The organism is Pseudomonas sp. NPDC089401 (assembly GCF_044749485.1).
Taxonomy (GTDB): Bacteria; Pseudomonadota; Gammaproteobacteria; order Pseudomonadales; family Pseudomonadaceae; genus Aquipseudomonas.
The window spans coordinates 300,843-358,513 of the sequence record NZ_JBIVIA010000004.1 but is presented as its reverse complement, the minus strand read 5'-3'; the positions used below and the strand labels follow the sequence as shown (position 1 = coordinate 358,513).

At 64.9% G+C, this 57,671-nt stretch carries 43 protein-coding genes and 1 pseudogene (2 of these 44 cut by a window edge); 14 read left to right on the top strand and 30 right to left on the bottom strand.

What is annotated here, in order from left to right:
• The 11 genes in view from ACIP21_RS12040 to ACIP21_RS11990 are tightly spaced (at most 9 nt apart) and all read right to left on the bottom strand, a layout consistent with a single transcriptional unit that may run on beyond the window.
• Window positions 1-82 carry the 5' end (the start) of an outer membrane lipoprotein carrier protein LolA gene (locus ACIP21_RS12040; RefSeq protein ID WP_400687610.1) on the bottom strand. It extends 512 nt beyond the left edge of the window, so 82 of the gene's 594 nt are visible here — the first part of the coding sequence; the start codon lies at window positions 80-82; the stop codon falls past the left edge of the window.
• On the bottom strand, window positions 79-504 hold the full coding sequence (locus ACIP21_RS12035; RefSeq protein ID WP_400687608.1) for an acyl-CoA thioesterase: 426 nt from the start codon (window positions 502-504) through the stop codon (window positions 79-81). Before ACIP21_RS12035 ends, ACIP21_RS12040 begins: the two co-directional genes overlap by 4 nt.
• Complete coding sequence (gene hutH / locus ACIP21_RS12030) at window positions 497-2,041, bottom strand: histidine ammonia-lyase (protein ID WP_400687606.1); 1,545 nt, start codon at window positions 2,039-2,041, stop codon at window positions 497-499. Before hutH ends, ACIP21_RS12035 begins: the two co-directional genes overlap by 8 nt.
• Window positions 2,022-2,960 (bottom strand): glycosyl transferase, encoded by a 939-nt coding sequence (locus ACIP21_RS12025; RefSeq protein ID WP_400687604.1) that lies wholly within the window; start codon window positions 2,958-2,960, stop codon window positions 2,022-2,024. Before ACIP21_RS12025 ends, hutH begins: the two co-directional genes overlap by 20 nt.
• Complete coding sequence (locus ACIP21_RS12020) at window positions 2,957-3,691, bottom strand: glycosyltransferase family 2 protein (RefSeq protein WP_400687602.1); 735 nt, start codon at window positions 3,689-3,691, stop codon at window positions 2,957-2,959. Before ACIP21_RS12020 ends, ACIP21_RS12025 begins: the two co-directional genes overlap by 4 nt.
• A complete protein-coding gene (locus ACIP21_RS12015) occupies window positions 3,684-5,363 on the bottom strand; it encodes an AMP-binding protein (protein WP_400687600.1) in 1,680 nt (559 codons plus the stop codon). Before ACIP21_RS12015 ends, ACIP21_RS12020 begins: the two co-directional genes overlap by 8 nt.
• On the bottom strand, window positions 5,360-5,905 hold the full coding sequence (locus ACIP21_RS12010) for a hypothetical protein (RefSeq protein ID WP_400687598.1): 546 nt from the start codon (window positions 5,903-5,905) through the stop codon (window positions 5,360-5,362). Before ACIP21_RS12010 ends, ACIP21_RS12015 begins: the two co-directional genes overlap by 4 nt.
• A complete protein-coding gene (locus ACIP21_RS12005) occupies window positions 5,902-6,156 on the bottom strand; it encodes an acyl carrier protein (RefSeq protein WP_029612525.1) in 255 nt (84 codons plus the stop codon). Before ACIP21_RS12005 ends, ACIP21_RS12010 begins: the two co-directional genes overlap by 4 nt.
• A gap of 9 nt (window positions 6,157-6,165) precedes the next feature.
• A complete protein-coding gene (locus ACIP21_RS12000) occupies window positions 6,166-6,438 on the bottom strand; it encodes a phosphopantetheine-binding protein (RefSeq protein ID WP_028632001.1) in 273 nt (90 codons plus the stop codon).
• Window positions 6,407-7,225, bottom strand: a complete 819-nt coding sequence (locus tag ACIP21_RS11995; RefSeq protein WP_400687595.1) for a lysophospholipid acyltransferase family protein — start codon at window positions 7,223-7,225, stop codon at window positions 6,407-6,409. The genes ACIP21_RS12000 and ACIP21_RS11995 overlap by 32 nt, the downstream gene beginning before the upstream one ends.
• Window positions 7,201-7,917: a beta-ketoacyl synthase chain length factor gene (locus ACIP21_RS11990; protein WP_400687593.1), complete on the bottom strand. Its 717-nt coding sequence runs from the start codon at window positions 7,915-7,917 to the stop codon at window positions 7,201-7,203. Before ACIP21_RS11990 ends, ACIP21_RS11995 begins: the two co-directional genes overlap by 25 nt.
• Before the next feature lie 313 nt (window positions 7,918-8,230).
• Between ACIP21_RS11990 and ACIP21_RS11985 the strand changes: the two genes are divergently transcribed.
• Window positions 8,231-9,004, top strand: coding sequence for a ParA family protein (locus ACIP21_RS11985; RefSeq protein WP_400687591.1), 774 nt, complete (start codon window positions 8,231-8,233; stop codon window positions 9,002-9,004).
• A 19-nt stretch (window positions 9,005-9,023) separates the two neighbouring features.
• On the opposite strand, the gene trxC is transcribed toward ACIP21_RS11985, so the two are convergent.
• From trxC to betI, 7 genes are all read right to left on the bottom strand, one after another.
• On the bottom strand, window positions 9,024-9,458 hold the full coding sequence (gene trxC / locus ACIP21_RS11980) for a thioredoxin TrxC (protein WP_400687589.1): 435 nt from the start codon (window positions 9,456-9,458) through the stop codon (window positions 9,024-9,026).
• Window positions 9,459-9,616: 158 nt separating this feature from the next.
• The gene (gene selO / locus ACIP21_RS11975; RefSeq protein WP_400687587.1) at window positions 9,617-11,077 is read right to left on the bottom strand and encodes a protein adenylyltransferase SelO; all 1,461 of its coding nucleotides are present in this window, start codon (window positions 11,075-11,077) and stop codon (window positions 9,617-9,619) included.
• 181 nt (window positions 11,078-11,258) lie between these two features.
• Window positions 11,259-14,564: a mechanosensitive channel MscK gene (gene mscK / locus ACIP21_RS11970; RefSeq protein ID WP_400687585.1), complete on the bottom strand. Its 3,306-nt coding sequence runs from the start codon at window positions 14,562-14,564 to the stop codon at window positions 11,259-11,261.
• Between the two features lie 34 nt (window positions 14,565-14,598).
• Window positions 14,599-16,341, bottom strand: coding sequence for a potassium/proton antiporter (locus ACIP21_RS11965; protein ID WP_400687583.1), 1,743 nt, complete (start codon window positions 16,339-16,341; stop codon window positions 14,599-14,601).
• A 239-nt stretch (window positions 16,342-16,580) separates the two neighbouring features.
• A complete protein-coding gene (betA, locus tag ACIP21_RS11960; protein ID WP_400687581.1) occupies window positions 16,581-18,278 on the bottom strand; it encodes a choline dehydrogenase in 1,698 nt (565 codons plus the stop codon).
• Between the two features lie 78 nt (window positions 18,279-18,356).
• On the bottom strand, window positions 18,357-19,829 hold the full coding sequence (betB, locus tag ACIP21_RS11955) for a betaine-aldehyde dehydrogenase (protein WP_400687579.1): 1,473 nt from the start codon (window positions 19,827-19,829) through the stop codon (window positions 18,357-18,359).
• A 38-nt stretch (window positions 19,830-19,867) separates the two neighbouring features.
• Window positions 19,868-20,524 carry a transcriptional regulator BetI gene (betI, locus tag ACIP21_RS11950; RefSeq protein ID WP_400687578.1) on the bottom strand — a complete coding sequence of 219 codons (657 nt, stop codon included), beginning with the start codon at window positions 20,522-20,524 and terminating at the stop codon, window positions 19,868-19,870.
• 533 nt (window positions 20,525-21,057) lie between these two features.
• Between betI and ACIP21_RS11945 the strand changes: the two genes are divergently transcribed.
• The 3 genes from ACIP21_RS11945 to ACIP21_RS11935 all read left to right on the top strand — a co-directional run bounded on the left by ACIP21_RS11945 (window position 21,058) and on the right by ACIP21_RS11935 (window position 32,542).
• On the top strand, window positions 21,058-23,004 hold the full coding sequence (locus ACIP21_RS11945) for a BCCT family transporter (RefSeq protein WP_400687988.1): 1,947 nt from the start codon (window positions 21,058-21,060) through the stop codon (window positions 23,002-23,004).
• Window positions 23,005-23,107: 103 nt separating this feature from the next.
• Complete coding sequence (locus tag ACIP21_RS11940; RefSeq protein ID WP_400687576.1) at window positions 23,108-27,784, top strand: hypothetical protein; 4,677 nt, start codon at window positions 23,108-23,110, stop codon at window positions 27,782-27,784.
• A 96-nt stretch (window positions 27,785-27,880) separates the two neighbouring features.
• Window positions 27,881-32,542, top strand: a complete 4,662-nt coding sequence (locus ACIP21_RS11935; protein WP_400687575.1) for a hypothetical protein — start codon at window positions 27,881-27,883, stop codon at window positions 32,540-32,542.
• A 25-nt stretch (window positions 32,543-32,567) separates the two neighbouring features.
• Here the strand turns inward: ACIP21_RS11935 and ACIP21_RS11930 are convergent, their stop codons facing one another.
• The 4 genes from ACIP21_RS11930 to gpmI form a co-directional block, all read right to left on the bottom strand.
• Complete coding sequence (locus ACIP21_RS11930) at window positions 32,568-33,335, bottom strand: divergent polysaccharide deacetylase family protein (RefSeq protein ID WP_400687573.1); 768 nt, start codon at window positions 33,333-33,335, stop codon at window positions 32,568-32,570.
• An 8-nt stretch (window positions 33,336-33,343) separates the two neighbouring features.
• A complete protein-coding gene (locus ACIP21_RS11925) occupies window positions 33,344-34,678 on the bottom strand; it encodes a S41 family peptidase (RefSeq protein WP_400687571.1) in 1,335 nt (444 codons plus the stop codon).
• Between the two features lie 79 nt (window positions 34,679-34,757).
• Complete coding sequence (locus tag ACIP21_RS11920) at window positions 34,758-36,059, bottom strand: murein hydrolase activator EnvC family protein (protein ID WP_400687569.1); 1,302 nt, start codon at window positions 36,057-36,059, stop codon at window positions 34,758-34,760.
• A gap of 108 nt (window positions 36,060-36,167) precedes the next feature.
• Window positions 36,168-37,703 (bottom strand): 2,3-bisphosphoglycerate-independent phosphoglycerate mutase, encoded by a 1,536-nt coding sequence (gene gpmI / locus ACIP21_RS11915; protein ID WP_400687567.1) that lies wholly within the window; start codon window positions 37,701-37,703, stop codon window positions 36,168-36,170.
• A 206-nt stretch (window positions 37,704-37,909) separates the two neighbouring features.
• Between gpmI and ACIP21_RS11910 the strand changes: the two genes are divergently transcribed.
• From ACIP21_RS11910 to secB, 3 genes are read left to right on the top strand one after another with little or no spacing between them, the layout of a single operon-like run.
• Window positions 37,910-38,323 carry a rhodanese-like domain-containing protein gene (locus tag ACIP21_RS11910; RefSeq protein ID WP_400687565.1) on the top strand — a complete coding sequence of 138 codons (414 nt, stop codon included), beginning with the start codon at window positions 37,910-37,912 and terminating at the stop codon, window positions 38,321-38,323.
• A 1-nt stretch (window position 38,324) separates the two neighbouring features.
• Complete coding sequence (gene grxC / locus ACIP21_RS11905) at window positions 38,325-38,579, top strand: glutaredoxin 3 (protein ID WP_003249204.1); 255 nt, start codon at window positions 38,325-38,327, stop codon at window positions 38,577-38,579.
• Window positions 38,580-38,618: 39 nt separating this feature from the next.
• Window positions 38,619-39,104 carry a protein-export chaperone SecB gene (secB, locus tag ACIP21_RS11900; protein WP_167064543.1) on the top strand — a complete coding sequence of 162 codons (486 nt, stop codon included), beginning with the start codon at window positions 38,619-38,621 and terminating at the stop codon, window positions 39,102-39,104.
• Window positions 39,105-39,267: 163 nt separating this feature from the next.
• On the opposite strand, the gene trmL is transcribed toward secB, so the two are convergent.
• Window positions 39,268-39,729: a tRNA (uridine(34)/cytosine(34)/5-carboxymethylaminomethyluridine(34)-2'-O)-methyltransferase TrmL gene (gene trmL, locus ACIP21_RS11895; protein ID WP_400687562.1), complete on the bottom strand. Its 462-nt coding sequence runs from the start codon at window positions 39,727-39,729 to the stop codon at window positions 39,268-39,270.
• On the opposite strand from trmL, the gene ACIP21_RS11890 reads away from it, so the two are divergent.
• Window positions 39,728-40,165 (top strand): hypothetical protein, encoded by a 438-nt coding sequence (locus tag ACIP21_RS11890; RefSeq protein ID WP_400687560.1) that lies wholly within the window; start codon window positions 39,728-39,730, stop codon window positions 40,163-40,165. The genes trmL and ACIP21_RS11890 overlap by 2 nt on opposite strands.
• 377 nt (window positions 40,166-40,542) lie before the next feature.
• Here ACIP21_RS11890 and ntrC read toward each other — a convergent pair whose 3' ends face one another.
• The 4 genes from ntrC to glnA all read right to left on the bottom strand — a co-directional run bounded on the left by ntrC (window position 40,543) and on the right by glnA (window position 45,409).
• On the bottom strand, window positions 40,543-41,979 hold the full coding sequence (gene ntrC / locus ACIP21_RS11885) for a nitrogen regulation protein NR(I) (protein WP_400687558.1): 1,437 nt from the start codon (window positions 41,977-41,979) through the stop codon (window positions 40,543-40,545).
• A complete protein-coding gene (glnL, locus tag ACIP21_RS11880) occupies window positions 41,976-43,061 on the bottom strand; it encodes a nitrogen regulation protein NR(II) (protein WP_400687556.1) in 1,086 nt (361 codons plus the stop codon). The genes ntrC and glnL overlap by 4 nt, the downstream gene beginning before the upstream one ends.
• A gap of 257 nt (window positions 43,062-43,318) precedes the next feature.
• Window positions 43,319-43,852 (bottom strand): chorismate mutase, encoded by a 534-nt coding sequence (locus ACIP21_RS11875; protein ID WP_400687554.1) that lies wholly within the window; start codon window positions 43,850-43,852, stop codon window positions 43,319-43,321.
• A gap of 150 nt (window positions 43,853-44,002) precedes the next feature.
• Entirely contained in the window at window positions 44,003-45,409 is a 1,407-nt protein-coding gene (glnA, locus tag ACIP21_RS11870) for a type I glutamate--ammonia ligase (protein WP_369988488.1), read from the bottom strand.
• 472 nt (window positions 45,410-45,881) lie between these two features.
• On the opposite strand from glnA, the gene thiI reads away from it, so the two are divergent.
• The 3 genes from thiI (at window position 45,882) to ACIP21_RS11855 (ending at window position 50,896) form a co-directional block, all read left to right on the top strand.
• A complete protein-coding gene (gene thiI / locus ACIP21_RS11865) occupies window positions 45,882-47,336 on the top strand; it encodes a tRNA uracil 4-sulfurtransferase ThiI (protein ID WP_400687552.1) in 1,455 nt (484 codons plus the stop codon).
• A gap of 128 nt (window positions 47,337-47,464) precedes the next feature.
• Complete coding sequence (typA, locus tag ACIP21_RS11860; RefSeq protein WP_400687550.1) at window positions 47,465-49,285, top strand: translational GTPase TypA; 1,821 nt, start codon at window positions 47,465-47,467, stop codon at window positions 49,283-49,285.
• A gap of 186 nt (window positions 49,286-49,471) precedes the next feature.
• On the top strand, window positions 49,472-50,896 hold the full coding sequence (locus tag ACIP21_RS11855; RefSeq protein ID WP_400687548.1) for a PhoPQ-activated protein PqaA family protein: 1,425 nt from the start codon (window positions 49,472-49,474) through the stop codon (window positions 50,894-50,896).
• A gap of 104 nt (window positions 50,897-51,000) precedes the next feature.
• Here ACIP21_RS11855 and ACIP21_RS11850 read toward each other — a convergent pair whose 3' ends face one another.
• On the bottom strand, window positions 51,001-51,405 hold the full coding sequence (locus tag ACIP21_RS11850; RefSeq protein WP_003249225.1) for a YkgJ family cysteine cluster protein: 405 nt from the start codon (window positions 51,403-51,405) through the stop codon (window positions 51,001-51,003).
• A 186-nt stretch (window positions 51,406-51,591) separates the two neighbouring features.
• Here ACIP21_RS11850 and ACIP21_RS11845 point away from each other — a divergent pair, with 186 nt between their 5' ends.
• The 3 genes from ACIP21_RS11845 (at window position 51,592) to ACIP21_RS11835 (ending at window position 55,883) form a co-directional block, all read left to right on the top strand.
• Window positions 51,592-54,042, top strand: a complete 2,451-nt coding sequence (locus tag ACIP21_RS11845; protein ID WP_400687546.1) for a glycogen/starch/alpha-glucan phosphorylase — start codon at window positions 51,592-51,594, stop codon at window positions 54,040-54,042.
• A gap of 230 nt (window positions 54,043-54,272) precedes the next feature.
• Window positions 54,273-55,283, top strand: a complete 1,011-nt coding sequence (locus tag ACIP21_RS11840; protein ID WP_201203566.1) for a class 1 fructose-bisphosphatase — start codon at window positions 54,273-54,275, stop codon at window positions 55,281-55,283.
• A 3-nt stretch (window positions 55,284-55,286) separates the two neighbouring features.
• Window positions 55,287-55,883, top strand: coding sequence for a DUF924 family protein (locus ACIP21_RS11835; protein ID WP_400687544.1), 597 nt, complete (start codon window positions 55,287-55,289; stop codon window positions 55,881-55,883).
• Between the two features lie 91 nt (window positions 55,884-55,974).
• Here the strand turns inward: ACIP21_RS11835 and ACIP21_RS11830 are convergent, their stop codons facing one another.
• Window positions 55,975-56,700, bottom strand: a complete 726-nt coding sequence (locus ACIP21_RS11830) for a methyl-accepting chemotaxis protein (protein WP_400687986.1) — start codon at window positions 56,698-56,700, stop codon at window positions 55,975-55,977.
• Window positions 56,701-56,829: 129 nt separating this feature from the next.
• Window positions 56,830-57,671, bottom strand: a pseudogene (locus ACIP21_RS11825) (cache and HAMP domain-containing protein) (its annotated part continues 196 nt past the right edge of the window); the annotation flags it as partial.

The following is a 57,671-nucleotide window of genomic DNA, read 5'->3' as shown; positions in this document are numbered from 1 at the left end:
GCTTTTGCAGGTCGTCGAGGCTGAATGCGAAGGTCAGCGGGCTGGTGATAAACAGGGCGAGGGTGATGCAGATGCGTTTCATACCAGCACCTGCTGCACGGCATCGAGCATCACCTGCGGCGAGGCCAGCTGCATCTCGCCGCTTTCGATGTGCACGGCCACCTGCACGGTGCTGGCGCGGGTCATGCGCTCGCCGGTGTCGGCATCGCTGATCAGGTAGTGGATCTTCAGGCGGTTTTCCCATTCCACCAGGCTGGCGCGCACGCTCAGGCGCTGGCCGAAGGTGGCGCCGCGGATGTAGCGCAGCTGCAGGTCGATCACCGGCCACGCATAGCCGCTGGCCTGCATCTGCAGGTAATTGTGCGCCAGGCGGTCGAGCAGGGCGCAGCGGGCAACTTCCAGGTACTTCACGTAATGGCCGTGCCAGACGATGTGCATGCTGTCGACATCGAAGAAGGGCACGATGACTTCGCTGTCGACATGGAACACCCCGGGGTTACGCATGCAGCCTCCAGTGGCGCTGGGCGATGCGCTGCAGGCAGTGGCGCAGGTCGCTTTCCAGGGCGCGGTCTTCGATGACCGGGGCGAAGTCTTCCAGCAGCGCTTCATGCATGCGCGCCAGGGCCGGCGGCAGGGGCCGCGCGTCGGCCTGGCGGCCGCGCAGCCAGACGCCCTGGTTGGCGGCCAACAGCGCGGCGGCGGCGACCTGCTCGGTCAGCTCCAGCACGCGCAGGGCATCGCGCGCGGCGATGGTGCCCATGCTCACCTTGTCCTGGTTGTGGCACTCGGTGGAGCGCGAGAACACGCTGGCCGGCATGGTCTGCTTGAGGGCTTCGGCGGTCCAGGCGCTGGCGCCGATCTGCACGGCCTTGAAGCCGTGGTTGATCATCGCCCGCTCGGCCTCGGCGCCGGACAGGTTGCTCGGCAGGCCGTGGTTGTAGCGCACGTCCACCAGCAGTGCGAGCTGGCGGTCGAGCAGGTCGGCGACGTTGGCCACCAGGGTCTTGAGGCTGTCCATGGCAAAGGCGATGTGCCCGCCGTAGAAGTGCCCGCCGTGCAGCACGCGCTCGGCGTCGCCGTCGATGATCGGGTTGTCGTTGGCGCTGTTCAGTTCGGTCTCGATGAAGCCGCGCAGCCAGCCCAGGCTGTCGGCCAGCACGCCCAGTACATGGGGCGCGCAGCGCAGCGAGTAGCGGTCCTGCAGGCGGTGCAGCGGCGGCAGCGGCGCGTCGATGGCCAGGTCCTGGCGCAGCCAGGCGGCAACCTGGGTCTGGCCGGGGTGCGGCTTGGCAGCGAACAGGCGCTCGTCGAAGTGCTCCGGGTTGCCCTGCAGGCCGATGACGTTGAGCGCGGTGATGCGCGTGGCCAGTTGCAGCAGGTAGTCGGCGCGGGCGAAGGCCAGGCAGGCCAGGCCGGTCATCACCGCGGTGCCGTTCATCAGCGCCAGGGCTTCCTTGGGGCGCAGCACCAGCGGTTGCCAGCCCAGCTCGCGGTGCACCTCGGCACTGCTGCGGCGCTGGCCCTGGTACATCACTTCGCGCTCGCCGGACAGGGTCGCGGCCACGTAGGACAGCGGCGTCAGGTCGCCACTGGCGCCCACCGAGCCCTCTTCGGGGATCAGCGGCAGGATGTCGTGGGCGAGGAAGTCGCGCAGGCGCTCCAGCAGCTCCAGGCGCACGCCGGACACGCCGTGGCTCAGCGAGCGCAGGCGCGCGGCCAGTACGGCACGGGTGGCGGGGGCGTCGAGCAGCTTGCCCAGGCCGCAGCCGTGGAAGGTGTACAGGTGCTGAGGCAGGGCCTCGACGTGCTCCAGCGGCACGGCCACCACGCAGGAGTCGCCATAGCCGGTGGTGACGCCGTAGATCACCCCTTCCTTGTCGAGCAGGGTGTCGAGAAAGCGTGCGCCGCGGGCAATGCGCTCGCGGTAGGCGGCGTCGTCCTGCAGCTGCACCGGGGCGCGGCGCTCGGCCAGGGCCAGGACATCTTCGATTGCCAGCGGCGTTTCGCCGAAGGTGACAGGCTCATGCGGATGCATCGTCATCGGTCTTCCAGAAAGGGTAGAAATTGAACCACTGCAACGGTGCCCGGGAGCAGTAGTGCCCCAGGCGTTCGGCGTAGCGCGTGGCCCACTCGGCGATTACCTGATCGCGCTGGCCGCGCCGCCATTGCAGGCGTTCGGCAAAGGGTTCGAGGGTGACGCGGTAGCGGCCCTGGTGCTTGAGGCAGAACAGCAGGTTGAGCGGGCATTCGAGCATCCCGGCGAGCAGCCACGGGCCTTGCGGGAAGGCCGCCCGGTGGCCGAGGAAATCCACCTCGACGGTGCGCGCGCCGTGCAGTGGCACACGGTCGCCGGCGATCGCCAGCCACTCGCCGCGCTCCAGGCGCTCGGACAGCTGCAGCATCACCGCCGGGTCCAGCTCGCTGACCTGGATCAGCCGCAGGTTGCTGGCGCCGGCCTCGCCGAGCAGGCGGTTGAAGCGCTCGGCGTGGCGGGTGTGCACCAGCACGTTCATGGTCACTTGCTCGCCGATCTCGGCCAGGGCCCGGCACACTTCGAGGTTGCCCAGGTGCGCGCCGACCAGCATCTGCCCGCGGGATCCGCGCAACTGCTGGCGCAGGTTGGCGGGGTCGTGGATCTCGATGTCCTCGATGCGCAGCTTGCCGTTCCACACGTCGAGCTTGTCCAGCAGCGCTTCGGCGAAGGCCATGAACTGGCGGAACACCTGCCATTGGCTCGGTGCGGCGGTCTGCCCGGCGTTCCACTGGCACAGCCGTTGCTGGTACTGCCAGGCGCTGCGCCGGGCGCGGCGGCCGAACAGGAAGAAGTAGGCGACGATGACGTGGATCAGCGGGCTGAGTACACGGCGCCCGAGCAGGCGGACCAGGGTCGCGGTCAGCTTCATCAGCCAGAAGCTGCCCCGTTCCTGGTGCGCGGCCCAGTGTTGCGGCTGCTCGCTCATGCCCGCCACCGGCGCCAGAGGATCAGCGGCGCGCGCAGCAGCATGCCGAAGAACAGCTTGGCGTGCATCTTCGAGATCAGCGCGTTGTCGTGGAACAGGCGAAAGTGCGACAGGCCGTCCTGCGGGTAGTGCACGCGGGTCGGCAACCAGCGCATCGGCTGGTTGCGCCAGGCCAGGCGGACGAGGATTTCCGGGTCGAAATCCATGCGTTTGCCCAGTTGCACGCTGTCGATCATCGCCAGGGTCGCCGGCAATGGGTAGACGCGAAAGCCGCACATGGAATCGGGGATCTGCAGCGACAGGCTGTTGATCCACACCCACACGTGGGTCAGGTAACGGGCGTACAGGCGGCCCTTGGGCACACTGGCGTCGTATTGTGGATAACCGCACACCAGCGCCTGTGGATAAGCCTGCGACTGGTCGAGGAAGTGGCTGACGTCGGCGAGGTCGTGCTGGCCGTCGGCGTCCACCTGCAGGGCGTGGCTGAAGCCCAGCCGCGCGGCTTCGCGCAGGCCGGCCATGACCGCGCCGCCCTTGCCTTGGTTGACCGCCAGGGTCACCAGGTGCACGTCAGGCTGCTCGGCCAACTGCGCCAGCACCCGGGCGCAAGGCGCGTGGCTGGCGTCGTCGACCAGCACGCAGGGCAGGCCGGCACGCAGCAGGTCGGCGACCACGGCCGGCACCGCCTGCTCGTGGTTGTACACCGGGATCACCGCACAGGGCTTATGCACAGGCGGCCTCCAGCAGGATACGGCCACTGGAGCAGGGCAGCCCGGCGCAGGTGAAGGCGAAGTACAGCTTGCCGCGCTCGACGTCCAGGCGCAGGGTCAGCGCCAGTTCGTCGCCCGGGCGCACCAGTTGCTGGAACTTGAGCACTTCCATGCCGCCGAAGCGGCGCTCGCGGTCCAGCAGTTCGCCGGCCAGGGCGATGGCCCAGTCGATCTGCACCACGCCCGGCAGCACCGGGGTCTGCGGGAAGTGCCCGGGGAAGCAGGCCAGGTCCAGCGGCACGGCCAGGCGCAGGTGCAGCTCTTCGCCTTCGCGGCGCTGTTCCAGCACCTCGGGGGCCATGTTGCGCTGGGCCATCAGCAACCCCTGGAGAGTGGCCTGGGGCAGCTTGCCCTGGCTGTTCAGCGGCAGCTGGCGCAGCAGTCGCCAGCGGCGGGGCAGGGCCAGCGCTTCGCAGTGGCCGGCCAGGTGCGTGCGCAGGGCTGCGACCAGCGCCCGGCGGCCTTGATTGCGCAGGGCGTGCAGGCCTGCCGCGCTCGGCACCAGCAGCGCGCCAAGGAAGGCGCGGCCTTCCTCGATCATGCCCAGGCGCGCCTCGGCGACCCAGGGGTGGCTGCTCAATGCCTGTTCCAGCATGGGCAGGGAGATGCGCTTTTCTTCCAGCTTGACGATGCGGTCGAGGCGCCCGAGCAGGCGAAAGCGCCCGTCGCCGGTGAACTCGACGGCGTCGGCGCTCTGTTCGACATGGCCCGCCGGCAGGTAGCTGGAAGCGATGCGCAGGGCACCGTGTTCATCCTGGCTCAGTTGCACATCGGCGAACGGTTGCCACAGGGCCTCGCCCTGGCGCCAGGCGATGCCGCCGGTTTCCGAGCTGCCGAGGATTTCCGCCGGCCACTGGCCCAGGCGCTGGTGCAGGCGCTCGCAGGCCTCGGCCGGCAGTTCGCCGCCGGAGGAGAACACCTGGCGCACCGGGCGCAGTGCCGGCCAGTCGAGGTTGTCGCCCATGCGCTTGAGCAGCGCCGGGCTGGCCACCCAGGCAAATGCCGGGTGCTCGCGGCTGGCCCGTTGCAGGTCTTCGGGAAAGGGCAGTTGGCGGCGCTCGAAGCCGCGCCCGGCGCACAGCGGCCAGAGCACGCGGAACAACAGGCCGTAGATGTGCTGGGTGGCGACGCTGCCGATGATCCAGGCATCGCCCAGGGTGCCGCCCCAGAGCTGTTCGAGGGCGGTCACCTCGTTGGCCAGCTGGCGCAGTTGCTTGTCGATGCGCTTGGGCTCGCCGCTGGAGCCGGAGGTGCACAGGCTGATGCGGCACTGCGCGAGGTCAAGGTCGGCAGGTTGCAGGGCGGTGCCGAGCAAGGCGTCCAGCGTGGCGTCGCCCGGCTGGTCGCTGAGCCACAGGTCGACCTGGGCATTCCAGCGTTCGCGGGTGGCCGGCTGCAGGTCGGCGGGCAGCAGCACCTCGACCCCGGCGCGCCAGGCACCGAGCAGTGCGGCGGCCAGTTGCGCGGCGTCCTCCAGGTGCACGGCCAGGCGCGTGACACCGCGCTGGCGCAGGCCGCCGGCCAGTTGCAGGGCCTGCCGGCACAGCGTGGCGTGGTCCAGGGCCGGGGCCTGGGTCACCTGGCGCGGCGCTTCCAGCGGGCGCAGCAGGTGTTCGAGGTTGATCCAGTTCATGAGCGTCCTCGCACACGTTGTCTTATCAGCCATTCGATGGCGAACAGCAGGCCCATCGCGGCATAGGCGATCACGCCGTTGTACAGGGTCCACCAACTCAGCGGCGCCCACAGCGTGAGGCTGGCGGCGATCAGGCCGTTGAGCAGGAAGAACAGGCTCCACGCCTCGGTGACCCGGCGCGTGTAGCGCACCGCCCGGAGCGGCAGTTCAGGGTCGCGCAGGCGTGCCAGGCGTTCGGCCATGGGCATGCCGTGCAGCAGGGTGCTGCCGAACAGGGCGAGCATGAAGGCGCTGATCAGCACCGGGTACCAGCGCAGCAGTTGCGGGCTGTCGGACAACCCCAGCACGGCGCAGAACGCCAGCGCGGCCAGCGCCATCCACAAGCTGCCCGGGCGGCGCGGCGCGCTCAGGGCGCGGGCCAGCCACAGGGCACCGAGCAGCAGGCCGAACTGCCACGGGGCGAAATGGGCCATGCCGAAATGCACCGCAAACGGATACAGCAGGCCGGCCAACAGCAGGCCGAGGCCGATCAGGCGTTTCATGCCGCCGGGTTGACCAGGCGGAACACGGCCTCGACCACGTCATTGACGGTGCGCACCGACTTGAAATCGTCGGCGGCGATCTTCTTGCCGGTCTGGCGCTTGATGTGGTCGATCAGGTCGACGGCGTCGATGCTGTCGATTTCCAGGTCCTGGTACAGGTTGGATTCCAGGGAGATGCTGGCCGGCTCCAGTTCGAACAGTTCGACCAGGGCGTCGCGCAGGATGTTGAAGATGTCTTCGCGGGTTTGCATGGTGCGGTCTCAGGCGGCCTGACGGGCGGTGACGAACGCGGCCAGGGTGGCGACGTTGCTGAAATGGTTGCGGGTGTCCTTGGCATCGGCGTCGATCTTGATGCCGTAGCGCTTCTGGATCGCCAGGCCGAGCTCCAGCGCGTCCACCGAGTCCAGGCCCAGGCCTTCGCCGAACAGGGTCTGTTCATCGTCGATGTCCTGGACGCTGATGTCTTCCAGGCCCAGGGCGTCGATGATCAGCTGTTTGAGGTCACGGTTCAGGTCTTGCTGTGGCGCGCTCATCGGCGGCGAGCTCCTTGGTGAAGTAGTGGTGCAGGTGGTCGTTGAGCAGGCGCGATGCCTTGGGCGCGGGGCCCAGGGCGGCGAAGGCCTGCGGGTCGATGTCGGCGCCGACGTTGAGGCTGAAATGCACGCGGCGGCTGGGAATGCGGTACCAGGGTTCGTTCTTGGTCAGGGTGGTGGGGCTGACCCGGATGGTCACCGGGGTGATGATCTTCGCACCGCGCAGGGCGATCGCGGCGGCGCCGCGATGAAAGGCCGGGACCTGGCCGGGCGCGGTGCGCGTGCCTTCCGGGAAGATCACCAGTGGCTGGCCCTGGCGCAGCGATTCGACGGCGGCGTCGAGCATGTCCATGCTGCCGTCGTTGCCGATGTACTGGGCTTCGCTGACCGGGCCACGGGTGAACGGGTTGTCGAACAGGCTCTGCTTGACCACGCAGTTGGCCTGGCGCACCAGGCCGATGAGAAACACCACGTCGATCAGCGACGGGTGGTTGGCGATGATCATCTGCCCGGGGCGGCCGAGGCGCTCGGCGCCGTCGATCTGGTAGGTCAGCACGCCGGCGCTGTGCATGAACCGCACGAAACGCCAGAACAGCCAGCCGATGGTGCGCCGCGCGCGCAGGCGGTGGCGTTCGGCGCCGCCTGGCAGCCAGGCCAGCAGCGGGAACACCAGCAGGCGCAGGCACAGGCCGCCCAGGCCGAACAGAAAGAAGCTCGCGGCGGTGGCCAGCAGACGCCAGTAGTACGCGTCGCGTGGCCGGCTCACGGCTGTCGTTGCCAGTTCCATGTACGACGCTTCCATGTGTGAGTGAAGGAATTGCAGCCCGTCAGCGCAGCCTTGAGCCAGCTGAGGCCGTGGGGCAGTTCCGCGGTGTTTTCAGCCGGCGCTTCTGCGGGCGTCAGTTGCCATTGCCCGCCCGGGGTCAGCAGCAGGCCCAGGGCATAGGCAAAGGGCACGTCATCGATCCACGGGCGGTAGGCCTCGGGTGGCAGCTCCTCGGTCACGATCAGCAGCACGGCGGGGGCGCCCTCGGCCAGCAGCGCCGCTGCCTCCAGCACACCTTGCTCGAAGCCGTCACCGGCGGCGGCGAGGGCGGTCATCTCGCTGGTCGAGCCGCGCAGGATCGACCACAGGCCGATCACCGCGTTGTGCACCGACAGGCTGAACTGGGTGGGCGACAACGGCTGGCGTGCGGCCAGTTCGCTGAGGATCGAGAAGGTGCGGGGCGTTTCACCGTGGCGCGAGACGAACACCAGCGGCAGCTGCTCGTGACCCTCGGCCAAGGGCCAGCCCACGGCAAAGGCCATGCGCGCCAGGTGGCTGAGGCGACGGCGTTGCATGGCGGGCAGAAAGCTGACGTCAGGCGCGTCGGCAGCACTGCACGGCGGTTGCTGGCCATTTGCCCAAAGCTGCCAGTCGGCGTGTGCCGAGAGGCCAGGGGCCCACGCGCGCCATTGGCTGATATCGAAGGTGATCACGGTGCTTTGTTTCCCGCCCTGAGGGACTTCCATGCCGAGGGAGTGACTCGGCGTAACGACCTGACAGGGTTGGCGCATTCATCGAGTGGCGCGCATTATCCCGGTGCCGAGGTCATGTATCAATGCATACGGTTTCAATCAGACATTGCCTTCGGCTCTGCATGGCATTCTCTGATCTTTTATGTACGCATTTTCCGACAACCGGTCAGGGCAAGGTTGTCGGTCGGGGCACGCCCAACTTGAATGAAGAATGCTGGCCAATGCCGCCGTGCCGCCACATACTCGGGCATTCGTTGGTACACGGAGGTCTCTCATGCGGCGCGTGGTGTTCAATCAGAAAGGTGGCGTGGGCAAGTCGAGCATCGCTTGCAACCTGGCGGCAGTCAGCGCCAGTGAAGGTTACCGGACCCTGCTGATCGACCTGGATGCCCAGGCCAACTCGACTCAGTACCTGACCGGCCTGACCGGTGACGACATCCCCATGGGCATCGCCGACTTCTTCAAGCAGAGCCTGTCCACCGGGCCGTTCAGCAAGAAGAACAAGGTCGATATCTACGAAACCCCGTTCGACAACCTGCACGTGGTCACTGCCACCCCCGAACTGGCCGACCTGCAGCCCAAGCTCGAAGCCAAGCACAAGATCAACAAGCTGCGTAAGCTCCTCGACGAACTGGACGAAGACTACGAGCGGATCTACATCGACACCCCGCCAGCCCTGAACTTCTATGCGGTTTCCGCGTTGATCGCGGCCGATCGCGTGCTGATCCCCTTCGACTGCGACAGCTTCTCGCGCCAGGCACTGTACGGCCTGCTGGCGGAAATCGAAGAGCTCAAGGACGACCACAACGAAGACCTGCAGGTCGAAGGCATCGTGGTCAACCAGTTCCAGTCCCGCGCCAGTTTGCCTCAGCAGATGCTCGACGAGCTGTTGGCCGAAGGTTTGCCGGTGCTGCCGGTGTACCTGGGCAGCTCGGTGAAGATGCGCGAATCGCACCATGCCAGCTTGCCGCTGATTCACCTGGAGCCGCGGCACAAGCTGACCCAACAGTTTGTCGAGTTGCATTCGTTGCTAGAGGAGAACGGCTGAAGATCACGAGGCGTAATCGCTAAATCCCCTGACTGCGCACCCACTCCAGCAACGATTGCAGTGGAAACGCTCCGGCCTGACGGCTCACTTCGCGGCCGTTCCTGAACAGGATCAGGCTGGGGATCGAGCGAATGCCCAGTTGTCCGGCAAGATTGCGGTTGGCCTCGCTGTCGAGCTTGGCCAGGCGGCAGCGCCCGCTAAGCTGGCGGGCGGCTTGTTCGAAGGTGGGGGCGAAGGATTTGCACGGGCCGCACCAGTCGGCCCAGACGTCGATCAGCAGCGGCAGGTCGCCCTTGATCTGGCTGGCGTAGTTGGCCTCGCTGAGTTCAAACGGGGTACTCAGCAGCACGTCCTGTTTGCAGCGGCCGCATTTCGGCGCGTCGCCCAGGCGGGCGGCGGGCAGGCGGTTGAGGCCGTTGCAGTGGGGGCAGGGGATTACCAGCGGGTCGGTCATATCATCTCCAGTATGGTTATCACGGATCCCCTGTGGGAGCGGGTTCACCCGCGAACACCGGCAAAGCCGGTGCCATGCACCGCGTCGCATTCTTCGCGGGTGAACCCGCTCCCACAGGGATCGCGCCAGCTTTCAGAAATTGAGCAAGGTAGTTGTTCTCAGGAAGAGCAGCTGATTTCCAGGTGTTTGCCCCACTCCGGCGGCCGCTCGGCATAAGCCTGCATCCCTGGCTGTTCCTCGAACGGCCGGCTCAGCACCTGGTGCAGCCGGCGCACTTCACTGTAGTCACCCGCTTCGGCTGCTTCGATGGCCTTTTGCGCCAGGTAGTTGCGCAGCACGTACAGGGGGTTCACCGCGTGCATCCGCTCGCGCCGCCCCTCGGCATTGCTGGCTTCACGCTCGCAGCGGGCCAGGTAGTCCGCGCCCCAGGCATCGAAACCGGCCAGGTCGACGAAGTCTTCGCGCACCACTTTCAGGGCTTCGGCCAGCGGCTGCTCACCCAGCCTGCGGAAGAACAGGTTGTAGTCCACACCGCCGCTCTGCATGCGCTGCAGCAGGCGTTCGACCAGGGCCATGTCATCGTCCTCGGCCGTGGTCAGGCCCAGGCGTCGGCGCATCAGGTCGAGGTAGTGCGCCTGGTACAGAGGCAGGAACAGGCCCAACGCTTCCTTGAGCGCCTCCACCTCGATCACCGTGGTCAGGGCCTGGGCCAGGGCGCTGAGGTTCCAGTGGGCGATCGGCACCTGGTTGGCATAGCTGTAGCGGCCACGATCATCGGAGTGGTTGCAGATGAAGTTGGCGTCGAAGTCATCGAGGAAGGCGAACGGGCCGAAGTCGAAGGTGATGCCGAGGATCGACATGTTGTCGGTGTTCATCACCCCGTGGCAGAAGCCATAGGCCTGCCAGCGTGCGATCAGCTCGGCGTTGCGCTCGACGATGGTGCGGAACATCGCCAGGTAAGGCTGCTCGGCGTCGCGGCATTGCGGGTAGTGCTGCTCCAGCACGTGGTCGATCAGCACCCGCTGCTGCTCGGGCTGCTTGGTGTAGTAGAAGTACTCGAAGTGGCCGAAGCGCACGTGGCTCTGCGCCAGGCGGGTGAGCATGGCGGCGCTTTCACGGGTTTCGCGCCATACCGGGGTGCTCGAACCGATCACGCACAGCGCGCGGCTGCTGGGGATGCCGAGGGCATGCAGGGCTTCGGAGGCGAGGAATTCGCGGATCGACGAGCGCAGCACGGCGCGGCCGTCGCCCATGCGCGAGTAGGGGGTCTGGCCGGCACCCTTGAGGTGCAGGTCCCAGTGTTCGCCGCGGTCGTTCAGCACTTCGGCCAGCAGCAGGCCGCGGCCGTCGCCCAGGCGCGGGTTGTAGGAGCCGAACTGATGGCCGGAGTAGACCATTGCCCGCGGGTCGGCCTCTTCCCACAGCTTGAGGCCGCTGAACAGTTCGGCGAACACTGGCTCATCGGCCTGGGCCGGGTCGAGGTCGAGCAGGGCCATGGCCGACTCGCTCGCCACCACCAGGCGCGGCTCGGCGATCGGCTCGGGCAGGACCTGGGTGGAGAACGCATCGCCCAGGCGGGCGAAGCGGTTGTCGAAGGTGAGTTGGTCGAGGGCTTTCACGCGCTGCTCCTGGAGATCGGTGCCAAGGGGGCCGCGTTGCGGCCCTTCGCGGGTAAACCCGCTCCCACAGGTACGGCGCTGTTCTCAAGACCGGTGCTGTCCCTGTGGGAGCGGGTTTACCCGCGAACGAGGGCGAAGCCCTCGCAGGGGATTTTGCACAGAATAAAGTATTCGAGCCCGTTCAGGCCGAAGCAGTGCCATCGGATTTCGGCTGTTCCATCGGGATCAACTGCTGCTTGCCACCCTTGGTGTCCATCAGGAACACCTCGACCTGGCGCACCGAGATCTTGATGTTGTGGGCCTTGAACTCGCGGTTGATGTAGCGGTTGAGCTCGTCCAGGGTCGGGTTGCGGTCGCCCAGGTCGCGCACGTGCATGCGCAGTTCGTGGTCCAGCGAGCTTTCGCCGAAGTTGAGGAAGTACACGATCGGCTCGGGGTCCTTGAGCACCCGCGGGTTCTGGTGGGCGCCCTTGAGCAGCAGCTCGCGCACCAGGTCCAGGTCCGAACCGTAGTCGATGCCCAGCTTCAGGGTCACCCGGGTCACCGTGTCGGTCAGCGACCAGTTGATCAGCTGGCCGGTGATGAAGGTCTTGTTGGGGACGATGATGTCCTTGCGGTCGAAGTCGGTGATGGTGGTGGCGCGGATGCGGATCTTGCTCACCGTGCCCGAGAGATTGCCGATGGTGATGGTGTCGCCGATGCGCACCGGGCGCTCGAACAGGATCATGATGCCGGAGATGAAGTTGGCGAAGATCTCCTGCATGCCGAAGCCCAGGCCCACCGACAGCGCCGCCACCAGCCATTGCAGCTTGTCCCAGCTGACCCCGAGGGTGGACAGGGTGCTGACGATGCCGACGCCGACGATGGTGTACGACAGCAGCGTGGTGGTGGCGTAGGCGCTGCCCTGGGCCAGGTTCAGGCGCGACAGCACCAGCACTTCCAGCAGGCCCGGCAGGTTGCCGGCCAAGGCGAAGGTGATGCCGACGATCACCAGTGCGCCGAGCAGGTCGCCGAGGCTGATCGGCACCATGCTGGCGGCGGCACCGGTGCCGCTGGTGTATTCGTAGAGGGTGAAGTTGTTGAGGTAGGCGAACACCGAGATCAGGTCCGACCAGACCCAGTACAGGCCGGCGATGAAGCCGCCGAGCAGGGCCAGGCGGATCAGGCGCAGGGACTGCTGGTTGACCTGCTCGATGTCCAGGGTCGGCTCTTCGCTGACTTCGCCGTCCAGCCCTTCCTTGGCCGCCGCCCGTTTGCTCAGGGCGCGCTGGTAGGCCAGGCGCCGTGCCGCCACCGACAGGCCGCGGACGAAGGCGGCCTCGATCACCAGCCAGAACATCAGCAGGTACAGGGTGTAGATGAGCCGGTCGGTGAGCTTCAGGGCGGTGTAGTAGTAACCGAAGCACACCGCCACGAACAGGGCGATGGGCAGGGCGGTGAAGGCCACCCCGACCGCCTTGCGGAACAGCGAGGTGTCGCGGTGCGCCGGGCTGCTCAGCAGCAGGCGGCTGAGCAGCCAGGCCATCAGCGCGTAGCAGGCCAGCACCACGCCGATGCCGAGCACGTCGTCGGCCAGCGCCGAAGGCTGGTGTTCGGCCACCGCCACCACACCGACCAGGAACAGCACCACGGTGCCCAGGCGGCGCACCCAGCCGCGCAGGAACTCGACCTGCGGCTTGTGCCAGCGGAAGTGGATCTCCGCCACGCCGCCGGGGGCGAGGATGCGGTAGGCGGTGTAGAACACCAGCCAGGCCTGGGCCAGCTGCCAGAGGGCGGCGCCGAGGTTGGCGTTCTGCCCGCGGGCGTCGATCTGCAGGGCGTAGCTGCACAGGGCCAGGCCCAGGCTCACCGGCATCGCCAGAAGGATGTTGATCAGGATCGCCTGGGGCGTGTGCCACTGGCTGTCACGGCGGAAGTGGCCGATGTCCTGGTGCACCTTGCCCAGGCGCTGGTACAGGTACTTGCGCCGCCACAGCAGGGCGCCGATCGCCAGCAGCAACGGCAGGAACAGCAGCGGGCGCTGGATCAGGCCGTCGGCCAGTTCGGTGATGCCCGAGCCCCAGGGCAGGCTCGCGACCTGGTCGGCAAAGCGTTGCGGCACGTAGCTCAGCCAGTCCCAGTCCAGCGGCTTGTTGCTGGGGATCCAGAACATCTGTTCGTCGAGGGTGGTGCGCAGGCCCTGGGCGGTGCCCAGCAGCTGCTTCTGGTTGAGCTGCAGGGTGATCGATTCGTTGAGCAGCGCCGACAGTTCGCGGTTGAGCCGCTCGAGCAGGTCGCTGCGGGTGATCGCCACTTCCAGCAGGGCCTTGCGCAGTGGCGGAGTGACGTCTTCCTGGGGCTGGCTGGCCAGCAGCTTGTCGACGTAGGTCACCGGGCTGCTCATCTGCTCGCGCTGCTGGTTGACCTCGAACTGGTACAGGCGGATGTCGGCGATCTGGTCGGCCAGGTCACGGTCGAGCCGCAGGTGCGGCAGCGCCTGCTTCTGCTTGTAGAGGATCTTGGACAGCAGCAGGCTGCCCTTGAGCACGCTGATCTGCTCGTCCAGGGCCTGGTCGGCCTGGGTCAGGCTGTCGAGCTGCTGCTTGGTGCGCAGGTTCTGCTGGGTCAGTTCGTTGAGGCGGTCGGTGCTCTTGAGCAGGTAGTCCGACAGCTTGAGGTTGGCCGCGCTCTCGCTGGCCAGCAGGGTGCTGCCGCCGGCCTTCTGCGCTTCGATCGACTGCTGGGTGACGGTCTGCTGGGACTGGGCCAGACGCTTTTCGTTGATCAGCGTCTGCAGGTCCTGGATTTCCTGCTCCAGGCGCGCGGCACGCTCGATCAACAGGTCGTGGCGGGCATTGCCCAGGTCTTGCAGCAGGCCGTTGCCGGCCAGCTCCTGGCGACGCAGCAGGGTGGTGGCATTGAGCGCGGCCAGTTCGGCGTTGAACTGGTTGCGCTGGTCGGCGCTGATCGGCTTGCCGCCGTCCTTGCCGCTCTTGAGGATGTTGTTGATCTGCTGGGTGCGGGTCTGGTTGCTGCTGATCTCGGCCTGGGCGCGCTCGGGGCGGGTCTGGGAGTTGATGATCAGGCTGTTGGCTTCGGACAGCGCCTTCTGCAGTTCGCCCTGCAAGGTGTTGCGCTCGCTGAGCAGTTGTTCCAGCTGCGGCACCGTGAGGCTGGCGTAGCGCTGGGCGACCGGCTGCGGCTTGCTGTCCTTGAGCTTGGCCAGTTCCTTCTGGCTGTCGGTGGTTTCCTTGGGCGCGCTGACCAGCTGCTGCTTGAGCGCGGCCAGCTTCTTCTCGTTGTCGTCCTTGCCGGCCAGCAGCGTCAGGGTCTGTTCGAGCACCTGCTGCAGGGCCTTCTGGTCGGCCTCGGGCAGCTTGCGCTCGGCGATCTTGTCGAGGCTGTTCTGGATGCTGGCGGTGGTCGGGGCTTCGGCCGCGGTGGCGGCAAAAGAGAGGGACAGGCACAGCCCGAGCAGGGCTGCGCGAAGGTGCACGCGCAGGGACATAGGCAGACTACTTTGGATCGGGCGGAAACGGAGTTTAGAGGAACAATCCTGGTCCGGGTCGCGTTCCTTCGGGGAATCTGACGCCGACTTTCTGGATCTTGTTCCCGTCCATGGTCGCCACGGTCCAGATGGTGCCGTGCCATTCGACCTGATCGCCTACTACTGGAGCGCCTCCGACCTTCTGTCGGATGAACTGCGCCAGGGGCATTTTCGCGTCCAGGCCGTCCAGTTTCAGGCCATAAAGGGCTGCCACTGCGCCGAGCTCTGCATCGCCTTCGAGCACGAAGTCGCCGAAGAAGCGCAGGTCCAGGCCACGCTGCGGTGCCTGGCTGAACAGTTTGCCCAGGGCCGGCAGGTTGTGCTCGTGACCGATCACGCAGAGCATGTCGCCGACTTCCAGCACGGTACTGCCGGACGGGTGCAGCAGTTGCTCGCCACGGAACAGCGCGGCGATGCGCGTGCCCTCGGGCATCTTCAGCTCGCGCAGGGCGGCGCCGATGCACCACTTTTCCGCACCCAGGCGGTAGACGAACAGCTCCCACTCGCTGGTGATGTGCACTTCCAGCGCCGAGCGGGAAATCGGCGCCGGATCCGGCGGTACGGTGACCTTCAGCAGCTTGGCCATCCACGGCAGGCTGGTGCCCTGCACCAGCAGCGACACCAGCACGATGAAGAACGCCAGGTTGAAGAACAGCTGGGCATCGGGCAGGCCGGCCATCAGCGGGAACACCGCGAGGATGATGGGTACCGCACCGCGCAGGCCGACCCAGGAGATGAAGCCCTTCTCGCGGCCATGGAACGCCTTGAACGGCAGCAGTGCGGCGACCACCGACAGTGGCCGCGCCACCAGGATCATCCACAGGGCCAGGCCCAGTGCCGGCAGGGCGATCGGCAGCAGGTCGTGGGGCGTGACCAGCAGCCCCAGCACCAGGAACATGCCGATCTGCGCCAGCCAGGCCATGCCGTCGAGCATGTGCAGGATGCCGTGGCGGCTGCGGATCGGCTTGTTGCCCAGCACCAGGCCGCACAGGTACACGGCGAGGAAGCCGCTGCCGTGCAGGGCGTTGGTCAGCGAGAACACCACCAAGCCGCCAGCGACGACCAGGATCGGGTACAGGCCGCCGGCCAGGTTGATGCGGTTGACCAGTTGCAGCATCAGCCAGCCGCCGCCCAGGCCCAGCAGGCTGCCGATGCCGAACTCGCGCAGCAGGTGGGTCAGCAGGCTCCAGTGCAGGCCGGTCTGGCCACTGGCGATCATGTCGATCAGGGTGACGGTGAGGAACACCGCCATCGGGTCGTTGCTGCCCGACTCGATCTCCAGGGTGGCGGTGACCCGCTCGTTCAGGCCCTTGCCGCCGAGCAGCGAGAACACCGCCGCGGCGTCGGTGGAGCCGACGATGGCGCCGATCAGCAGGCCCTGGATCAGGCTCAGATCGAACAGCCAGGCGGCCACCAGGCCGGTCAGGGCAGTGGTGATCATCACCCCGACGGTGGCCAGCGACAGTGCCGGCCAGAGCGCCACGCGGAAACTCGCCACCCGCGTACGCAGGCCGCCGTCGAGCAGGATCACCGCCAGTGCCAGGTTGCCCACCAGGTAGGCGGTCGGATAGTTGTTGAAAATGATGCCGCCACCATCGACCCCGGCGACCATGCCGACGGCGAGGATGATGACCAGGATCGGGATGCCCAGGCGCGACGACAGCGAGCTGACCAGGATGCTAGCGCCCACCAGCAATGCGCCGATCAGGAACAGGCTGTTGATGGTACTGGCATCCAAGGGCAGGTACTCCGGGGTGGCGCGGAAAAAAGGACTGACTGGCAAGTCGCGTGCCAATCGATTCTAACCTGATGAATTGGCAGCATGTAAAGCGTTTCTGCAGATGTAGAAAAGGCACCTCGGTGGGTGCCTTTTTCTCGCTTGCCTGGGAGGGCCCTTTCGCGGGTGAACCCGCTCCCACAGGGGAGATCACAAGGCCCTGTGGGAGCGGCTTTAGCCGCGAAGAGGCCGGGGCAGGCTTATGCCTGCTTCACTTCACGCATGGCTTTGCCCTTCACCGGTGCACCTTCGGCCTTGTAGTACTTGGCCGTGCTGCGCGCCAGAGGCTTGCGGTTGCGGATCTTGTCCGAGATCTTCTCGGCGATCATGATCGTGGTGGCGTTGAGGTTGCCAGTGATGATGATCGGCATGATCGACGCATCGACCACACGCAGGCCCTTCATGCCGTGCACGCGGCCTTCGCCGTCAACCACTGCCATGTCATCGGTGCCCATCTTGCACGAGCACGACGGGTGGAAGGCGGTTTCGGCGTGCTCGCGGATGAACTTGTCCAGCTCTTCATCGGTTTGCACGTGCTCGCCCGGGCTGATCTCGCGGCCGCGGTACGGGTCCAGCGCCGGCTGGGCCATGATTTCGCGGGTCAGGCGGATGCCGTCACGGAATTCCTGCCAGTCCTGCTCGGTGGCCATGTAGTTGAACAGGATGCTCGGGTGCTGGCGCGGGTCCTTCGACTTGGCCTGGATACGGCCGCGGCTTGGCGAACGCATCGAGCCCATGTGCGCCTGGAAGCCGTGTTCCTTCACGCCGTTGGAGCCGTTGTAATTGATGGCGACCGGCAGGAAGTGGTACTGGATGTTCGGCCACTCGAACTCGGGGCGGGTGCGGATGAAACCACCGGCCTCGAACTGGTTGCTGGCGCCGATGCCGGTGCCGTTGAACATCCACTCGGCGCCGATGGCCGGCTGGTTCCACCACAGCAGCGAGGGGTACAGCGACACCGGCTGGGTGCAGGCGTATTGCAGGTACAGCTCGAGGTGGTCCTGCAGGTTCTCGCCGACGCCAGGCAGGTCGTGGACCACCGGGATGTCGAGGCTTTCCAGCAGGGCGCGCGGGCCGACGCCGGAGCGTTGCAGCAGCTGCGGCGAGGCTATGGCGCCGGAGCTGACGATCACTTCCTTGCGTGCACGGGCTTCGACGCGCTCTTCGCTGTCGCCGACCAGGTAGGTCACGCCAACGGCGCGCTTGCCGTCGAACAGCACGCGGTCGCTCAGGGCGTGGGTGACGATGGTCAGGTTCGGGCGCTTCTTGGCCTGGTCCAGGTAGCCGCGGGCGGTGCTGGAGCGGCGGCCGTTCTTGGTCACCGAACGGTCCATCGGGCCGAAGCCTTCCTGCTGGTAGCCGTTGAGGTCTTCGGTGCGCGGGTAACCGGCCTGCACGCCGGCTTCGACCATGGCGTGGAACAGCGGGTTGTTGCCCGCCTTCGGCGTGGCCACGCTGACCGGGCCTTCGCCGCCGTGGTAGTCGTTCGGGCCGATGTCGCGGGTTTCGGCTTTACGGAAGTACGGCAGGCAGTCGAGGTAAGTCCAGTCCTCGAGGCCTGGCAGTTCTGCCCAGCCGTCGAAGTCCATGGCGTTGCCGCGGATGTAGCACATGCCGTTGATCAGCGACGAGCCACCCAGGCCCTTGCCGCGGCCACATTCCATGCGGCGGCCGTCCATGTGCGGTTCCGGGTCGGTCTCGTAGGCCCAGTTGTAGCGGCGGCCCTGCAGCGGGAAGGCCAGGGCGGCCGGCATCTGGGTGCGGAAGTCGAAGCGGTAGTCGGGGCCACCGGCTTCGAGCAGCAGGACGCTGACGCCGGCGTCTTCGGTCAGGCGGGTGGCCAGGGTGTTACCGGCGGAGCCTGCTCCGACGATGATGTAATCGAATTCTTGGGACATGAATGTACCCTCGTGTTGGCGGTGGACAGGGAGCGGGAACGCCCGTGCGCAAGGGCACGGGCGGGGCTGGACAGGGCCTTAGAAGACCGAGTTGTAGCCGCCCAGCTCGACCTGGACCGACTTGATGCGAGTGTATTGAGCCAGCGAGCTGACGCCGTTCTCACGGCCGACGCCCGACTGCTTGTAGCCACCGACCGGCATTTCCGCCGGCGATTCGCCCCAGGCGTTGATCCAGCAGATACCGGCTTCCAGCTGGTGGATGATGCGGTGGGCGCGGGAGATGTCGTTGGTGCAGACACCGGCGGCCAGGCCGTAGTCGGTGTCGTTGGCGCGGCGGATGACTTCTTCTTCGGTCTCGTAGGTGAGGATGCTCATCACCGGGCCGAAGATCTCTTCCTTGACGATGGTCATGTCGTCGCTGCAGTCGGTGAACACGGTCGGGGCCACGAAGGCACCGTTGGCGAAATCGCCTGCAGTCAGACGCTCGCCGCCGCACAGCACGCGGGCACCTTCTTCTTTGCCCTTGGCGATGTAGCCGAGCACGCTTTCCATGTGCTGGAAGCTGACCAGCGGGCCGAAGTTGGTGTTTTCGTCTTCCGGGTTGCCGACGCGGATACGGGCGACGCGCTCGGCGATCTTGGCTTCGAAGGCAGCCTTCATTTCAGCCGGGATGAACACGCGGGTGCCGTTGGTGCAGACCTGACCGGAGCTGTAGAAGTTGGCCATCATGGCGATGTCGGCGGCCTTGTCCAGGTCGGCGTCGGCGCAGATGATCAGTGGCGACTTGCCGCCCAGTTCCATGGTGACTTCCTTGAGCGACGAGCTCGAGGCGCTGGCCATGACTTTCTTGCCGGTGGTGGTGCCGCCGGTGAAGGACACCTTCTCGATGCGCGGGTGCTCGGTCAGCCAGGAGCCGACTTCGCGGCCGCTGCCGGTGAGGACGTTGAACACGCCGTTCGGCAGGCCGGCTTCGGTGTAGATCTCGGCCAGCTTCAGGGTGGTCAGCGAGGTGACTTCCGACGGCTTGAAGATCATCGCGTTGCCGGCGGCCAGGGCCGGGGCGGACTTCCACAGGGCGATCTGGATCGGGTAGTTCCAGGCGCCGATACCGACGGTCACGCCCAGCGGCTCGCGGCGGGTGTAGACGAAGGACGATTCGCGCAGCGGGATCTGCTCGCCTTCGATGGCCGGTACCAGGCCTGCGTAGTACTCGAGCACGTCGGCGCCGGTGACGATGTCGACGTAGCGGGTTTCCGAGTACGACTTGCCGGTGTCCAGGGTTTCCAGCATGGCCAGCTCGTCGTTGCGCTCGCGCAGGATGTCGACGGCGCGGCGCAGGATGCGCGAACGCTGCATGGCGGTCATCGCGGCCCAGACCTTCTGACCGCGCTCGGCGCTTTCCACGGCCTTCTCGACGTCAGCCTCGGTGGCACGTTGCACGTGGGCGAGGACTTCGCCGGTGGCCGGGTTGATGGCCTCGAAGGTGGCATCGCTGCCAGCGTCGACGTAAGCGCCATCGATGTAGAGTTTTTGCGTTCCGAAACGGGCCATAGTGTCCTCGCAAGTGCAGTGTGTGGTTGGCTTGCGCGTCACGCTCCTGCCGGGTTGGCGTGAGCCGTGCGCGCTGGGTCAGCGGCCTGGTCGGTGGTGTCCAGGGTGAGCTGTTTAGCCAGTTGTAGATCCATGTATTCGTATGCAATCCGTATCGCCTGGCCGGTGTCGAATGCATCACCCGACAGGGCACCACGCAGCCACAGGCCGTCGATCAGGGCCGCCAGGCCGCGGGCGGCCTTGCGCGCATGGTAGGGCGGCAGGGCGCGGCGGAACTGGCAGCACAGGTTGGAATACAGGCGGTGATCGTTGATCCGCTGCAACCGGTGCAAATCGGGCTGGTGCATGCTGGAAGCCCAGAAGGCCAACCAGGTTTTCATTGCCGGGCCGTTCACCTGGCTGGCATCGAAGTTGCCCTCGATGATCACTTTCAGGTGGGCACGCGGGCTGTCGTCCGTCAGGGCCTGGCGACGTGCTCGAACGCCTTCGTTGAGCATGTTCATGATGTAACCCATCGTCGCTGCGATCAGGCCGTTCTTGTCCCGAAAGTAGTGACTGATGATGCCGTTCGACACACCGGCCAAACGGGCAATCAGCGCAATGCTGGCGTCCCCCAGTCCGACCTGATCGACCGCCTGCAACGTGGCTTCGATCAACTGCTGGCGGCGGATGGGTTGCATACCGACCTTGGGCATCTTGCTATCTCCTCAGGCCCAGCGAGCAGACGACAGGCGGCTGACTCGGCGAAGGCCAGTCTATTTTGTTTTGATTGAACGTTCAATCAATAAAGAATAAGCTCTGCGACAATTTGTGCCATTGACAGTTTTTCAGGCGGTCGAGAAGGCACGGATTGACACCCCAGGAAATCGCGTAACCCCCGGAATACAAGGCGTTGACGGGCATGAGCGATGCGAAATGCAGATTCTGCCGTACGGTCACTGGCCCTGCGACAGGCCCTTGGAGCGGGCGGGGTGATCTGTGACGAATGCGCGCACCTCGGTCGAGATGCGGCATTTTCAACAGGCCACCTGTCTGTTTTTTGCAACGTATCGATTCGGGATCGCGGTTTCCAGGGTGCTTTTATAACACCTGACGCAGTGGGGACATTCCACCAATTGCTCGGGAAGACTGATTAGCCTCCACAAGCCGTACTGCCCGGAGCATTCGTGCAATGAGTTCTGCCTCACTTACCAAGCCCCCCGCCGAGAGGGTACGGGTCAACCGCGTGGTGTTCTTCACCTCCGCGCTGATGATCCTCGTTCTGACTGCCTTGCTGATCGCTGTCCCCGAAACCGCCGGCCAGGTGCTGGGCGTGGCCCAGAAATGGCTGACGCGCACCTTCGGCTGGTACTACATGCTGGTGATCTGCAGCTACCTGCTGTTCGTCGTCTACCTGGCCTTCTCCGACTACGGCAAGCTCAAGCTTGGCGGCAAGGACGACCAGCCCGACTTCAGCTACGGCGCCTGGGCCGGCATGCTGTTCTCCTCCGGTATCGGCATTTCGTTGCTGTACTTCGGTGCCTCCGAGCCGCTGGACCACTACTTCAACCCGCCCGAAGGCACCCCTGCCAGCCTCGAGGCCGCACGTCAGGGCCTGCAGCTGACCTTCCTGCACTGGGGCCTGCACGGCTGGGCGATCTACGCCCTGGTCGGCCTGGCCGTGGGTTACTTCGCCTACCGCCACAACCAGCCGCTGGCCCTGCGCTCGGCGCTGTACCCGCTGGTCGGTGAACGCTGGGTCAAGGGCGCAGCGGGCAATGCCGTGGACATCTTCGGCATGTTCGTCACCCTGTTGGGCCTGGTGACCAACCTCGGCATCGGTTCGATGCAGGTGGCCTCGGGCCTGGAATACCTGTTCGGCATGGACCACAGCAAGACCAACCTGCTGGTGGTGATCCTGGTGATGGCCGGCGTGGCCACCGTGGCCGCGGTCTCGGGCGTGGAAAACGGCATCCGCCGCCTGTCCAACCTGAACATCATGCTGTTCAGCGGCCTGCTGATCTTCGTCCTGCTGGGCGGCTCGACCCTGCACCTGCTCAACGGCTTCGTGCAGAACGTCGGCGACTACCTCAACGGCATCGTGCTGAAGACCTTCGACCTCTACGTGTACGAAGGCGAAGCCGGCAAGTCCGAGCGCTGGCTGGGCCTGTGGACCGTGTTCTACTGGGCCTGGTGGATTTCCTGGGGCCCGTTCGTCGGCATGTTCATTGCCCGTATCTCCAAGGGCCGCACCGTGCGCCAGCTGGTCAGCGGCGTGCTGCTGATCCCGCTGGGCTTCACCCTGGCCTGGCTGTCGATCTTCGGCAATACCGCGCTGGACCTGGTGATCAACCACGGCGCCGTGGAGCTGGGCAAGACGGCGCTGGAACAGCCGTCGATGTCGATCTACCAGCTGCTGGAATACTTCCCGGCGGCCAAGATCGTGATCGGTGTGGCGGTGTTCGTCGGCTTCGTGCTGTTCCTCACCCCGGCCGACTCCGGCGCGGTGATGATGGCCAACCTGTCGTGCAAAGGCGGCAAGGTCGACGAAGATGCGCCGCACTGGATGGTGGTGTTCTGGTCGGTGATCATCACCCTGGTCACCATCGGCCTGCTGTTCGCCGGTAACTTCGAAGCCATGCAGACCATGGTGGTGCTGGCGGGGCTGCCGTTCTCGGTGGTGCTGGTGCTGTTCATGTTCGGCTTGTACAAGGCCATGAAGCAGGACGTGGTGGTCGAGCAGGAGCGTGCCGAGCTGGCCGCCCGCGGCCGCCGCGGCTTCAGCGAGCGCCTGACCCAGCTGGAGCTGCAGCCGACCCAGGCCGTGGTCCAGCGGTTCATGGACAAGCACGTCAGCCCGGCGCTCAAGGAAGCGGCCGCGCAGTTGCAGACCCTGGGCTTCGAGGTGGAAACCCGCGTCGGCCAGGCGCGCGACATGATGGGCCTGCGGGTGATGATGGACGAGGGCAACCCGTTCGTTTACGAAGTGAGCCTGGACGGCTACATGGCCGCGCCGAGCGAGGCGCCGGTCGAGGGTGAGCCGGAGGTGCGCCAGCGCTTCTACCGTGCCGAGGTGTACCTGCACGACGGCAGCCAGGAGTACGACCTGATGGGCTTTGCCCCCGAGCAGATCGTGCGCGATGTGCTGGACCAGTTCGAGAGCCACCGCCAGTTGCTCGGGCGCGTCTACAGCTGACTGAAAGGCAGGCCACCCTGGTGGTCTGCCTGAGCAGTATCTAACACCCGGTTCGGCAGCGCTTCGGGACTCTTGTGGTTTGCCCCGAAGGAGTTCCAGAGCGATGCCGAATCCCGCCCCATTCGATCTCAACCATGCTGTCGCCGCACAGTTCGCCAGCCGCCCGACCCTGCGCCAGGTCGCAGGTGCGCAGGTGATGAAGGTGATCACCGGGCACTACCCCCTGCTCGCGGTGCACCGCCCTGGGTTGACCTGCGCCGAGCCGCTGCTCCTGATGTCCCGGCAGGCGGATGGATCGTTGCGCAACCAGCCGTTGGTCGATGTGGTGCTGCAGGCCATGCTCGAACCTGAACCGCTGGTTTTCAGCGTCGACGACCATCTCAGCCTGGCACCGCCCCGGCGCCTGTACGCCATCGAGGACCGTTTCGAAACGGCCGAGGGCGACCGCATCGAACCGGCGCCCCTGACCGATGCCATCAACGCCTTGCTACCGATGCTGCCGTGGCATTTCCAGCAGGCGCAGATCGATTACTGGAATGGCAACGGTGAGCTCGACCGTGACCTGTGGCTGCAACAGGTATTGCGCGCAAGCCTGCTCGACGGCCTTGCGGACCAGACGCTGGACGATGAGCAGCGTGGGGTGCTGCGCGACCTGCTGATGGGGTACGGCGAAGGCATCGAGGTGCAGGTGGTAGAGGTGACCCTGCGCACTGGCGAAGGCAGCCATGACGAGCGACTGCCCGGATTGCTGGTCATGGCTGGCAACGAAGTTCGTCAGCTGACGCTCTGGTGCAGCCCCGATGGGTTGGTGCGCGGGTTCGATTCGCCGGGCGCCTTCGGCATCGCCCTGCAGCTGCAGATGGCGCGGCGCTACCAATTCGAGGCATTGCACTGGAGGGGCTTGCAGATCGAGGGCGAGACCTTCGCCCTGTACAGCTCGATGCTGCTGGAAATCCTGCTCGCGCGCTGCGCTCGTCTGCGCTGGAGTTCGATCGACACCATCGCCCAGCTGGACGCGCTCTATCACCAGGCCACTGACCCGGCCGTGTTCTTTGCCGAACGCAGTGCCGCATGGCCCACGGCACCCGGCCTGGCCCTGCCCGGTGGGCTGCGACGGGCCGCCAAGGACGACCAGAGCGCCTACCTGCAAGCCATGATCGACCTGTCGCTGCTGCAGCAGCGCGGCCCTGACGTCGACCAGCCGGACACCGTACCGAGCCTGCAGGCCTATGCCGCCAGGCGCTTGCGCGAGCAGATGCTGGCCGACCACCCGGTAGACGCCAACTATTTTCCCGACGATCTCATCCTCACGGTCGATACCTTTGTCGGCGATGGCCATGGGCTGGGTTTCGGCCAGAAGATCGGCAGCAAGACGATGTCGCTGACGGCGCTGGCGATCGGCCGTCTGAATGCCACCGCCGAGGGCATCGTGACGCATGTCGCGCACCGTGAAGGCCAGCTGATCATGCAATGGATGACAGTCGACTACATCAATGACCTGGTGGCGCGGGTGGACATCGGCGCCAGTTACCCGATCCATGTCCGGTCGATCATTGACGATCCGCTGGGCCGTGACGCGCGCGTCGCCACCTTTGCCAGGCACTGGCGCATCGCGCTGCTGTTCGATGCCGCCCGGGCGCGGGTGGTCAAGCGGCTCGACAGGCCCACCTATGACGTGCTGGCGAGGTTTTGCCGCGCAGGTCGGCACGGTGCAGCAGGCATTCGCATCGCGCCACTGGCCTTCAAACGCTCGCCGACCTCGAGGCTGATCGACCGGGCCCATGGCTTCTATGTGATCGAAGTCATCGAAACCGGCGCGCTCCTGCTCTATTGCCCGTTGTACAGCAACAGCGCCCTGCTGCAGTACCAGGACATGCAGGCGTTACGGGCCGCCATCGGCGCAGCGGGCGAATTGCAGGACCGGGTGCTGACCTGGCTCGAACAAGGCCAGCGAGCGGTCTACGACCATGGCGGTTTCAATGAACCCCATCTGCCCCACTGGCTGCCCGACCCTTACACGCCTGTGGAAAAGCCCGAGCCGGTTCGAGTGCTGTTGCAGTTCTGGAGCGAGGACGTGGATCGCCAGCTGTTCGAGGCCAAGGGCAGGATGTTGATCGAGCTGGCCGATCGCAGCACCCTGAGCAACAGCGCCTTGCGCTGGCAATTGGTCAGCGTGTTTGCCTGGACGCTTCTGAATGTCGCGATGCCCTTGGTGTCGGGGCCTTTGGCCTCGGTGGCCTGGTTGTATACAGGGATCCGCAGCCTGGTCGAGGATGTGCAGGGGCTGGTCAGCGAGCACGCAGGTGAGCGGGCGCTGGCCATGGTCGATGTGCTGAACAACACGCTGATGGGCCTGATTCATCTGCAGACACCCAGGCTGGCCGCTCGCCCGGCGCTGCAGAGGCTGCCGCCCGCGCGCCTGGCGGGGCCACCTGCCGCCAAGGGTATCGAGGTGTCATCACTGCCTGCGCCGACCCAGGGTGCGTCTGTCCCGGTCGGCAGCTTGCAGGCCGCCGCCTCTGCACACCTGGATTTTTCCTGGCGAGGCGCCGGTGGCCTCAATGGTTTTTCAGCACGCCAGCGCAGCAGCCTGCGGGCCTTGGCCGCGAACGTGTCGCTGCAAGGGCGGCTACCCCAGGCCGAGGGAGAGGCGGCTGGCCTGGTGATGATCGAGGGCAGCGGCTACCTGGGATTGGACGGTGGTGTCTACCAGGTAGGTTTCGCGCAAGGCGAGGCTTTCATCGTTGGCCCCGACGGCAGCGCAGGGCCCCGGTTGCTGCGCGATGGCAGCACCTGGCGAGTGGACACCCGCCTGCGCGGGGGCAGCGGCCGCTCGGCCGCCGTGCAGGCGCGCTTGCGCAAGAAGCTGACCGGTCCCATCGACAAGGCACTGGCCGAGATCGCGAGGTATATCGAGGCGGGCAAGAACGCCGTGACCGACTTCCAGCTGCTGACCGGGAAGATGCACGATGCGCGCGATGCCATGGACAAAGTCGGCGCGCGCCTTGGCATGTCACCACCTGCCGACCCGCAGCAACTCGCCCAGTTCCAGCAGGCCAATGCGCTGTTCACGCTCAAGTACCAGCAACTCGCCGAACAGATGCTTACCTTGCGCCAGCAGGCGCTGGACAAGGTCGAAGGGGTGTTCAGCCACTATGTCGAGGCCGAACGAACCACCATTGCACTGCTGGACAATCGTATTTGCCGGCCAAGCAACGAGCTGACAGCAGGCGCCCGGGAAACCTTGATCGACGTCCGCCGCAACCTCCTCGTCTATGGCCAGTACATTTACGATGAGCGCCTGGCACTGGGCGGCTTCCAGAAATACGATGAGCTCACCCAAGCGCTCAATGGTGCCGGGGTTGAGCACAGGGCTGCGATCTACCAGGCCTACAGGGCCCTGCTCGAGAAAATGGTGCAGGAGCAGCCCGCCATCATCAAGGTCTCCAGCGAGCTGGACCGGCTGCTGGCCGTCACCGATATCGACATGCAGTTACCGTACGGCACGAGCACCAGAAGCGTCGCCCAGATCATCGCCAGCCGAAGCACCACGACGGTCAGCATCCGCTTCTTCCAGGCCATGCACCTGATCGAGTTGAGCCTGCAGCCGCACGGCAAGGCAACCGTGCAGCACTACATGATCTTCCGCGAGGCGCTATCGGGCAGGCGGCTGCGGGTGGCTGCCCAGGCCCATCACCTGCTGATGTACAGCGACCTGCCCGTGGCGCAACGCATCGAGGTGCTGCAGAGTGCCTGGGACGAATACCTGGCAGCCATTCTCAACGGGGAACGGATCAAGGCATTCGGGGGTGACCTGATCGACATCCCGCGCCTGGAAAGCTACAGGCAGCAGATGATCGAATTGAAGACCATGGCCGGTGAGTCGCTGGTCCAGGCCATGCGCGAGCAAGCCAAGGGCGAAGTGCGAGGTTCCCAGCGGGCAGTGTATCCACCGCGGAGCCTGCAGGTGGCCCATACCCGCGCGGGGCAGATTGTGCTCGGCAGTGAAGTGACGGTCGACGGGCAGCCCGAGTTGCAAGTGCTGGGTACGTTCAGTCGTGAAGTGGTGCACCGTTTCCACAAGGCGGATGGCGCCTGGGTGGAAACGGTCGCGTCCCTCGATCTCGGCACCGGCTCGCAGGCCTTGCCGCCGGAGTCGATGGCCGGCAACCGGGAAGTGGCCGAATCCATGTTGGCGCAGAACCCGCGGGTCATCGCCCAGGCCAGAGCGCTGGTGGCCAGGGACTCGGACGATCGGGGGCTGGCGTCCATGCTCGACGGGCAGATCAACGAAATGGCCGAGCTGCGTGGGCAATTCGCCGATGCCAGGCAAGCGGGAGAGCTGGTGGAGCGCCTGGACCAGGCGTTGCTTCAGCTACGCCAGGTCAGGCGCGATTGCCTGGTCGAACTGTTCACCAGAACGGCCTACCCCAGTGCCAGGGGCCTGGCGTTTCTCCATCAGCAAGGGTTGCTCGAAGTCGACTACCTCGGGCCCCGGCATGCGGTTTCCGATGGCTATCTCGACGAGTATCGGGTCAAGCTGCTGCAGGCGCCGGGTGACTTGAACGGCAAGCCACTCTGGGCCGCGCACTTCCACTTCGCCGACTCCCAGGCGGCGCCGACGGCCTTTGGCAAAGGCCACCTGAAACTCTGGAAGCAGCGCAAGCAGGGTTACCGGGAACAGATGACAGCAGCCGACGAAGGCCAGGTGCTGTACATCTACCGGGGTAACCTGACCTATGCACAGGCCAAGGACATCATTCCCTTCAACAGCTATTGAGTACGCAAGGCGGGGGATGAACCCAATCACTATGTAACGCCGGTGGCGCGGACGCCTGACGCAAGCTAGCGGTTTTCCCGCCGCAGGTGCGTGAGCATGAGCCGTTCTGAAACCCCTACCTTCGACTTCAGGCAGGCTGCTGCCAGGCAGTTCAACGACCGGCCGACGTTGCGGCAGGTTGCCAGTGAGCAACTGCTGAGCGTGTTGCTGGCAGAGCTGCCATGGCTTGCCTTCGTAACGCCGGCCCTGGCCACTGCTGATCCACTGATGCTGGACAGTCCCGACCCTTCCACTGCTCACTGGACCACCCAGCGACTGCTTGACCGGGTGCTGCAAGGGTTACTCGATCCGCAGCCGCTGAGCGTCGAACCCCTGCCGGACGGGCGTCATTACAACCTCGCGCTCGCGGCATCGCACCGCTTCGCCGGCTCGAACAGCCCATTCGATTCTCGACAACTGTCGGGTTTGTCCAATGCGCTGAACGCCCTGACAGCGCAATTGCCGCAACGCTTCCGTGAGGCGCAGCTCAGGTACTGGTCGAGCCAGGGCAGCGCTGGCGTCAGCCGGGATCGCTGGTTGCAGCTGCTGCTGAAAACCGCCTTGCTGCGCGGCCTTTCGTTTCAGGACCTGGACGAACACGAGCGGGCCTGCATCCGCGGCGTGATCCGTGGCGGCAGCGACCAGCCGTCAGCGTTCTTCGTCCAGGTGACGGTGGACAGTGCCGCGCGGCAATACGAAGAGCTGCTGTGCAACCTGCTGGTGCTCGGGGAGTGGGATGAACGGCAAGTGATCTTGTGGTGCGCGCCATCGGGTGTGGTACGCAGCTTTGCGTCGCTGACGGCCTTCGAACGTGCGCTTCGTGACGACCTCGCCCAGCGCTATGCGTTCGAGCGGATGAGCTGGCAACGTTTGCCTGTCGAAGGCAATGTCTTCGCCCAGCAAGTCGCAGTGATGCTGGACACGATGTTCAACGCTGTCGATCGGCTGCGCTACGGCGGGCTGAAGGACATCGCGGCACTGGAACAGTGCTTCGCCCGCCTGAGCGATCCGGCTTCATGGTTCGTTCGCTATGAAAATGACACTGGCGCGGTAACGCCGCCTCCGGGCTTGCTCGCCAGCTCTGCCCAGGCCAGTTTTGCCTGTGTCGCCGCGCTTGTGCAGATTGCCACCTACCACCTGGATTCGAACGGTATCGCGGCATTGCAGGGTGTTCAGTCGTTGCATGAGTTCGCCTGCCAGCGGCTGGCCGAGCGCATCCGCGAGGAGCATGCCGAGGAATGTTCGCCGGACGACATACTCGTTGACCTGTACCTGGCACGCGGCATGCCGGGCGGGGCCGCGACCGGCACCGGAGGCGGCGAGCCGCTGGTGTTCGCTGGCAGCAGGACACTGAGCGAATTGGCCATCGGTAATCTTGCCGCGCTTGGCGGTGCCAGTATCCGCCAGGTTCGCCGTCGCGATGGCGGCAATGTCGGGCAATGGATGAATGCCGAATCGATCAGGCGTCTGGTCGCCGACGTGGATATCGGTGGGCGTTACCCGGCGTATGTCGCGAACAGGCTGGATGACCCTGGCGAGCGTGCGCAGCGGGTCCGTCGATTCGGCAGGGAATGGCGCAGCACGCTGCTCTCCAGTGCTGTTACCGGCAGGCTCGAGCGCAAGGTCTCGGAAGCGGGCCTGCAGTGTGTGGTCGACTTCTGCGCGGGGCATGTGGACCCCGCTGAGCCGCGAATGATGCTGTTCCCCCTGGCATTCAGGCGCAGCGCGACATCCCGGCAACCCGACAGGGTACGCGGCATGTACATCCTTTACTGCGCTGAACCCTCGCTGGTGCTGCTGTATCGCCCTCTGTACGGCCAGGACACGCTTCGAGAGTATGCAAGCCTCGAAGCCTTGCTCGAACATGCACGCGAATCGAAGCGCTTGCAGGACAGCATTGTCGAGTGGATGGCGCCGGCTGCCAGGGCCATCTATCAGCAGGGAGGCCTCCAGGAGCCGCATATCGCCACCATCGGCACCGACTTCTTCGCGGCCCCTGCGACGCCTGAGCCTGCCCGCTTGTCCATCGGCTTCTGGCGCAACGACCTTGACCAACGGCTCTATGCGGCAAACCGAGAACTGCTTGTCGAGCTTGCGGACGAACAGTCCGTGTCCAACAGCGAGAACCGCTGGCAGACACTCACTCAAGGCGCATGGCTGCTGTTCGATGTGGCGACGTTGCTTGTCCGTGGCCCGGCAGCCGGCGTGGCATGGCTGGTGCAGCTGCTCGCCTCGTTGAACAACGACCTGCAGGTGCTTGAGCAGGGAGAGGCGTTCGCTTCGTCGGCTGCCGTTGCCGATCTGCTGCTGAACCTTTGCATGACGTTGCTGCATGCCCGTCAGCCTGCGCCGGCAGTGCTGCCGCACGAGGAGCCAGTGGATTCTTCAGGGTTCGAAGGCCCTGCTGCACAGCGCGGCGCCTTCGCCGAGATCGCAGTTGCCCCGGTGCAGGCCCCGGCAGGTTCCGGCGATGCCCTGGCAGCGCGGGCAGGGCGTTGGCTCGACTTCGCCTGGCGGGGCCAGAACGGCTTCAACGGCTTGCCGCCAGCACGGCGACAAGCCTTGCTGGGCATGCGCTCGAACGTGTCGCTCAATGGCCTGGAACCGCTGACGACCCTGGATGCCCAGGGCCTGTACCGTATCGGCGACATTCACTATGCCAGCCTGGCCGGCGACGCCTATCGCGTCGAGCGACTGCCGGAGGGTGTACGGGTAGTCGACTCGCAAGGCGCTCCAGGCCCCTGGCTGGTACGGTCCGACGGCGTCTGGCGGGTGGACTCGGCGCTTCGCCTGGCAGGCGGCATGCAGCGCAGCTCCACACGGGTTCGGCTGGCCAATCGCTTCCGTGAACTGCATGAGAAGATCAGCCAGCTGGACTTGCAGGTCAACGATGCCATGGATCGCTTCGGCACGCAGGCCAGCCAGTCGCTCGAAGCGAAGGGCAAGCTGCAAGGCCTCGAGCTGCTCCGGGCGAAGGCCGCCGCCGAACAGTCCCTTGGAGCGCAGGAAGGCGAAAGTGCTTCGATACAGGCGCTGCTGCAGCGCTACGACGAGCGCATAGCCCAGCTGGAGCAGGATGCCCTGACCCAGAGGGACCAGTCCATACAGCAGCTGGAGACCGCTGCCAGCGTCGAAAAGACCATCCTGGGCTTGCTGGCGACCATCAAGGAACCCAAGTATGCCAGCGAGCGGGTGAAGGATGGCTGGGATGCCATCATCGCGCAGCACGAGCAATCGGTTCGGGCGGGGCTCATCAGAAACAGCGACTTCATTGTCGATGAGCTGTGGAACCTTGCCGACTATCAGCAACTCGCCGAGCTGCAAAAGGGCCTGGATGGGCAACTGATCGCTCAGGTCCCCGAGCCTTACAGGCAGCTTCGCCGGAGGCTTGAAACCGTCGTGGGCCTGCAGGAGCGCATGCTCCTGGCGCAACAGCAACTGGATGAGGTGTTGACCGATACGCCAGACGATTTCGAGGTTGCCGTTGCGCCCCAGCCCACACGCACCGTTGCGCAAGTGATCGCCCTGCGCAGGTTCAACACGGTGCAATTGCGGTTTCAGCAGGTTCTGCACCTGGCCGATCTTGCCTTGCACCTGGACAGCGGCAGCGGGGCGAGCACGCTGGCGGCCTACAGGGAGGAACTGACCGGTCTGGGCCTGCGCAGCGCGGCGGATGCCCACGGTGACCTGGTGGCTTCCAACCTGCCGGCGGCGGACAGGATCGTCATCCTGCAGGAAGCCTGGGACGAATACACGGCCGCGCTGCTCAACAGTGATCGTATCGGCAAGGAGGGTGGGCAGCTCATCGACCCGGTCATGATCGAACGCTACCGGGAACATGTCGGCAGGCTCAAGCTCGATGCCGGCAGCCGCCTGGTCGATGCGATTCGCGAACTGGATGGCGCCAGTGCATCCGACAAGCGTTCGCCCTATCCGGTCTCCAGCGAGCCGCAACGTCTGGTGCGCAATGGCCAGGGGCAGTTGCTGATAGGGAACGAGGTCGAAGTGAAGTCCCAGCGCCTCGTGCAGGTGCGCGAGTCGCTCAGTGGCCAGGTGCTGGCCACGTTCGAGCAGGTGGACGGCGAATGGCGCGAGCGTGAGGGCGAGTTGCGCCCCCTGGCTGACGAGCCGCCTCCGGAAGACCTGTCGATGTGGGTTCAATCGCTGCTCGACGCAAGTGACAGTGTCCGGGAAAAGGCCAAGGCCTACGTCGAGAACGACATCAAGGGCACCCTGCTCGGTCAGCTGTTCGACCAGCAGCTGGGCAAGCTTGGGCAGGCGGCAAGCGTCGTGCGTGATGCCGGCGGCAACGATGCGTTGCTCAAGGCGCTGGAGCGCGATGAAGACGCCTTGCGTGCCGAGCGAAAGCTGCGGCTCACCACGCTCTACACCGACACCAGCTACCCGGGCGCCGAAGCACTCAGGTTCTTGCACGATGAAGGCCTGATCACCGTTGAATACGGCGAAAGACGAACCATGCAGGATGGCAGTGCGTTTGACGAATACAAGGTGTTACGTCTGCCAAGCAGGCGGAACCTCTGGGCTGCGCACTTCCATCTGCGAGCGCCAGACGCCTATGCCCAGGATTTCACGGTCGGCCACCTGAAGACCTGGAGCCAGCGTCGCCTGAGCAGTCGCCTTGCAGCCGGTGCCGGGCAACGCCTGCATCGCGGCAAGCTGACCCTGGAGCAGGCCAGGGGCATCATTCCGTTCACCTGAACCGGCCGAGGCCTGCGCTGCGCCTTCAGCGATTGCTGTAGCGACCCTGCTTGCCGTGGGCCGGCATCGCCTGGTTGCCCCGCTCGGCGATCATCTGGCTCAGGCTGATCAAGCGCACGCCTTGGCGCTGCAGGTGCGGCAGCTCGCGTGCCAGCACCTCCAGCGTCTGCGGATAGGGGTGGCCGATCAGCACTGCCGAGCCTTGCTTGTGGGCGAGGGCGATACCCTGGCGCAGTTGCCCGCTGATTGCATCGGTGGTTCGCTCGTCGTCAAGGAACACGTCCCTTGAAACATGCGCGAGCCCTTGCGCCTGGGCCTCGGCCGCCGCCACGGTGGCGGCACTGGTACGGCTGTCGACGAAGAACAGGTGGCGCCGTTGCAACTCCCCCATCAACCAGGCCATCGGCTCGCGCTGGGCGGTCATGCGGCTGCCCATGTGGTTGTTGATGCCGGCGGCGTAAGGGACCTTGGCCAAGGCCGTGTCCAGGCGCCGGGCCAGTTCTTCGATGGCGATGCCGGGGTGCCAGGCGTAGGGCCCGGTGGCCGGGTCCATGGGCATGTGCAGGATCACCGTCTTGCCGGCCTTGTGGGCCTGGCGGGCGAAGTCCGTGGCATGCGGGGTGTCGGGCATGATCGCCATCGTCACCGGGCCGGGCAGGGCCAGGGTCCGGCTGTCACGTTCGGGGCTCTGGCCCAGGTCGTCGATGATGATGCTCAGGTAGGCCTTGCCGGCCGGCGCCGCTTGCGCGACGCCGGCCAACAGGCAGAACAGCAGACACAGCAGATAACGCATGGGGGGTATCAGTCGCCCTTGGTGATGTTCAGGCCTTTGAGCAGGCTCAGTGCCTGGCTCAGCTGGTAGTCACTGTCCTGCAGGCGCTCGGTGCGCTTGCTGCTGCCGGTCGGGCGGTCGGCGCCGCCATTGCCGTTGCCCAGGTGGCCTTGCAGGTCGGCTTCCTTGAAGGTGTCGTTGTCGCTGGCATCGGCGGTCAGCTTGGCCGGGCGCACCTCGATGTCGGGGACGATGCCCTGGGCCTGGATCGAGCGGCCGTTGGGGGTGTAGTACAGCGCGGTGGTGAGTTTCAGAGCGCGGTCGTTGGCCAGCGGCAGCACGGTCTGCACCGAGCCCTTGCCGAAGCTGTCGGTGCCCATCAGCACCGCGCGTTTCGGGTCTTGCAGGGCGCCGGCGACGATTTCCGAGGCCGAGGCGCTGCCGCCGTTGATCAGCACCACCAGCGGCACGCCTTCGCTGGCGTCGGCCGGGTCGGCATAGAAGCGCAGCTCGGAGTTGGCGATGCGGCCCTTGGTGTAGACGATCAGGCCCTTGGTCAGGAAGTGGTCGGCCACTTCCACCGCGGCCTGCAGCACGCCGCCAGGGTTGTTGCGCAGGTCGAGCACTATCCCGCGCAGCTTCTTGCCGTTGTCCTTGCGCAGCTTGGCCAGGGCCTTGCCGACTTCCTCGCCGGTCTTGACCTGGAACTGGGTGATGCGGATGTAGCCGTAGCCGCTTTCCAGCAGCTGGCTCTTGACGCTCTTTACCTGGATTACCGCGCGGGCGAGGGTCACGTCGAACGGGTTGCCGCCGTCGCGGACCAGGGTCAGGGTGATCTTCTCGCCGATCTTGCCGCGCATCTTGTCGACCGCCTCGGTCATGGTCTGGCCCCGGGTCGGCGCGCCGTTGATCTTGACGATCAGGTCGCCGGCCTGCACGCCGGCACGGGAGGCCGGGGTGTCGTCGATCGGCGACACCACCTTGATCATGCCGTCTTCCTGGCCGACTTCGATGCCCAGGCCACCGAACTCGCCACTGGTGCTCTCCTGCAGTTCCTGGAAGTCCTCGGGGCCGAGGTAGGCCGAGTGCGGGTCGAGGTTGCTGAGCATGCCCTTGATGGCGTTTTCCAGCAGGGTCTTGTCGTCCACAGGCTCCACATAGGCGGCCTTGATGCGGTCCATGACCTCGGCGAAGGTGCGCAGCTCTTCCAGTGGCAGCGGCGCCTTGGCGGTGGCCTCGCTGGCTGGCACCGCGGCTGGCTTGGCAGGCGTGGCCTTGGCCGGCTCGGCGGCGACGGCCAGGGGTGCACCGACCACCAGGGCGATGGTCAGGGCCAGCTGGGTGAGGCGAGGCGAGTGCAGCATGTCGAACGAACTCCTGATCCTGTAGGCGCTCCCGCAGGAGCATCGGTGCAGCGCCAGGCGCTACGCCGTCAATGTTGTGTCAGCCTCGGCACCACTGCGAAGGGTCGGAGGGCCGGCCCTGCTGGCGGATGGCGAAGTACAAGCCTGCGGCGTCCTGGCCGCCGCTGTCGCCAACGGTGGAAATGGCCTCGCCGGCCTTGACGATGTCCCCGGCGCTCTTGAGCAGGCTCTGGTTGTGGCCGTAGAGGCTCAGGTAACCATTACCATGGTCGAGAATGACCAGAAGTCCAGCGCCGCGCAACCAGTCGGCGAACACCACGCGCCCGCCATGCACGGCGCGCACCTGGGTGCCGGGGCTGGCGCTGATCATCACCCCGTCCCACTTGGCACGGGCATCGCTGCCGCGGGCATCACCGAAGCGTGCCAGCAGTCGACCATTGACCGGCCATGGAAGTTTTCCCCGGGCTGCGGAAAAAGCACCGCCGTAGTTGGCGCCGTCGCTGGAAACCATCGGGCCGAGGGTGGTGCGGGCCTTCTTCGGCGGCTCTGCGTCTTCCTTGTCGGCTTTGTCCTCGCGGGCGGCGAGGGCTTCCTGGCGGCGCTTTTCGGCTTCCTGCTGGGCCAGCAGGGCCTTCTTGCGCGCTTCTTCGGCTTCGCGGGCCTGGCGGGCGAGGGTTTCCTCGATGGTCTTGAGCACCTTGGCCAGGTCTGCCTGGTCCTGCTGGCGTGCCTGCAGCTTCTGGTCGCCGTCCTTGACGTCGCTGTTGAGCTTGGCCAGGACCTGCTGGCGCTTGCTGCGCTCGGCGTCCAGGGCCTGGCGGCGGCCGTCGAGGTCGGCGCGCTGGGCCAGCAGCTGTTCCTGCTGGCGGGAGATGTCCTGTTCGACGTTGGCCAACTGGCGCAAGGTCTCGTTGAAGGCCTTGAGCTGTTCGAGGCGAGCCTTGCTCAGGTAATCGTAATAGGTGAGGGTGCGGGCGAACTTCTCGGGGTTCTGCTGGTTGAGCAGCAGCTTGAGGTATTCCTCGCGACCGTTGTTCTGGTAGGCCGAGCGGGCCTGGATGGCGATCAGTCGCTGTTGTTCAACGCGGGCGCTCTGGAGTTTTTTTTTCTCGGTATCAAGGCGCTCCAGCTCGCCCTCGGTCTTTTTTAGTTCTTGTTGCAGGGCCTCCACCTGCTTCTCCAGGTTGCCGATGTCGGTTTCGGTGGCCTTGAGGTCTTTTTGCACGCCGGCTTTTTCTTCCTGGAGCTTGCCCAGGGTCTTCTTGAGCTCGGCAATGTCCTGGCGGGTGGCGTCCAGTTGTTGCTGGGTCTGCGCGCGCTCGTCGGCGAAGGCCGGGCTGAGCAGGCAGGACAGGGCTAATAGGATCAGGGCGCGTAGCATGGGGTTTGGCGTACCGGGGATGGAGACTGGCCTAGTATGCCCGCCTGGGCGGGCAAAAAAAACGCCTCGCTGCGGGGGCAGCGGGGCGTTTGTCCGGAATTGACCGAGTCAGGCGTCGACCAGGATCGAGGTGCCGGTCATTTCCGCCGGTTTTTCCAGGCCCAGCAGTTTCAGCATGGTCGGCGCCACGTCGGCCAGCACGCCGCCTTCGCGGACCTGTACCTTGCGCTTGCCGACATAGATGAATGGCACCGGCTCGCTGGTGTGCGCCGTGTGCGCCTGGCCGGTGCAGGCGTCTTCCATCTGCTCGACGTTACCGTGGTCGGCGGTGATCAGTGCTTCGCCATCGACCTTTTCCAGCGCCTCGACGATGCGCCCGACGCAGCTGTCCAGGGCCTCGACCGCTTTGACCGCCGCCTCGAACACGCCAGTGTGGCCGACCATGTCGCCGTTGGCGTAGTTGACCACGATCACGTCGAAGCGCTGCTGCTCGATGGCCTCGACAATGCGGTCGGTGACCTCTGGTGCGTTCATCTCGGGCTGCAGGTCGTAGGTGGCGACCTTTGGCGACGGGATCAGGATGCGCTCTTCGCCTTCGAATGGCTCCTCGCGGCCACCGGAGAAGAAGAAGGTGACGTGGGCATACTTCTCGGTTTCGGCGATGCGCAGCTGGGTCTTGCCGTTCTTCGCCAGGTACTCGCCCAGCACGTTGTTCAGGCTGGACGGGGCATAGGCTGCCGGGGCTGCGATTTTTGCCGAATACTGGGTCAGGCCGATGTAGGCGGCCATTTTCGGCAGGCGGGCACGCGGGAACTCGTTGAACTCGGGCTCGACGAAGGCCCGCGACAGCTCGCGGGCGCGGTCGGCGCGGAAGTTCATGAAGATCACCGCATCGCCGTCTTCGACCTTGACCGCTTCGCCGATGCGCGTGGCCTTGACGAACTCGTCGTTCTCCTCGCGGGCATAGGCGGCTTCCAGGCCTGCCAGCGCGGTGTCGGCGGTATGTTCGGCAACGCTGTCGACGATCAGGTTGTAGGCGGCGCTGACGCGGTCCCAGCGATTGTCACGATCCATCGCAAAATAGCGACCGATCAGGCTGGCGATGCGGCCCTTGCCGAGCCTGGCGAAGGTGGCGTCGAGCAGTTCGATGGACGACTGGGCGCTGCGTGGCGGGGTGTCGCGGCCGTCGAGGAAGGCGTGCAGGTAGATCTTCTCGGCGCCGCGCTGCGCGGCCAGTTCGGCCATGGCGACCAGGTGGTCCTGGTGGCTGTGCACGCCACCGTCGGAGAGCAGGCCGAGGATGTGCACGGCCTTGCCGGCACCTGCTGCCTTGTCCACCGCGCCGGTGAGCACCGGGTTCTGGAAGAACTCGCCATCGCGGATGGCCTTGGTCACGCGGGTGAAGTCCTGGTACACGACGCGGCCGGCGCCGAGGTTCATGTGACCGACTTCGGAGTTGCCCATCTGCCCGTCCGGCAGGCCGACATCCATCCCGGAACCGGAGATCAAACCGTGCGGCTGGGTGGCGCGCAGGCGGTCGTAGACCGGGGTGTTGGCGGCGTAGATGGCGTTGTATTCGGGGCTTTCGCTATGGCCGAATCCATCCAGGATGATCAGGACCAGGGGTTTGGGCGTGCTCGTCATCAATCAAACTCACGGTTGTTCAAAGATGATAAAGACACGCATTTTAGGGCAAATGCGCCATCAACGGCGAATATTCGTCCTGCTCACCGACCAGCGCGGGCCGCCTGGCAACATGAAGGTACTTTTACAGCCGGCCCGCCGGGCTTTGGTGGCACTGGGGGGCTGTGTATACTGGCCGGCATTTTCAATCGACTGGAACACCGCTGATGGTTGCTCACCTGATTCAATTCGCGACAGATCACTACATCCTGGTGGCGATCTTCGTTGTGCTGCTGGTCGCACTGCTGGTCAATGAAATCCGCCGCGGCGGGCAGAGCCTGAGCAATGGCCAGCTGACCGCGCTGGTCAACGCCGACAAGGCCCTGGTCATCGACATTCGCCCTGCCAAGGACTATTCCGCCGGCCACATCGTCGGTGCGCTGAACATCCCGCAGGACAAGCTGGCCAACCGCATGACCGAGCTTGAAAAGCACAAAGAGAAGACCCTGATCATCGTCGACGCCATGGGCCAGCAGTCCGGCGCGGTCTGCGGCGAGCTGCTCAAGGCGGGCTTCACCGCCGCCAAACTGAGCGGTGGCGTTTCCAGCTGGAAAGCCGATAACCTGCCCCTGGTGAAGTGATATGAAGCCCGTCATCGTCTATTCCAGCGACTACTGCCCCTACTGCATGCGCGCCAAGTACCTGCTCGAGAGCAAGGGCGTGGCCTTCGAAGAGATCAAGGTCGACGGCAAACCGCAGGTACGCGCCGAGATGAGCCAGAAGGCCGGCCGCACCTCGGTGCCGCAGATCTGGATCGGCAGCACCCACGTCGGTGGATGCGATGACCTCTATGCCCTGGAGCGCGCCGGCAAGCTCGATGCGCTGCTGGCGGCCTGATTTGCACTGCATTCCAAAACATTAGGATAAGGATCTGCCATGACTGACCAACAGACCAACGGCGCTGCTGCAGAAGACAACAGCCCTCAGTTCTCCCTGCAGCGCATCTACGTGCGCGATCTGTCGTTCGAGGCCCCGAAAAGCCCGCAGATCTTCCGCCAGCAGTGGGAGCCGAGCGTCGCCCTGGACCTGAACACCAAGCAGAAGGCCCTGGAAGGCGACTTCCACGAAGTGGTGCTGACCCTGTCGGTCACCGTGAAGAACGGTGACGAAGTGGCCTTCATCGCCGAAGTGCAGCAGGCGGGCATCTTCCTGATCGCCAACCTCGACGCCGCCTCGATGAGCCACACCCTCGGCGCGTTCTGCCCGAACATCCTGTTCCCGTACGCTCGCGAGACCCTGGACAGCCTGGTGACCCGTGGTTCGTTCCCGGCCCTGATGCTGTCGCCGGTCAACTTCGATGCCCTGTACGCGCAAGAGCTGCAGCGCATGCAGGAAGCAGGCGAAACGCCGACCGTGCAGTAATCGCTGCCGGTACAAGAAAAGCGCCTTTCGGGGCGCTTTTTTGTTGCCTGTGCCGGCCTCTTCGCGGGTAAACCCGCTCCCACAGGAATGGCGCCAACCTTCAGGCATGCGCAGTACCTGTGGGAGCGGGTTTACCCGCGAAAGGGCCGGTACAGGCTAACGATCAGCTCCCGGCAAACCCGTTCTGCCGCCAGGCTTCATAGACGGTCACCGCCACGGTATTGGACAGGTTCAGGCTCCGGCACCCCGGCCGCATCGGCAGGCGCAGGCGCTGTTCGGTCGGCAGGCTGTCCAGCACCTCGGCCGGCAGGCCGCGGCTCTCGGGGCCGAACAGGAAGGCATCGCCAGGCCGGTAGGCCACGTCGTGGAACGGCTGCGAGCCCTTGGTGGTGAAGGCGAACAGCCGTGGGTTGCCGAGGCTTTCCAGGCACGCGGCCAGGCTCTCATGGCGCTTGAGCGTGGCATACTCGTGGTAGTCCAGGCCCGCGCGGCGCAGGCGTTTGTCGTCCAGCTCGAAACTGATCGGCTCGATCAGGTGCAGGGCGCAGCCGCTGTTGGCGCACAGGCGGATGATGTTGCCGGTATTCGGCGGAATTTCTGGTTGAAAAAGGATGACGTGAAACATGCACGGCTCCAAGCAAGAAGATGACGCGCATTCTACCCCCGAACCGGACGAGCGTTCGCAAGCTTGGCCGAAGGTGCTGTTTTCCATGGCGATCGTCGGGCTGATGGTGGGCCTGATGATCGGCCGCCTGACCGCCCCCGACGAGCGCGTGCTGGAGCAGGTGGCGGTGGTGCAGGACGGGTTGGACCTGTGGTTCAACGAAGAGCCGAAGCTGCATGGCGAGAATGTCGACGGCACCGTGGCGCTGCTGTTCGAGGCCGATGGCAAGGCGCAGCGTGGCCAGCTCGACCTGCAGGGCAAGCCGGTCGGTTGGCGGGTACAGAAGAGCGAGCAAGGGTTGCTGGTGACGCTGGTGGCCGCGCGCCCCCTGCACGGCGAGTGGGCCGGTGCAGAGGACGCTGGACGTTGGCGGGTGCAGGTGAGGCTGCACGAATAAAAGAGGGGATATCTCGGCCTGCCTGTACCAAGGTCCCCGAAAGCGGCGTTGCTGCGAATAAAAGAGGGGTCACCCGGCCTGCCTGTACCAGGGCCCCCGAAACTGGTGATGTATTAGCTATTGCAGGGGACGTGCCAGTTTTGCAAAGCCCGTGAATACTGGGGCTTGAAGGGGATTTGGCCGGATTTGAAGGGGATTTGTGCCTTAGGGAGGTGCAGGGAGCACAGGATCGGTGCAGAGCGCCGGATGGCATTTGAAGGCTGCAAATGCATTCGCGGGTAAACCCGCTCCCACAGGTATTGCACAAGCTTCAAGCCTGGCACGGTCCCTGTGGGAGCGGGTTTACCCGCGAATGCGTCGGAACAGGTGATTATGAATCAGTGATCCTCACCCTCATCCTCATCCCCGCCATCCACGTTCATCCCCAGCTCCTTGATCTTGCGGGTCAGGGTATTGCGCCCCCAGCCCAGCAACACCGCCGCATCCCGCCGGCGCCCGGCGGTGTGCTTGAGCGCGGTTTCGATCATGATCCGCTCGAAGCTGGGCACCGCGCTGTCGAGCAGGTTCGACTGCCCGCGCGCCAGGGCCTGGTCGGCCCACTGGCGCAGCGCCTGCTCCCAATTGGTTACCGGCGCGGCATCCTGGGGCAGATTGAGCAGCTCCGGCGGCAGGTCGCCGACCAGCACTTCGCGGCTGGAGGCCATCACGGTGATCCAGCGGCAAGTGTTCTCCAGCTGGCGCACGTTGCCCGGCCACGGCAGGTTGCGGATGAATTCTTCGGTTTCCGGCTTCAGCAGCTTCGGCTCCACCGCCAGCTCCTGGGCGGCGCGGCCAAGGAAGTGGCGGGCCAGGGCCGGAATGTCCTCGCGGCGGTCGGCCAGGCGTGGGATGTGGATGCGGATCACGTTGAGGCGGTGGAACAAGTCTTCACGGAATTTGCCGGCGGTGACCAGTGACTCCAGGTTCTGGTGGGTCGCGGCGATGATGCGCACGTCGACCTTCACCGGCACATGGCCGCCAACCCGGTAGAACTCGCCGTCGGCCAGCACCCGCAGCAGGCGGGTCTGGGTGTCGGCCGGCATGTCGCCGATCTCGTCGAGGAACAGCGTGCCGCCATCGGCCTGCTCGAAGCGCCCCCGACGCAGGTTGGCCGCGCCGGTGAAGGCGCCTTTCTCGTGGCCGAACAGCTCCGATTCCATCAGGTCCTTGGGGATCGCCGCCATGTTCAGCGCGATGAACGGCGAGGCCGCGCGCGGGCTGTGGCGGTGCAGGGCGTGGGCCACCAGCTCTTTGCCGGTACCCGATTCACCGTTGATCAGCACGGTGATGTTGGAGTGGCTGAGGCGGCCGATGGCGCGGAACACCTCCTGCATCGCCGGCGCCTCACCGATGATCTCCGGCGTGCGGGTCAGCGCCTGCGGCACGTCCAGGCCTTGTTGCTCCTGGGCATGCTGGTTGGCGCGCTTGACCAGGGACACGGCCTCGTCGACGTCGAACGGCTTGGGCAGGTACTCGAAGGCACCGCCCTGGTACGAGGCCACGGCGCTGTCCAGGTCGGAGTGCGCGGTCATGATGATGACCGGCAGGCGCGGGTGCTGCTCGCGGATCTGTGCCAGCAGGTCGAGGCCGCTGGCGCCGGGCATGCGGATGTCGGAAATGATCACGTCCGGCTGCTGCCGGGCCAGGCGGCCCATCACGCCGTCGGCGCTGTCGAAGCTCTGGGTGGTCATGCCTTCCTGTTGCAGGGCTTTTTCCAGGACCCAGCGGATGGAGCGGTCATCGTCGACGATCCATACGGTTTCACTGCGGCTCATGAGGCGGTGGCTCCTTGTTCCAGGGGCAGGAAGATCGAGAAGGCGGTGTGCCCCGCGTGGCTTTCACACTCGATCAGACCCTGGTGCTGGCTGATGATGTTCTGGGTAATGGCCAGGCCCAGCCCGGTACCGTCCGGGCGCCCGCTGACCATGGGATAGAAGAGGGTGTCCTGCAGTTCTGTCGGGATGCCTGGGCCGTTGTCGATGATTTCGACACGGGCTACCAGGCGATGGCGCACATGGCCGATGGTGAACTGGCGCATGGCGCGACTGCGCAGGGTGATGCGGCCCAGGCGCAGCTCGTTCTGCGAGCTGATCGCCTGCATGGCGTTGCGCACGATGTTGAGCACGGCCTGGATCATCTGCTCGCGGTCGATCAGCACATCCGGCAGGCTCGGGTCGTAGTCGCGCACCAAGGTGATGCAGCCCTGGCTTTCGGCCTCGACCAGGCTGCAGACGCGCTCCAGCACCTCGTGGATGTTGGTCATCGCCAGCGATGGCAGCTTGTTGGAGCCCAGCATGCGGTCGACCAGGTTGCGCAGGCGGTCGGCCTCTTCGATGATCACGTTGGTGTAGTCGCGCAGGCTTTCTTCCGGCAGCTCGCGGGCCAGCAGCTGCGCTGCGCCGCGGATGCCGCCGAGCGGGTTCTTGATTTCGTGGGCCAGGCCGCGCACCAGCATCTTGGTGGTTTCCTGCTTGCTCAGCTGGGCCTCTTCCTTGGTGATGCGCAGCAGCCGGTCACGCGGGTGCACTTCCAGCAGCAACAGGGTATTGCCCTGGTGCAGGATCGGCGTCACGGCATAGTCGACGGTGATCGCCTGGCCGGTCAGCGAGGTCAGTTGCGCTTCGCGCTTGGTGAACGGGTGCGCGTGCTCCACCGCCTGGCGCAGCGAGTTGAGCGCTTCGGTCGATTCGGTGAACAGCTCGCTGATGAACTGCCCGTGGCTGCGCTGGCCGCTGACGGCCAGGAGCATCTCCGCGGCCGGGTTCATGTATTCCAGGCGCAGCTCGGCGTTGAGCAGGAGCGTGGCGGTGGTCAGGTTGTCCAGAAGCAGACGGTGCTGTGCATCGCTGATGGTCATAAGGCGTCGTTGACCTCTTTTGGCGCTTGCCCGGCACGGGTTTGCCCCGGCTCGGGCGCGCTGTGGATCCGCTGATGCCTGCAAAATGCAAGAAACAAACCAAGGCTCCGAAAAGAAGCGGAATTTGCCCATAAAGGCCGGTAATTGCGCAGATTCGGACCAGAATGTCTCGGTTTAACGTTTCACGTGACCTGTTTTGGGGTGCATTCAAGGGCGTGCAGCGCTTGAGTGCACCAATATAGAGCATAGAGGATTCGCTATTTATCGCACAGTTGGCCGGTAGCGCGGACCAGGGCTTGTCGGGTCAAGGCATCCACTGGCCGGTGTGCCAGGGCCAGGGCAAGCGTTGCGTCGCAATTCTCTGGAGGCTGCTGATGGAACCTGGCCAGGCGGTCGAGCAGCTCGGTCTGCAGTGCATCGAGTCGTGGGCGGATTGTCTGCTGCAAGTCGCTGCGTTGCGTGTCGGGTGCGCGGCCGTTGGCATGCCATCGGGAAAGCAGCGTGTACTGCACCAGCTTGCTGGCTTCGATCTGGTCGACGAAAAAGGCTTCTGCACGCAGCGGGGCCAGGTCGTGGCCAGGGGCGAGCGCGCGTACGTTGCTCAGCACCTGTGCTTCGCGCAGGCTGGCCTGGACCGGCTGCTGGTTGTCCCATTTGTGCAGGGCGACGGCTTCGGCCAGGGTCAGGCGGCGTTCGATGCTGTCCAGCAAGGGTGCAAGGACGGGGTCCTTGGCAGTGGCGCAGCCGCTCAGGCTGATGATGGCGAACGCGGCGAAAGGCAAGAGACGCATGATGGACCTCCAGTGGGTGGAGGCCTGATTGTGGCAATGCGCGCAGAGGCTTCGGGTAAGACGGTTCCGAAGTTCTTGAAGGCCAAAACAGAAACGGCCTCCCGAAGGAGGCCGTCTTGATCACGTCACCGGCGCAAGGCGCCGATCAGATCAGCAGCTGTAGTACAGCTCGTATTCCAGCGGGTGCACGAAGGTGCGGACCTTGATCTCTTCTTCGCTCTTCAGTTCGATGAAGGCATCGATGAAGTCGTCGGAGAACACGCCGCCCTTGGTCAGGAACGCACGGCCTTTGTCCAGCTCTTCCAGGGCCTCTTTCAGGCTGCCGCAAACCTGCGGGATGTCCTTGGCCTCTTCTGGCGGCAGGTCATACAGGTTCTTGTCGGCGGCGTCGCCTGGGTGGATCTTGTTCTGGATACCGTCCAGGCCGGCCATCAGCAGGGCCGCGAAGGCCAGGTACGGGTTGGCCGATGGGTCCGGGAAGCGGGCTTCGATACGGCGGGCTTTCGGGCTGCCGACGTAAGGAATACGGATCGAGGCGGAACGGTTGCGCGCCGAGTAGGCCAGCATTACCGGGGCTTCGAAGCCTGGGACCAGACGCTTGTAGGAGTTGGTCGACGGGTTGGTGAAGCCGTTCAGGGCCTTGCCGTGCTTGATGATGCCGCCAATGAAGTACAGGGCGGTGTCGGACAGACCGGCATAGCCTTCGCCGGAGAAGGTGTTCTTGCCTTCTTTCCAGATCGACATGTGCACGTGCATGCCCGAGCCGTTGTCGCCGTAGAGTGGCTTCGGCATGAAGGTGGCGGTGCGGCCGTAGGCGTCGGCAACGTTGTGCACGACGTATTTCAGGGCCTGTACTTCGTCAGCCTTCTTCACCAGGGTGTTGAACTTGACGCCGATTTCGTTCTGGCCGGCAGTCGCCACTTCGTGGTGGTGAACTTCGACGGTCTGACCCATTTCTTCCAGTGCGTTGCACATGGCAGTACGGATTTCGTGGTCGTGGTCGAACGGCGGAACCGGGAAGTAGCCGCCTTTCACGCCTGGACGGTGGCCTTTGTTGCCGCCTTCGACATCAGCGTCGGACATCCACGAGCCTTGCTCGGAGAAGATCTTGAACATCGAGCCGGAGATGTCCGACTTGAACTTCACTTCGTCGAAGATGAAGAACTCTGGCTCCGGGCCGGCGAACACGGTGTCACCGATGCCGGTGCTCTTCAGGTACTCTTCGGCGCGCTTGGCGATCGCACGTGGGTCGCGATCGTAGCCTTGCATGCTCGACGGGTCGACGATGTCGCAGGTGATGATCAGGGTCGGTTCTTCGGTGAACGGGTCCAGGACAGCAGTCTCGTCGACTGGCATCAGGATCATGTCGGAAGCTTCGATGCCTTTCCAGCCAGCGATGGAGGAGCCGTCGAACATCTTGCCGACTTCGAAGAAGTCTTCGTCCAGGCCATCACGCGCCGGCATGGTCACGTGATGCTGTACGCCCTTGGTGTCCGTGAAACGCAGATCAATCCACTTGACGTCATGATCTTTGATGAGTTGAACCGACTTCGACATGTTGTCCTCCGGAGGGTCTAGAGCGCGGTAGGCCGCTGCTCTGGAAAAAGGGTGTTGCCGGGCGCGGATAGTCGGCCAAGCTTACCTGCCTCACAAGGGAGCAAATTGCATGCCAGTGCCCGAAAATGGCGAGGCCGGGATAAAAGGGGGCGTTTGCGGGCATTTGCCGGGGTGGCGGGGCAAAAAGATGCACTCTTAGGAGGCAGGAATCGAGTTTAGAGCACCAAATGGGTGCACGGCTTGAAGAGTGTGCCTTCTTGGAGGGCCTCTTCGCGGGTAAACCCGCCCCTGCAGGGGATCGCGGTTCCTGTGGGAGCGGGTTTACCCGCGAAAGGGCCGGCACTGGCGGCGCAAAACCCTGGTCCTGCATTTATCTCGAACCTTCTGATCAAAAGTTGCTCAAATCCTGAGCAATTTCCGCTATAATTCGCGCCCCTCATTTTCGGCAGGCCCTGCGCGCGCTGTTAAACCAATGAAACTTATCGTCAAAGTCTTCCCAGAGATCACCATCAAGAGCCGGCCGGTGCGCAAGCGCTTCATCCGCCAGCTCGGCAAGAACATCCGCAACGTGCTCAAGGACCTCGATCCAGAGCTCGCGGTCGATGGTGTCTGGGACAATCTCGAGGTGGTCACCCGCGTCGAGGACGAGAAGGTCCAGCGCGAGATGATCGAGCGCCTCACCTGCACCCCGGGCATCACCCACTTCCTGCAGGTCGAGGAATACCCGCTGGGCGACTTCGACGACATCGTCGCCAAGTGCAAGCAGCACTACGGCCACCTGCTGGCCGGCAAGCGTTTCTCGGTGCGCTGCAAGCGTGGCGGCCACCACGACTTCACCTCGATGGACGTCGACCGCTACGTCGGCAGCCAGCTGCGCCAGCAGTGCGGCGCCGCCGGCATCGACCTGAAGACGCCTGAAGTGGTGGTGCGCATGGAAATCCGCAACCAGCGCCTGTACGTGATCCACAACCAGCACAACGGCATCGGCGGCTACCCACTGGGCGCCCTGGAACAGACCCTGGTGCTGATGTCCGGTGGCTTCGACTCCACCGTGGCCGCCTACCAGATGATGCGCCGCGGCCTGATGACCCACTTCTGCTTCTTCAACCTCGGCGGCCGTGCCCACGAGCTGGGCGTGATGGAAGTGGCCCACTACCTGTGGAAGAAGTACGGCAGCAGCCAGCGCGTGCTGTTCATCAGCGTGCCGTTCGAGGAAGTGGTCGGCGAGATCCTCAACAAGGTCGACAACAGCTACATGGGCGTGACCCTCAAACGCATGATGCTGCGCGGCGCCGCGCACATGGCCGACCGCCTGCAGATCGAGGCGCTGGTCACCGGCGAGGCGATCTCCCAGGTCTCCAGCCAGACCCTGCCGAACCTGTCGATCATCGACTCGGCCACCGACAAGCTGGTGTTGCGCCCGTTGCTGGCGAGCCACAAGCAGGACATCATCGACCAGGCCACCGAAATCGGCACCGCCGACTTCGCCAAGCACATGCCCGAATACTGCGGCGTGATCTCGGTGAACCCGACCACCCATGCCAAGCGCCACCGCATGGAGCACGAAGAAAAGCAGTTCGACATGGCCGTGCTGGAGCGTGCCCTGGAGCGCGCCAAGTTCATCTCCATCGATCATGTGATCGACGAGCTGGGCAAGGACATCGAAATCGAGGAAGTGGCCGAGGCACTGCCGGGCCAGATCGTCATCGACATTCGTCACCCCGACGCCCAGGAAGACCAACCTCTGGCCCTGGACGGCATCGAAGTCCAGGCCATGCCGTTCTATGCCATCAACAGCAAGTTCAAGCATCTGGACCCTACGCGCCAGTACTTGCTGTATTGCGACAAAGGTGTGATGAGCCGCTTGCACGCACACCACCTGCTCAGTGAGGGACATGCCAATGTGCGTGTTTATCGTCCGACATAAGACGCCAGGGCTGTATGGCGGCAGCATCCGCCATCGCCCTCCCGACCGCCGGGCCCGCTGAGCCTAAAAGCGTACATATTCGCCACCTACACTGGGTGGCAACCGAATCCTCTGATCGAGATACAGTTGTGATCGAAAATCTGCGTAACATCGCCATCATCGCCCACGTTGACCATGGTAAAACCACCCTGGTCGACAAACTCCTGCGTCAGTCCGGCACCCTGGAGCGCAACGAGCTCAACGACGAGCGCGTCATGGACTCCAACGACCAGGAAAAAGAGCGCGGTATTACCATTCTGGCGAAAAACACCGCCATCAACTGGAACGGCTACCACATCAACATCGTCGACACCCCCGGCCACGCCGACTTCGGTGGCGAGGTTGAGCGTGTGATGTCGATGGTCGACTCCGTGCTGCTGCTGGTCGACGCCCAGGACGGCCCGATGCCGCAAACCCGCTTCGTGACCAAGAAGGCCTTCGAAGCCGGCCTGAAGCCGATCGTCGTGATCAACAAGGTCGACCGTCCGGGCGCGCGTCCTGACTGGGTTCTGGACCAGATCTTCGACCTGTTCGACAACCTCGGCGCCACCGACGAACAGCTGGACTTCAAAGTCGTCTACGCTTCGGCCCTGAACGGCATCGCCGGTCTGGACCACACCGCCATGGGCGAAGACATGACTGCCCTGTACCAGTCGATCGTCGACAACGTACCGGCCCCGGACGTCGACCGTGACGGTTCGTTCCAGATGCAGATCTCCGCACTGGACTACAACAGCTTCCTCGGCGTCATCGGTGTTGGCCGTATCGCCCGTGGCCGCGTCAAGCCGAACACCCCGGTCGTCGCCATCGACACCAACGGCAAGAAGCGCAACGGCCGTATCCTCAAGCTGATGGGCCACCACGGCCTGCACCGCATCGACGTCGAAGAAGCCCAGGCTGGCGACATCGTCTGCATCAGCGGTTTCGACGAGCTGTTCATCTCCGACACCCTGTGCGCCCCGGACGCGGTAGAAGCGATGAAGCCGCTGACCGTCGACGAGCCGACCGTTTCGATGACCTTCCAGGTCAACGACTCGCCGTTCTGCGGCAAGGAAGGCAAGTTCGTCACCAGCCGTAACATCAAGGACCGTCTGGACAAGGAGCTGCTGTACAACGTAGCCCTGCGCGTTCAGGAAACCGACTCCCCAGACAAGTTCAAGGTCTCGGGCCGTGGTGAGCTGCACCTGTCCGTTCTGATCGAAACCATGCGCCGTGAAGGCTTCGAGATGGCCGTGGGCCGTCCTGAAGTGATCATCCGTGAAGTCGGCGGCGTGAAGCAGGAACCGTTCGAGAACGTCACCATCGACATCCCTGAAGAATCCCAGGGCAAGGTCATGGAAGAGATGGGCCTGCGTAAGGGCGACCTGACCAACATGGTGCCGGATGGCAAGGGCCGTGTGCGCCTGGAGTACAACATTCCAGCCCGTGGTCTGATCGGTTTCCGTAACCAGTTCCTGACCCTGACCAACGGCGCAGGCATCCTGACCTCGATCTTCGATCGCTACGACACCATGAAGTCGGGCCAGATGTCCGGCCGCCTGAACGGTGTTCTGGTTTCGGTTGAAACCGGCAAGGCGCTGACCTACTCGCTGGAAACCCTGCAGGCTCGCGGCAAGCTGTTCGTCGAACACGGCCAGGAGATCTACAACGGTCAGATCATCGGCCTGAACAGCCGTGACAACGACCTGGGCGTGAACCCGACCAAAGGCAAGAAGCTCGACAACATGCGTGCTTCGGGCAAGGACGAAGTCATCGCCCTGGTACCGCCAGTTCGCCACACCCTGGAACAGGCTCTGGAATTCATCCAGGACGACGAGCTGTGCGAAGTGACTCCTAAGTCGATCCGTCTGCGCAAGAAGATCCTGGACGAAGGCGAGCGTACCCGCGCTGCCAAGAAAGCCAAGAACTGAGTTAGCTCAGGCTGAATGAAAACGCCCCCGGTCGAAAGGCCGGGGGCGTTTTTGTTTGTCTGGCGCAAGCTTTGTAAGTGTTGTCTCAAGCCCACGTAGGCTGCCTCTCTCAGGGACGTTCGTGCCTTGCGAGGGGAGGGCAGGGCGACCTAGGGTGGAATGCTTACTCATTCCGGACGCCCGCCCATGAAGTACCGATTCGCTCTGGCCATCCCCTGCCTGGTGGCCAGCTTCCATGCCAGTGCCCTTCAGGATTGCAGCGGCCTGCGTCCGCAGGAAATCGTCCGCTGCCATATCGGCAATGTGCAACAGGCACCCTTGGAGTACGAATTGCTCGAGGAGTCTTCCGAGACCGGCTACGCGTTTCGTCGCCTGCAGATGCGCTCTCAGTTGTGGGAGCCGGCCCCGGTCGTCGAGCCGCGTCGCTGGCAGCATGATGTCGAGCTGCATGTCCCGCATGACGCAGTGCCTGGCAATGCGTTGCTGGTGGTGAACAACGGTGTGCGCCATGGTCCGGCGCAAACGCCTGACTATTCGCGTGAAGCGTTGCGCGAAGTTGCGCTCAGGGCGCGTATCGCCGTCGTGATGGTCAGTGACGTACCCAACCAGTACGTGACCTTCAGCGATGCCGAAACGCCGATGCGCGAAGATGACGCCGTGGCCCATACCTGGGCTCATTCACTTCGGGGCGCTGCGCCGGAACTGCCGCTGCATGTGCCGATGGCTGCCGCGGCGAGCGAGGCGATGGACCTGGCCGAACAAGAACTGCTACTGCAAGGGCTCAAGGTGGAGCGCTTCATCATCACCGGTGCGTCCAAGCGCGGCTGGAGCGCCTGGCTCACGGCATTGGCCGATGAGCGGGTGATGGCCATCGTGCCCAGCGTGATAGACGTGATGGATACCTCGACGATGCTCTCCGGAATGCGTCAACGCTATGGTGGTCACTGGCCGTTGGCCCTGGGGGCCTACCAGCAGGCTGGTGTGTTGCAACAGCTGGGCACTCCGGCCTTCGAGCGGTTGATGGCGATGATGGACCCGATGCAGTACCAGAACGAGGAGGGGCAGCGCCTGGCGATTCCCAAGTACCTGGTGTCCGCCAGTGGTGACGACTTCTTCGTCCCTGACCCGGTCACCGATTACCAGCAGCGTCTGCCAGGCCAGACGAGCTTGAGGGTGTTGCCGAATTCCGATCATGGCGGGGTGCGTCGGGCAGTGCTGAGCACCCTGGTGCCGGCTGTGACGCGCTTGCGTGATGGCAAGCCGTTGCCGAGCGTGCAGGTGTCGGTGCTCAGGCAGGGTAGCCAGTTGGCCGTCGAATTCTCCGAGCCGCCGGTAGCGGTAAAGCTGTGGACAGCGATCAACCGCCAGGATCGCGACTTCCGCTATGCCTGCGGGGTGCGCTACCAGTCCGAGACGCTAACGCCCCAGCTGCGCTTCACCTTGCCGCACACGGTGCCGGCCGTCGGTTGGCAAGCGCAGTTCGTCGAAGCCAGATTCGCCGACGGCTTCATCGCCACCAGCCCGGTCAGCGTGCTGCCGCAGAGCTACCCCGGGCATCCGCCGGCGGAGCAGGGTGGGGCTTGTCGCAGCTTTCCCGCTGAGGCTGCCTGAAAGTCAGTCACTCCGGTGTTCGCGGGTAAACCCGCTCCCACAGGACTTTGCAGCGCTTGTGTGGGAGCGGGTTTACCCGCGAAGAGGCCGGAACAGGTCAGCGATCAACGCCCGACCACCTTTGGCTTGTAGGCACAATATCCCGGCCGCGGCCCGACCTTGGGGTGGTTGCGGCAGGTGTCCGGGCGCTTGTCGTAGATGGTACACAGGCGGCTCTTGCGATCCAGGTACATGCAGTCGTCGTTGCTCATCCGGGTCAGGGTGAAGATCCCCGACTTCTGGTTGAAGCGCTCGATGATGCCTTCCTTCTGCAGGCGCTTGGCCACGTTCTTCGGCGGCTCGTCTTTCTCGAACTCGTCCACCACGCCGATGCGGATCAGATCCTTGATCTTCACCTCCACCGGGAGGGTGCAGCAGGTCGAATGGCAGCCATGGCACATGTTGCTGGTGTAGCGCTGCCAGGTCTCCAGGCGGTCGACTTCGGCGGCGGCAATCAGGGTCGTTTTCATCGTTATGGGGGTGAATCACGGTCTTGGGGCGCGCGATCATACCGGAATCGTTCAATTTATGAACAACCTTTTGACCGATTGCACGCCGCTGCATGAAAACCGCGAACGCAGGCTGTCGCTCCCGGTCGAAGCGTCTAGGCTCAACACTCTCGCTCCGCTTTCGTCAAACTTGCCCGAGGATGCCGCATGTCCCAGGAACCCAAAGCACGTGACGCCGAAGTCGCGGATTTTCGCGCGGCGGTACTGAACAAGCTGACCTACGCGGTCGGCAAGGACCCGGAGCATGCCTTCGACCATGACTGGTTCGAAGCCATCGCCCTGGCCGCGCGCGATCACATGGTCGAACACTGGATGGACCACACCCGTCGGGCCTATCGACGCAGCCAGAAGCGGGTCTACTACCTCTCGCTGGAATTCCTCATCGGCCGCTTGCTGTACGACAGCCTGAGCAACCTGGGGCTGCTGGATATCGCCCGCGACGCGCTGGAAGGCTTGAACGTGGACCTGGAGCGTATTCGCCTGCTCGAGCCGGATGCCGCCTTGGGCAATGGCGGCCTCGGCCGCCTGGCCGCGTGCTTCATGGAAAGCATGTCGACCCTGGGCATTGCCGCGCACGGCTATGGCATCCGCTACGAGCATGGGCTGTTTCGCCAGGCCGTGGTCGATGGTTGGCAGCAGGAACAGACCGAGAACTGGCTGGATTTCGGCAACCCCTGGGAGTTCGAGCGCGCCGAGGTGATCTACCCGATCAGCTTCGGCGGCAGCGTCGAAACCCTGACCGCTGCACAGGGCCAGCAGCGCCAGGTGTGGTCGCCAGGTGAAACGGTGCGGGCGGTGGCCTATGACACGCCGGTTGCCGGCTGGCGCGGCGCCAGCGTCAACACCCTGCGCCTGTGGCGTGCGCGGGCGCTGGAAGAACTGCACCTGGAGCGCTTCAATGCCGGCGACCACCTGGGCGCGGTGGCCGAGGTCGCGCGCGCCGAAAGCATTTCGCGCGTGCTGTACCCGGCCGACAGTACCGAAGCCGGCCAGGAACTGCGCCTGCGTCAGGAATACTTCTTCGTCTCGGCCTCGCTGCAAGACCTGCTGCGGCGCCACCTGAACATGCACAAGGACTTGCTCAACCTGCCCGATGCGGCGGCCATCCAGCTCAACGACACCCATCCGTCGATCGCCGTGGCCGAACTGATGCGGCTGCTGGTCGATCAGCACGAAATCCCTTGGGAAAAGGCCTGGGAACTGACCGTCGGAACCTTGGCCTACACCAATCACACCCTCTTGCCCGAAGCCCTGGAAACCTGGCCGGTGGCGTTGATGGAGCGCATGCTGCCCAGGCACATGCAGATCATCTACCTGATCAACGCCTACCACATCGACAGCCTGCGCGCCAAAGGCCTGCACGATTTCGACGTGCTGCGCGCGGTGTCGCTGATCGAGGAGGACAACGGCCGCCGGGTGCGCATGGGCAACCTGGCGTTCCTGGGTTCGCACAGTGTCAACGGCGTTTCGGCGCTGCACAGCAAGCTGATGAAGAGCACGGTGTTCGCCGAGCTGCACAAGCTCTATCCGCAGCGCATCAACAACAAGACCAACGGCATCACCTTCCGCCGCTGGTTGTACCAGTCCAACCCGCAACTGACCGACATGCTGGTAGAAGCGCTGGGGCCGGAGCTCAAGGACGACCCGGAAGGGCGCCTGGCCGGCCTGGTGCCGTTCGCCGACAAGCCGGGCTTTCGCAAGCAGTTCGCTGCCCAGCGCCTGCACAGCAAGCGCGCGCTGGCCAGCATCATCCAGGACCGCCTGGGCGTCACAGTCAACCCCGAGGCGCTGTTCGACGTGCAGGTCAAGCGCATCCACGAATACAAGCGCCAACTGCTCAACCTGCTGCACACCGTGGCGCTGTACCAGGCCATACGCAACGACCCCGGCACCAACTGGGTGCCGCGGGTGAAGATCTTCGCCGGCAAGGCCGCGGCCAGTTACCACCAGGCCAAGCTGATCATCAAGCTGGCCAACGACATCGCCCGGGTGGTCAACAACGACCCGACCGTGCGCGGCCTGCTCAAGGTGGTGTTCCTGCCCAACTACAACGTCAGCCTGGCCGAAAGCATCATCCCGGCGGCGGACCTGTCGGAGCAGATTTCCACGGCCGGTTACGAGGCGTCCGGCACCAGCAACATGAAGTTCGGCCTCAATGGCGCGTTGACCATCGGCACGCTGGATGGCGCCAACGTCGAGATGTGCGAGCAGGTGGGGGCGGACAACATGTTCATCTTCGGCCTCACCGCGCAGCAGGTGGAAGCACGGCGCAAGGCGGGCGACTTCGGCGCGAGTGCGGCGATTGCCGCCTCCAGCCGCCTGCAGGATGTGCTGCAGGCGATCCGCAGCGGGGTGTTCTCGCCGGACGATCCATCGCGGTATGCGGGGTTGATCGACGGGCTGGTGGGCTATGACCGCTTCCTGGTGTGCGCCGACTTCGATGCCTACTGGGATGCCCAGCGGCGGGTCGAGGAACTGTGGCACACGCCGCAGGAGTGGTGGCGGATGGCGGTGCTGAACACCGCGCGGATGGGCTGGTTCTCGTCCGACCGGACCATTCGCGAATATGCCACCGAGATCTGGAAGGCGCTGGATTGATGTAGCTTGCACTGCACAGGGGATCTCACAGACCTGGAGATCTGTGCCGATCCCCTGTGGGAGCGGGCTTGCCCGCGAATGGCCGTTAACCTGACCATCGGCCTGGCGCCGGCTGAACTACCGACCTGATGTGCCGTCTGACAGCCCAGGCGAGTCTCTTTGCTCGCTAGCCCGCAACTCTCCCTGTAAACTGCGGGGGTTTATCTCCCCCAATCCTTTCGGAGCCATACATGTCCCGCGTTACCCTGAGTCGCTATCTGATTGAGCAGACCCGCAGCAACAATACCCCTGCCGATCTGCGCTTCCTGATCGAAGTGGTGGCGCGTGCGTGCAAGGAAATCAGCCACCACGTTTCCAAGGGCGCCCTCGGCGGCGTGCTGGGCAGCATGGGCACCGAGAACGTGCAGGGCGAAGTGCAGAAGAAGCTCGACGTGATTTCCAACGACATCCTGCTCGAAGCCAACGAGTGGGGCGGCCACCTGGCCGGCATGGCGTCCGAGGAAATGGACAACGCCTACCAGATCCCGGGCAAGTACCCGAAAGGCGCGTACCTGCTGGTGTTCGACCCGCTGGACGGCTCGTCCAACATCGACGTCAACGTGTCCGTCGGCACCATCTTCTCGGTTCTGCGTTGCCCCAACGAGTACCTGAGCCAGAACGAAACCCTGAACGAAAACGCCTTCCTGCAGCCAGGCACCCAGCAGGTCGCCGCCGGTTACGCCATCTACGGCCCACAGACCATGCTGATCCTTACCCTGGGCAACGGCGTCAAGGGCTTCACCCTGGACCGCGAACTGGGCAGCTTCGTCCTGACCCACGAGAACATCCGCGTGCCGGAAAGCACCGCCGAATTCGCCATCAACATGTCCAACCAGCGTCATTGGGAAGCCCCGATTCAGCGTTACGTGGGCGAACTGCTGGCAGGCGAGACCGGCCCGCTGAAGAAAAACTACAACATGCGCTGGATCGCCTCGATGGTGGCCGACGTGCACCGCATCCTGACCCGTGGCGGCCTGTTCATGTACCCGCGTGATGCCCGCGACCCAAGCAAGCCGGGCAAGCTGCGCCTGATGTACGAAGCCAACCCGATGTCGTTCATCATCGAACAGGCCGGCGGCGTGTCCACCGATGGTTACCAGCGCATCCTCGACATCAAGCCGGAGGGCCTGCACCAGCGTGTGTCGGTGATCCTCGGCTCGAAGGAAGAGGTCGAGCGCGTCACCGCCTACCACAAGGAGTAAGTCATGCTCGCACCTTGGCAGCCGTTGCTGGAGTGGTGGTTCGGTTGGGGCACCAGCCCCCAGGCCGTGGCTGACGAGAAGAGCACGCTGTGGTTCGGCAAGCACCATGATGCCGAGGCCCAGGCGCTGTTTGGCGACCTGGTCGAGCACGCCCTGGCGGGCGGGCTCGACGAGTGGCAGCAGAGCCCCCAGGGCTGGCTCGGCCTGCTGATCCTGCTCGACCAACTGCCGCGCATGCTCTACCGCGACACGCCGCGTGCCTTCGAGGGCGACCGGCGGGCGCAGGTGGTGGCCCTGCAGGGGTTGCAGAAGCACTGGGACTGCCAGTTGCTGCCGATCCAGCGGGTGTTCGTGCTGCTGGTGCTGGAGCATGCCGAAGTGCTGGACTGGCAGAACCTGTGCGTCGAGCGCTACCAGGTGTTGCTGGACGAGCAGCCGGAGGCCAACCAGCGCCTGTTTGCGGGCTTTCTCGACTATGCCGAGCAGCACCAGCGGGTGATTGCCCGGTTCGGTCGCTTCCCGCACCGCAACCTGGTGCTGGGGCGACCGAGCACCAGCGAAGAGATGGACTTCCTGTTGGAGCCTGGGTCCAGGTTCTGATCCGAAGGCCTTTTCGCGGGTAAACCCGCTCCTACAAGGGATCGCGGTCCCCTGTGGGAGCGGGTTCACCCGCGAAGCAGGCGCCGCGGTTTCAGATCCTGAAACTCCCCACCAGATGCTTCAACCGCTCGGCCTGGCGCTCCAGGTCGCTGCAGGCCCGCAAAGTGCTCTGCAAGTTCTGCACCCCTTCCTGATTCAGCGTATTGATCTCGATAATGTCGACATTGATCGACTCGACCACGGCCGTCTGCTCCTCGGTGGCAGTGGCCACCGACTGGTTCATGCCGTCGATCTCGCCGATGCGCTGGGTCACGCTGCCCAGCCGTTCACCGGCCTGGTTGGCGATGCCCACGCTGTGGTCGCTGTGCTGGCGGCTCTGGTTCATGGTGCTGACCGCCATCTGCGCACCGGCCTGGAGCTCTTCGATCAGGCGCTGCACCTGCTGCGCCGATTCCTGGGTACGGTGGGCCAGGTTGCGCACCTCGTCGGCAACCACGGCAAAGCCGCGCCCGGCTTCACCGGCACGGGCAGCCTCGATGGCGGCATTGAGCGCCAGCAGGTTGGTCTGCTGGGAAATGCCACTGATCACGTCGAGGATCTGACCGATGTTGGCGGTGTGCGCGTTCAACGTCTCGATGTTGCCGCACGAGTCGCTGATGCGCGCCGAGAGCTGGTTCATCACCTCGATGGTGCGCCCTACCACCTGCTGGCCATCGTCGGCCAGGCCGCGGGCTTCGCTGGAGTGCTGAGACGCCAGCGCCGCGTTCTGGGCGATTTCCTGGGCGGCGGCGCCGAGTTGGTTGATGGCGGCGGCCACGCTGCTGGTGCGGCTGGACTGCTGGTCGGCATTGCTGATCGAAGCATTCGAAGCGCTGACCACCTGGGCGGCCACGGCGTTGACCTGGCCGGTGGCCGAGGCCACTTCGCGGATCGACTCGTGGATGCGCTCGACGAAGCGGTTGAACGACTGGCCGAGGCTGCCGAACTCATCCTGGGCGTGAATGGTCAGGCGCCGGGTCAGGTCGCCTTCGCCCTCTGCGATGTCATGCATGGCGCGGCCCATCAGGTGCAGCGGTGCCATCAGCACGCGGATCAGCAGGCCGAGCAGGGCGATGATCACCACCACCGCGATCAGCGTGGCGACGATGGCCGAGGTGCGCAGTTCGCCGAGCATGGCGAAGGCGGCGTCCTGGTCGAGCACCAGCGCCACGTACCAGTCGGCCGAAGGCACGCCGTCGACGTGGGTGAAGCTGATGAACTGCTTGCGGCCGTCGACTTCGACTTCCTGCAGGCCGCTGCCGATGCGCGGGGTGCCCTGGGGGTAGACGTCGGTCAGGGCCTTCAGCGCCAGCTCGGCCTTGGGGTGGATGAGCACCTTGCCTTCGCCGTTGACGATGAAGGCATGGCCCTGGCCGCCGAAGTCCAGGGCGTTGATCAGGTTGCTGATGGTCTGCAGGTCGGTGTCGGCGCCGCTGACGCCGATCATCTTGCCGGCCTGGCGCACGGGCGTGGCCAGGGTGATCACCAGCTTGCCGGCGGAGGCCGAGATGTAGGGTTCGGTGACGATGGTCTGGCCACTGGCGCTGGCGGCCTTGTACCAGCCGCGAACGCGCGGGTCATAGTCGGCTGCACGGTTGCCCACCGGCACCGACTGCATGCTGCCGTCCTGGCCGCCGAAGTAGGTGAGCTGGAAGTTGCGGCCGTACACCGGCAGCGCCAGGCTGCGCTCGAGGCTGGCTTTGCCCGGGCCGTCGACGGCGACCTGCTGGGCCAGCGAGTCGAGCAGCT

Excerpts from the sequence above, each read along its gene's own strand:
- ACIP21_RS11855 (WP_400687548.1), top strand. The coding sequence starts at position 49,472 with ATGAAGTACCGATTCGCTCTGGCCATCCCCTGCCTGGTGGCCAGCTTC.
- hutH (WP_400687606.1), bottom strand. The coding sequence starts at position 2,041 with ATGACGATGCATCCGCATGAGCCTGTCACCTTCGGCGAAACGCCGCTG.
- betB (WP_400687579.1), bottom strand. The coding sequence starts at position 19,829 with ATGGCCCGTTTCGGAACGCAAAAACTCTACATCGATGGCGCTTACGTC.
- secB (WP_167064543.1), top strand. The coding sequence starts at position 38,619 with ATGACTGACCAACAGACCAACGGCGCTGCTGCAGAAGACAACAGCCCT.
- ACIP21_RS12000 (WP_028632001.1), bottom strand. The coding sequence starts at position 6,438 with ATGAGCGCGCCACAGCAAGACCTGAACCGTGACCTCAAACAGCTGATC.
- ACIP21_RS11940 (WP_400687576.1), top strand. The coding sequence starts at position 23,108 with ATGCCGAATCCCGCCCCATTCGATCTCAACCATGCTGTCGCCGCACAG.
- grxC (WP_003249204.1), top strand. The coding sequence starts at position 38,325 with ATGAAGCCCGTCATCGTCTATTCCAGCGACTACTGCCCCTACTGCATG.
- glnL (WP_400687556.1), bottom strand. The coding sequence starts at position 43,061 with ATGACCATCAGCGATGCACAGCACCGTCTGCTTCTGGACAACCTGACC.
- ACIP21_RS11875 (WP_400687554.1), bottom strand. The coding sequence starts at position 43,852 with ATGCGTCTCTTGCCTTTCGCCGCGTTCGCCATCATCAGCCTGAGCGGC.
- ACIP21_RS12025 (WP_400687604.1), bottom strand. The coding sequence starts at position 2,960 with ATGAGCGAGCAGCCGCAACACTGGGCCGCGCACCAGGAACGGGGCAGC.
- ntrC (WP_400687558.1), bottom strand. The coding sequence starts at position 41,979 with ATGAGCCGCAGTGAAACCGTATGGATCGTCGACGATGACCGCTCCATC.
- ACIP21_RS12035 (WP_400687608.1), bottom strand. The coding sequence starts at position 504 with ATGCGTAACCCCGGGGTGTTCCATGTCGACAGCGAAGTCATCGTGCCC.
- glnA (WP_369988488.1), bottom strand. The coding sequence starts at position 45,409 with ATGTCGAAGTCGGTTCAACTCATCAAAGATCATGACGTCAAGTGGATT.
- betA (WP_400687581.1), bottom strand. The coding sequence starts at position 18,278 with ATGTCCCAAGAATTCGATTACATCATCGTCGGAGCAGGCTCCGCCGGT.
- mscK (WP_400687585.1), bottom strand. The coding sequence starts at position 14,564 with ATGTCCCTGCGCGTGCACCTTCGCGCAGCCCTGCTCGGGCTGTGCCTG.
- ACIP21_RS11850 (WP_003249225.1), bottom strand. The coding sequence starts at position 51,405 with ATGAAAACGACCCTGATTGCCGCCGCCGAAGTCGACCGCCTGGAGACC.
- ACIP21_RS12015 (WP_400687600.1), bottom strand. The coding sequence starts at position 5,363 with ATGAACTGGATCAACCTCGAACACCTGCTGCGCCCGCTGGAAGCGCCG.
- gpmI (WP_400687567.1), bottom strand. The coding sequence starts at position 37,703 with ATGACGAGCACGCCCAAACCCCTGGTCCTGATCATCCTGGATGGATTC.
- betI (WP_400687578.1), bottom strand. The coding sequence starts at position 20,524 with ATGCCCAAGGTCGGTATGCAACCCATCCGCCGCCAGCAGTTGATCGAA.
- ACIP21_RS11910 (WP_400687565.1), top strand. The coding sequence starts at position 37,910 with ATGGTTGCTCACCTGATTCAATTCGCGACAGATCACTACATCCTGGTG.
- ACIP21_RS11835 (WP_400687544.1), top strand. The coding sequence starts at position 55,287 with ATGCTCGCACCTTGGCAGCCGTTGCTGGAGTGGTGGTTCGGTTGGGGC.
- thiI (WP_400687552.1), top strand. The coding sequence starts at position 45,882 with ATGAAACTTATCGTCAAAGTCTTCCCAGAGATCACCATCAAGAGCCGG.
- trmL (WP_400687562.1), bottom strand. The coding sequence starts at position 39,729 with ATGTTTCACGTCATCCTTTTTCAACCAGAAATTCCGCCGAATACCGGC.
- ACIP21_RS11920 (WP_400687569.1), bottom strand. The coding sequence starts at position 36,059 with ATGCTACGCGCCCTGATCCTATTAGCCCTGTCCTGCCTGCTCAGCCCG.
- ACIP21_RS11840 (WP_201203566.1), top strand. The coding sequence starts at position 54,273 with ATGTCCCGCGTTACCCTGAGTCGCTATCTGATTGAGCAGACCCGCAGC.
- ACIP21_RS11845 (WP_400687546.1), top strand. The coding sequence starts at position 51,592 with ATGTCCCAGGAACCCAAAGCACGTGACGCCGAAGTCGCGGATTTTCGC.
- ACIP21_RS12005 (WP_029612525.1), bottom strand. The coding sequence starts at position 6,156 with ATGCAAACCCGCGAAGACATCTTCAACATCCTGCGCGACGCCCTGGTC.
- ACIP21_RS11930 (WP_400687573.1), bottom strand. The coding sequence starts at position 33,335 with ATGCGTTATCTGCTGTGTCTGCTGTTCTGCCTGTTGGCCGGCGTCGCG.
- ACIP21_RS11935 (WP_400687575.1), top strand. The coding sequence starts at position 27,881 with ATGAGCCGTTCTGAAACCCCTACCTTCGACTTCAGGCAGGCTGCTGCC.
- trxC (WP_400687589.1), bottom strand. The coding sequence starts at position 9,458 with ATGACCGACCCGCTGGTAATCCCCTGCCCCCACTGCAACGGCCTCAAC.
- ACIP21_RS11925 (WP_400687571.1), bottom strand. The coding sequence starts at position 34,678 with ATGCTGCACTCGCCTCGCCTCACCCAGCTGGCCCTGACCATCGCCCTG.
- ACIP21_RS11890 (WP_400687560.1), top strand. The coding sequence starts at position 39,728 with ATGCACGGCTCCAAGCAAGAAGATGACGCGCATTCTACCCCCGAACCG.
- ACIP21_RS12010 (WP_400687598.1), bottom strand. The coding sequence starts at position 5,905 with ATGAAACGCCTGATCGGCCTCGGCCTGCTGTTGGCCGGCCTGCTGTAT.
- ACIP21_RS11995 (WP_400687595.1), bottom strand. The coding sequence starts at position 7,225 with ATGGAACTGGCAACGACAGCCGTGAGCCGGCCACGCGACGCGTACTAC.
- ACIP21_RS11985 (WP_400687591.1), top strand. The coding sequence starts at position 8,231 with ATGCGGCGCGTGGTGTTCAATCAGAAAGGTGGCGTGGGCAAGTCGAGC.